The sequence below is a fragment of the Bacillus sp. S71 genome, assembly GCF_016625265.1.
GTDB classification, from domain to species: Bacteria; Bacillota; Bacilli; order Bacillales; family Bacillaceae_G; genus Bacillus_A; species Bacillus_A cereus.
The window spans coordinates 1-57,671 of record NZ_JACVUW010000010.1 but is presented as its reverse complement, the minus strand read 5'-3'; the positions used below and the strand labels follow the sequence as shown (position 1 = coordinate 57,671).

Sequence of the window (57,671 nt, the reverse complement as noted above, 5' to 3'; positions counted from 1 at the left end):
GACGTCTAAAAGGAATCTAGCAATATCTTGTTCTCCTTTTTTATCAGCCTTATCACTTAATGGTAAATATTGAAACAAATGCAAATGAAAAATTTTAATTGTATTGTCACTATCCTGCAGAAAGGTACGTAGTATTTGTTCAAATTGCGACTTATCTTGCTTTGATACATCAACAGATTTACTAATCTCTCCAATAAGTTCTTCTAGATTAACTTCCATTTTCAACTTATTTCCGCTGACTAGACGCGTAAACTCTCCTAATACTCCCTGAAACCCTTTTGCGAATTTTGCCCGCTCTGTTCCTCGGGTAGAGAAAGGTAACAGAGGAGATTTTTTATTTATTGTATGTTTTAATCCTAACTTTTCTGGTTTAATACTCAGCGAGTTTTTCAAATCCTCTAAATTCTCTCTTACAATCATTTTCTAATCCCTTCTAAACGTAAATTCTTCAAAATCTTCGTCGTATGTTAGTCTAAACATTCCATTTTCATTAGATTGAACAAACAATAATTCTTTTTCTCTATTTCCTAATTTCATTATCTTATCCACAAATTCAACGAACTGAATACAATCTTCTTTATCCTTTTTATTCGGGCGATAACCTTTTGAAAGTTTGACCATCATTTCATATAATGGATAATCAATTTCTAAATATACAGGAGCTACTTTATCTTCATTGGAAAAAGCAAGTAATATATTTAATTTAAATCGATTTAAAACCTCCGGTTCTACCCCTTTCAAATGTCCTACAAACGGCTTAATTTTAAGAGACTGTGCAACCTGAGTAGTATCATTTGAGTAATCCATAAATACATAATCTGACTTCGGACTTCCGTTCCATAAAAAAATTGATTTTCTGGCTAAGTTATACATATCTTTTAAATCAGATCGATTTCCTTTATTAAAAGCATATAAATATTCCATATATTTTTTATAATTTTCATCCCCAAATATTTCATTTAAAACCGGAGATAAAAATAATGACATACGTATTAATGTTTTATTGAATACCTGTCTAGATGAATCACTTAGCTCAAAGAAAGAGCCCATCTCTTCTAGCCCTTCTATCCATCCATCAAGTCCATGTAAATTCAAATGCTTTTGGAAAGTATTCTTCATATTTACTGAATTGTTTAGCTCAATTAGCATTTGGTCTACACTATTTGATCGTAGATGAATAGGATCCATTTTAGAAATAACTGCTAGTAAATTTGATTTTTCTTGACCATCAAATAATAAATTCGGTAATAAGGCTTCCGTTTTTTCCATCATACCTGCCCCAAGAAAATCTTCATTGCCATGAGAAGGCACTAAAATATCATAAATAAAATTAAGCATGGAACGTGTCGAAATAATCATCTTATGCTTAACTATTGCTTCAATTAATATACTTAAAACACCATCTCGTATTTGTTGTTGTTGCAATAACTCATAATTCACCATAAAGAATCCATTTATACCACGTTGCTTATCCTTCAAATAAGCTTGATAGAATGGATTTTTTTCTGACTCAACCACAATTCGCTTTAAAATAGATGAAAAATAATCTGATTTTGGCCCTTCACTGGTTAATTCAAAAGGTTGATAATCACTAAAGCTAATCAAGTGGAAATTACCGATTTGTTGATTAGTAGCAATTTCATTTGCCTCAAATATTCCTGATTCCTCAATGAATTTTGTTAAAATTTGATAGTGCTCTTTTGCATAATCTGATTCAATAAAGTTATGCAGAACTCCTAGGTTAATAGCTAAAATTAGCTTGAATCTAGAACCATCAATCTCACTATCACTATATGGCTTTAATACTTCCGCTAATGTATCAAGGGAACTCTTTTGTGGATCAAAACTTTCCGTAGCATCATTATGCACCGAAAACTCTTCCATCAATTCAGGATATTTATTTTTCACATACGATAATAAATGTGATTTCCCATCTCCAACGCTACCACACAAGAAAATTAATTGACTCGTATTTTGCCCAGCTGCTGCTGTTAGAGCAGACATCATATCGTTCTGTATCGTTCTTTCTACATGTAAATAATCCTTAAACGAACTAAATTCATTAGGATTTTCGATAGCCTCTTGAGATGATTCTTTCAGCTTCGAGAGTTCTGCTAGTAAATAACTCTCTCCTTCTCCTAAAATAAAATCATCATACACAAAATTGTTATCTGCTTCTTCTTCATTATCTACAGACTGTTTATCTTCAATTTCTAACCCTACCGCAATCTCAGCGTTATTTATTTCTGTTAATTCCTCAGTTTGATTTGATGTATTTTGTTTACTTGCAATCTCAATTAGCATTTTTAACTTTTCTTCTAAACTAGCAGATATCTTTTCTTCTAATTTCTCCACAATATGTACACTACTCTTCGGCTGTGGATGTTTGTATTTCGGGACAACAAACTCATAACTCCCGTATACCTCCATAAACCACACTGCAATTTGGAATAGATTTTTATGCATTTTAAAAGCACTCTCTACCCCACTTTCAATATGTTCATGTGCCGCTTTATTTCCTAAATAGCGAACAGTATCAAATGAACGGGAAATTTCCTTTGATAAGATATCTTCTCTTTCTAATTTTTGAATACGCTCTACTTGCTTTAAGTATTGTACGTCGTACAGTTCATGTTCTTCCGCAATGCGTTTTGATAATAGCTCTGCAAATATTCTTCCCTTAATTAAAACCGATTGGGGATCTTGATAAAAAACATTTTCAATATCTCTCCCCATCTCCGCTAACTCGGGGAATACCTCTTGTAGAAAATCAAATGTATATTTCTCCAATGATGTAACACCTCTTAATCTAAAAATACGTTTCGAATATATTCCATATTATACAATATCTATAGAAGAATTGTTGGTATTAAGAAAAAAGGAAATTAGTGTATTTTCCATTCATAATAAAATTAAACAGTTCCCACTACTCCATTCTTACTTTTAAAAGATTACATAAAAAATAACCTGAGCCTTTAACTATAGAACCCAGGTTATCCAACACTATATACTTTTAAATTTTTCACAAAAACATGCTACATTTACTTTCTAAAATAAACTTAACTGTACAACACTATCCATCTTCTCTTCTTCTTTGTTAATCTCTAAAATCCTTTGACCCATTCGCTCCACCAAATCAACCACTAAAGCATTTCCCATACAAAAGTACCTGTTTCTTTGTGGCATACCTGTATTCGTCCAATCCATCGGAAATCCATTTAACAACTCACATTCAACTGGTGTTAAGTATCTTAGTTTTTTTGTGTAAGGATCTTCAATTACATGAGAACTTCTATTACAAGTCCCTTCACTTGTTAACATTGTACGTCCAGGCTTATTTAAAGCATCAGGGAAAGCCATCCCTCCCTCAGAGTAGAAATATTTATGACCTGTCGCCTTTGATATTCTTTCTTCTTTTTTAGGCCCTTTAAGGTACTTAAGTTCCTCAAATTCCGTTCTTCCCTTTTTGTTAACCTTATCCATTTTCAAGTAATATGATTCATCTGCAGGACCAAATTTATTATATGCTTTCTGAACAATCTCACCTAAAGTCTTTGGATTTTCAGTTACTGGAACTACTTCTTCAGTATATACTTGTCCATCTATCATCACGCCAGAATTATAGTATTCAGCTTTAAATGTATCAGAAACCTCAATAATATCGACCGGCAACTCAAATTGCCCTCTTTTTTTGTTTTCTTCAGGCGCTTCATGCACATTAAAAATCGGAGCGAAAAATCCATTTCCACATAATATCTCTAACGACTTCATTTCACTTTGAACTGATGCAAAATGAGATTCTTTTAAGTACGCGAAAATAAATACTCTTCGTCTTCTTTGTGAATTCCCATAATCCGCAGCGTTAATAACTCGCCATTCCACTGCGTACCCTGCGTCTCTAAAGCTCGCCAGCATAATAGAAAAATCACGACCTCTTTGTTTTGCTGGTGATTTCAATAATCTATCTACATTCTCTAACAAAACAAATCTTGGCTTGCGAGAGTTAACTATGTTCATTATCTCCCAAAAAAGAACACCTTTTTTCCCTTGTATCCCTTTTTCATTTGATATTGTGCGTGCTACTGAATAATCTTGACATGGAAAGCCACCTACCAATAAATCATGCTCAGGTATTTCTGGCCAAACCTCTGCTATATCTTTATTTTCATGTATTCCTTTATTTTCGAATTGAGTAGCATAACAATTAAATGCATGCTGCGCTTTAGTTAAGGGCTCCCATTGATTCCCCCAAATAATCTCAAAATTCTCGTTCGCTTCAAGTCCTAACCTAAAACCCCCCACTCCCGCAAAAAGTTCTACTACTTTCACCATAAATACACGAACATCCCTTCGGTGTTTTATTTCTTTATGCTTCATTATAATAAAAAGTAAGGAAAAGATCAATCCCTCCATTATGAGAGTAAATACTTCTATTCCATAATATAGATTTCGGATTTCCATATCTTATTTAGTAAGAAATCCTCTGATTTTCCTTTACATAATTTTTATCTCTATAAAATTAAAACAGCTTTTTATTATATCACAACTTTTCATTTAACGGTTTCTCAGCAAACTAATTAATATAGAATACGAAAGGGGATTAATATGGTTACATACGCTACACTAGATGAACTAATGTTAAAAGCAAAAAAAGCTGAAGGACAAAAATTTAGTGAAATTGATTCAACCAATAAACTTACAACAGCAAATTCTAAAGGTGAACTTGGTCAGTTAGTCAAAGAAGGATTTTTTGGGTATGAAAGCACCTCAGATGCGGATATTAACTTTACAAACCTTGGAGTTAAACTAAAAGTAACACCTTTTAAGCAAAATAAAAATGGTTCTTTATCTGCTAAAGAACGCTTAGTTTTAAATATCATTAACTACATGGAGGAAGTTAATACATCTTTTGAAGCGTCTAGCTTCTGGGAAAAGAACAAAAAATTATTACTTATGTTTTACGAATGGAAAGCAGATTTAAATCGTCAAGACTTCCATATCGCAAAGAGTGTTCTATTTTCATATCCTGAAGCTGACTTAGAAATAATAAAGCAAGATTGGGAAACAATCGTATCTAAGATTCGTTCTGGAAAAGCACATGAGTTATCTGAAGGCGATACAAATTATTTGGGAGCTTGTACAAAAGGAGCAAATAAAAATTCAATCCGTCCACAACCATTTTCCGAAATACAAGCAATGCAACGAGCGTTTTCATTAAAGCCATCTTATATGACTACATTAGTTCGTAGATATATCAAAAATGAAGAGTTAATAAGCTTCACAACAGCAAACGACTTAAAAGGAAAATCATTAGAGGAATTTCTTCATTCAAAATTCGAACCTTATATAGGTTTGACAGATAAAGAGATTGCTCATTCACTAGAAATAGATTCTAAACCTACTGCAAAAAATTTCATTCCATCACTGGTAAGCTCTTTACTAGGTATTAAAAACACACGTCTTACTAATATTGAAGAATTCGCTAAAGCAAATATAGAATTTAAAACAGTTCGCCTAGAACCAAACGGAAAACCTGAACAAAGCATGTCATTTGAAACGATTGATTTTCATCAATGGACAAATGAATCATGGGAAGAGAGCGAAATTCGAGAACGCTTCTACCAAACCAAATTCTTATTTGTAATTTTTGAATTTAAACAAACAAAAAAAGAAAACCCAAACCGCGAGCTCTACTTTAAAGGCATTAAACTTTGGAACATGCCTGTCCCTACAATAGAAAAAGAAATACGTGAACTTTGGGAAGAAGTAAACACAGTGGTAAATGAAGGTATTACACTTGAATATAAAACACGTGGTGATAAAACCGTTGAAGTAAATAACCTACCAAAAATGAATTTCAACGGCGTTGCACATATTCGACCAAAAGCTCGTAATGGGGCTGACAAGGTCACTTTACCTGATGGACAGCAGATTACAAAGCAGTGCTATTGGTTGAATAATTCTTATATTGCCAATATCATCATTGAATAAGATTTCACTTGTCATGAGAGAAACTTTCTATCTGAAAGTTTCTCTCATGACAAATCTCCTCTATATTCCCTTTTCGAACATCTCATATTTATACTATGCTCATTAACCCGTTTTATCTAAAACTTTTTTATTTATCTTCTCTAAAATATTTTTAACAATAAAGGAAATAGCTTCTTTTTCTGGACTGTCTGACTGAATCCATTTTGCAATTAGCATGTCCTCTAAAGAGGTAATCGCATCTTCACGCATAAATATTTTTTTAGAAGCTGTATACATTTTTTCTTTAAAGCTTCTAGATTCTTTAATTAATCGCTTAGTATCAGAATCCACTGTAGGAAAACTCAGAACAAATTCTTCATCCCAAATTATTTCCTCAGGAATCGTTAACGGTAAGAAAGACACATAATTTCGATAATAATCAATATATTTTTTTTGGGCATCAAGCTTTTGATCATTTCGCCCACCCTTCTGTTTACCGCCATCTGTATAAAATTCAATATCCATATTTGTGAACTCTTTAATAGCTTTCTGAAGGGTCTCTGTATTAATATTATCGCTAGGTACTTTATTTAGATTTGGAATTTCTCCATTTGGTTTTTGATCTCCATCTAAGATAACAAAACTTCTAGGAGCTTCCTCAAGTGAAAATGATTTTATCTGGAAGTTTTTTATTGTTGACGCTCCGCCAGGGTAATAACACACCTTAAAGTTTGTAGCTATTTCAGCCCCCATTTGCTTTAATACAACTTCTATGATTCTCTTTGCTAAATCATCTTCAACAATAATATTGTATGCATATGGAGAAGTTTGACCTAAAACATTAAAAGCTTGACTCGGAAAGCAAGTATCTAATACTTGAACTTGATTGTTTGACAATTGATTAAATAATTTTATCGACTTTTCTGGTAAATCTTCTACAAAATTAGAAGAATGCGTAGAGATTATAACTTGATGCTTATTTTTCATAATCATGTCTAATAGAAACAGTTTAAGCCGCTTTTGTGCACCTGGATGTAACGAAACCTCTGGTTCATCTAGCAATATTAAACTCTCTTTTTTAGCATGTAAGAGTTTATGAACTAATTTTACTATAGCAATTTCTCCACTACCAGCATGTGCTTCTGAATACTTTAGCGTATTGTTTTCTAATAGTACAGAAGTACTCCAATTTTGAAAATACTTGTGCTCAATTATTTGTCCAGATCGATATTCTTTATCCAAAATATATGAAATAACACTTAACTCTTCTTGCGTTAAATCAATAACTTTTCGATTTTGTAGTTGCCCTCTAATTTTTGTTGTTGATTTTTTATCAATAACATTTTTCAAAATCTTAGACTTACACCTTACATAATCCTGCTTTTTAGTAGAGGCTAATTTATTACTCAATTCTCCAAAGTAAAAAAATTGGTCAAAAGCGCTTAATTCAGAACGAAAGTCGATGTATATAACATTCTTTTCAATAGGACTATGTCTTTTCCCCATATTCATACCATATTTTTTTAAAGGTTTACTAGTTTCCCAATAGTCTGGATTCGCTTTTTTCGTTCCATCTTCCGATGCACTACGCTTCATGCGACTTTTTAACACTTGTTTCACTTCTTTATCTTCATAATATTCATAATAATAACAATGTCGATTTCCATCTGATGATTCTTTAATTGGGTCTAAATCTGTCGAAAACCAAAACTCTTCAGTGGAAAATCCTTTTGGCATTCCATACAATGCATGTAGAGCAGAACTCTTACCACATCCATTCCTTCCAACAAATACAGTAAAAGGAAATTGGAACGATATCGTGGTATTCGGAAGGTAATTCTTATAATAAGGAAAGGTGACTTTTTGTATGAATTTTCCGAATTGCTTTTTATCAAAAAGTTGTTGTAAAGTTTTAATTAAGTGTTCATAATTAGGTGCTTGATATTTTTTTTTCATAACTTATCTATCCTTTTCCATCAAATAATAAATTATATAAATATTTGTTCAATTTCACATTATCAAACGAAAACAAACTGTATTTAATATACATCATTTGTTAAAATTAAACAATCTATATTAGCAATTGTAGGAGGAAGTAGACTTGAATACACATACTGCTTTAGATCTTTTTTGCGGTGCTGGAGGTGTTTCAGAAGCACTAAAACAAGAATTTAACATTGTAGGAGCTGTAGAATTTGACCCAATCATTGCTAAATCTTATATGCTAAATCACGGTGATAAGCACTTGATTCAAAGAGATATAAAGTCAATTTCAGAAAACGAGTGGAAAGAAATTGTGAATTTATCTCCTAAAGAATTAGATTTACTAGTGGCTACTCCTCCCTGTCAAGGATTTTCCAGTCACTCTAGAAAGTGCGCCACAGTGAATGATGACGCGAGAAATAATTTAGTTTTAGAAACTTTAAAAGTTGTGAATATTTTTGAACCGAAGTATATTCTATTCGAAAATGTCCCTACTATAGTTAACTATAAAGTATTCCATAAATTCATACGCACCTTATCAAACATAAAAAAAGATGGTTTCAAAAGAAACCCTGATAAACCTGCATATCATATAAATTTTAAAATAGTTGATGCTTCAAATTACGGTGTACCTCAAAAGAGAAAAAGATTAATTCTTCTTGGTAAGAGGATTGACGACTTGCCAATTCAAGAAGCATTCGTTCGCTTCCCTACTGGAAGTGCTCCATACGTAGTAAAGCCCGTAAATATATGGCCTACTGAAAATTTGGCACCCGTATTAGGAAAATATCTAACAAAATTCAAATTACGCCCGTTGAAAGCTGGAGAAAAAGATATAGTAGATTCTCTACATGTTACCATGAAACTATTCGAAACTAATCTAAAACGAATAAAAGCAACCCCTAAAAATGGAGGTAGTAGAGATGCCTGGCCAGACGATTTAGTACTAGAATGTCATAAAAAGAAAAAAGTTAGCTATAGCGACGTATATGGACGTATGAACTTTAATGATTATGCTCCAACCATAACTACTGGGTGCATAAATTATTCAAAAGGAAGGTTCGGACATCCTATCCAAGATAGGGCAATTAGTTTACGAGAAGCAGCTTTAATTCAAACCTTTCCAATAGGATACAAATTTGTAGGTTCATTGGACAGTAAAATAAATGAAGGCTCCAAAGGTAATATTGCAACTCAAATCGGAAATGCAGTACCTGTCAATTTAGCTCATGCATTTATAAAATCAATAAAACAAGCACTAGTTTCAAAACATTAAAAAAATAAGATTAAACTAACATAACCAAATCACCTACCTTCCTTGCAACAGTAGGTGATTTGATATATTAATATTTTATCTATACATTAATTAACTAGCTTCATCAATATATAGATAAAAAATAAACAAAATCAAACTTCTATCATTATTTTCTCCAACTTTCCAAATTTTTATACTATATCATACAACCCCAACATCCTCCGCCCCTCATCAACAATCTCATCCCTCATTCCTTCTGGCTTAATAACTTTCACAGAACCACCCATACCAAGAATCCATTTCTTAATCGAACTCTTTCCACTCATCATCGCCTTGAAATTGATACTACCATCTGAATTGTGTTTTATCTCTTGCTCTTCTCCCCAAATCGACTCCGGCACAGAATTAGCAAATGGCGGATAAATAATTAACTCTACTTCAAACGTTTCATTTACTATACCTAACCTTGGACATTCCCCTTCCAAATCAAAATTTTCGGGGATGATATATCTATCAAACAATACTTGAATATCCTTCATTCGTACTAACTTAAACTTGAGAATCTTCTGCCTATTATTACAAAAGGCTACACAATAAAAAAATTCGTTATAATGTACCATTCCATATGGCTCAATTGTACGTTCTGATTTTCCACCTTTGCTATTTTCATATTTAATTCTCACTTTATTCCCTCTACTAAAGGCCTCTTGCAATTTTAAATACTTCCTACTTTCCTCCGAAGACTCATAATTCGGTCTAGATCGCTGAACAAAATAAATATAACGAGATTTATCTGCTTCAATTTTGCTAAGTGCTTGTAATTTATCGAGAGCTACTTGCGCATCATCCGAATAAATGGGATTTCCCTTAGCAACCAATTGTTCAACAGAAAATGTTAAAGCTTTTAATTCCTTGGAAGACAAGTTTTTAATCGGAAATAAGGATGTGTTCGAAATATAGTACCCACCATATCTTCCCCGTTCACTTTTAATATTAATATCTGCATCTTCAATATCTTTTTTATAATCACGAACCGTTCTTGCTTCTATTTTTAATGCTTCTGCCAGTTCACTACTTCTCATTTTCCCTCTTGCATGAAGTAGTTCAATCATACGGAGGGCCTTACTTATCTTACTCATCAATCTCTTCCTTCTCTATAAAAAAGTTGGCATAAAATTCATGCCAACTTTCTTTGAATTATTCATATTGATAAACACCCTCGCATTATGTATACAATATTAAAATACAACGACAAGCTGTCCATCTTCTTCCAAAATTATATCATCTTCCCAATCATCTTGTTGTATATATACATCGTCCTGTGCAATATATTTTTTAATAGACCTTACCATATGCATCGGCAAAGGTAATTGCGTATGCTTTTCAAATGTAACTACCATACGTCGCAAGTAATCTACCATGCATGCTAGTTCGTCCCTTTCATTTTCTTCCGCTCCTGAAACAATAATCTCAACAGCACGTTGTTGGAATATCATTTTTGTAGGTGCATCAATTTTTTTAGCGGTATTGGCAACACCTTTCATTGTGGAAGGACGTAAGCCAACGCTATAATATATACCTGTTTCATCTCGATATAAGCCCGATTTTTTATTAATATAGCTGTCTTTTTCATGGATAAAGTACTGTGGTACATCACTTGTTTGATTGATTCGAATTACACGAAGGTTCGGGAATGTAGCAAGCATATCATCGAATTGCGTTATTCCCTCCAACTTCATTTTAGGATTCGCTAATTCCGGAATCCAGCCATACCTTAAATTAGCTTCTGCAATAAAGCAAACTTGCTCGTCTGTTCTATTTAAAACATGTAATAACTCATTTACAATGAATGGTTTTAATTTTTCGTTTTCCTGGTATTTTAAGAAATGTTTATGATTATAAACATTTAAAATACTACCGTCTAACGATCTCCACTCATTATCACCATACAATTTATATTCAAGCTTTCCCTCCTGAATTTTTGTAAGAACAGGTAAAAACTCCGTCCCTCTGCCCCTTTTTATCCTCATTAATGACAGGCTTAAAATAATTCCTTTATAATGAAACTTATTCCAGTTTCGCTTTCGAAATCCTTTATCAGCCAATAGGTCTAGTATTGCTTTAAATATTCTTTCTTCCCCTGCAGCATCATACTCTAATGGATGAATAAACTGAGTAATTCTTCCCGTACGTGCTAGCCCTTCACGTATTGCATGTTTCGGATCAATTTTTTTATTTTCATATGCATCTATTTCTATTAGTGATAAAGTATTCTGTTCACACCTTTCGATATTACGTACTAGATTTTGTATATGCCTAGCGACTGCTTTTTCTTTATACTGACCATAGTCTAAATCCTGTACAATTCCTTCCGGAGATTTCTCTACTATTTTTAAGGAAACTGCAGGCTCTGTATTTAATACAAAACAATTATCTTCCTCTGTTTTTACTGCCAAGTCTTTTTTTACTAAAACCTCTTTCACTTTCTCCGCCATATGGTGAGAACATACCTCTAATTTTAGCTCTCCTATCCCGCTAGGAGCATATAGCGGTAAAACGTGATCGTTAAATGAAGTTTTTACTTCTTTACCAGGTGATGTAATTTCAAAATTCGGAAATCTATCTATAAATACATTTAATAATTCCTCTTTTTCAGGTAACCCTATCCCTCGTTGTACTTTTGTTCCCACAATTGAAAATGTACTTTCATTGTACACACACAATATTTGCTTATCTGCTCCCTCAATATATGACTTAGGATCCTTCATCACCTCGTTTAATTCTGGCAAATCTCCTAAGATTAAATCATCTAGTAACTTAAACGAATTCTGCTCCCATATTACGCCAGTTTTCCCTTGTTCTATTTTCAACTTTGCAAAGGTTCTTTTTTCCTCTTTAATGAACGGATTCGGAATAGAGACGTACACCGTGACATTTTGCCTATTACGAATTAAATTGACTAATTTCGTTCCTTTTTGATAGTAACGTCTAATTCCAAATGATACTTTTAATAAAAGCTTATTTTCAACTCCACGTGTGATGGCCTCAAATCGATATACGTAAGAAAAATAATCTTGTCTATTATTTTTTCTAATAGGCTCTGATATCGCTTCAAAAACTTTTCCTGATTGAATTCTATAGAATGTAACATCACTCGCTATTTCTGGCGACACAGATAAACGAATTGGTTCCTCACATATTTTATCCGCAACTATAGCTGGAACCCATTTGAAATGCGCATGATTATCTCCTTCAAATACGTCTTTAACACTACCACTATGCCATTTTATTTCATTGTCTACTAACATAGATATTTCATGATTCTCATCAAGAACTTTAAGCCACGCCTTACATACGTATTCAAATTGTTCTTGATGTAACGGGCGTTTCGTTACAATCCAAGGTCTATTTCCCATTAATGCTTGAGCATCGTTTTGGATAAACAAAATGTCAGAGAAAATAACGAATAATCTCTCCGTCAATCCTTCTAACTTCCTTTTTAATTCCCATTTCTTAGCAGGCTTTCTGAGTAAATTAACCCATTCCTCAGGCCAATATGTATAAAAGACATTTTCTTTTTCTAATACAGATACTACATCCTTAAACGCTAACAATTGAAGTTGCTTCATTATAAATCAATCCTCTACTTTCCACATATTCTCTATACTCGTAACAAAAGGTCCATATAAAGCCATAAAAGTCTCATCATCTTTGTATTTTTGCACCTTCATTCTCCAAAATTCCAGTAAAGATGGTACATTAGGGTTTTTATTATGGAAGCTCCCATCACAGTAATACACACGGGCATTCTTTCCACCACGTAATAATCTACCCATCATTTGCCAAACTGGAATAAAAATAAACCAAGATAAAACTTCTCTTTCTTTCGGCTTCAGTACCGCCCAAAAATCCGATCGTTTATACATTGACTCGAAGCGCCCCATACTAAGTTTGCGTAACTGCTTTATAGCCTTACCGTAATGAAGACCTCTACTTTCAATCTGATTCATAAAAACTGGAAATGCTGCATGTAAAACTTGAATCATATAATTAAAGTCATTTGGTACCGGATAAGGCCTTACAAGAAAGAATACTGAGCCAAATAAAGCACCTGTACCTCCATCTAAAATATTAAAACCACGTCCGACAGACATTAACGGCACAATTAGTATTTTCTGTTCTTCTTTCCTAAACATTTCAATTTGACTCCTAGGAAAGGCATTTTTTAATTTATCATTTTCCCGTGTTAATACACGATATTGTTTTGATAATCTCGGAATCATTTCTAATGTATTCGCAACATTTTTAGCATCCTCATATGAATTAACTACAAGTAAAATCCGCCTGTTTTCTACTTGTAATGTTTTCAACTCAACTAACAATCTATCTTCTAAAGATGCTGTAAGTTTACTTAAATTTTCAGCCCTCTTCTGTTCACGTTTTCCTGAAATACATAGAAGTTCTCCATCTTTTTCATCAAAAGTTGGTACGTATGACTGTTTAATTTTAGAAGGAGGTAATTCCGATTGAATTAACCATTTAGGTTTCATTGCTATATCATAATGATCTGACCCTGGCGCTAAGCTTGTACCAGAAAGTAAAACAACCGCTGGACCCTTTTTCTTAAAGGCTATTTCATACATATTAGACCAGTCATATAAGAACTTTCTTCCAATCCCTGAATATTCAAGGATTTTAAAATTACCAAACTTATCATCTTCAGTTTGTTCATATCTATATCCAAACAACTTTCCAGTCATAGCATCAAGTAAAAAGGGCTTATACTGTTTTGCTTTTGTCAAAAGAGGTGATACATCATATCCAATTCCTAATCTACTTTGCACAGCAGGATAATAAGAAAGTAGAAACTTAATATTATAGTCTAGGTATGAAAAGTATAGATAAAATTCTAGTAAGTCTACCGCATCACGTGTAATTTGATTATCCATTTTAAAGAGCTTAGCTACTTCTTGTAAAATTTGATTTTTATTCGGTTCTTTCGCGAGTAACTGATCCAACTTACGCTTTATTTGAACAGTTTTCCTTGGATCTACACCAAATTTCCTTAACTGTTTTTCAATTTTTCTTTGTTCCTCTTCATCTTTTGTAACTTTTTTAGATAATTCATACGCTAGCTTATTAGGAAATAACAGTTTATTTTTCAAAGAATTCCGTATTTTTGGTGTGTGACTCAATTTTGCATATAATGACCAAACAGCTTTCTCTAACTCCCTGGAATTGAGTTGCCAACGCTGAATAAGCTTATCATTAGCAAACTCAGTATATCTTCCTGTAATGTTATTACTCATTGCATAAAGTGATTTTTCAAAAAAAGAATTATTATTACCAAAAGCATCGATTTCAACCGTAAATTGCTCATCGAACTGCTTTTGAACTGCATCTGCTTCATCCACAAAAATAATATCTAATAAATCATACATTGCTTCATAAATTGTTCTTTCAAGGGGATCTATAACCACAGGAATACTAGAAGTTATTAAACTTGCAGTTGTTGCTACCCATACATCGGCATCTATTAGCTCTGTCCACTCCTTATATACACCACATGTATTAGCTAAAGGACATAAAACCGTTTTATCACCTTGCTTTATAGACTTACATGGATAATAATTATTACGTTCAAAATCATTAGCTAAAGCTTTTAATGTACATGAATCCGAGATAGAAGCTAACGAATGAAACGTCTGTGTTAAGAACTGCGACACGTCTTTAGAGGGATCTACATAACTTTCTAAAAAACGTTTTTCATGATTTGCCCGACTTCCTTTTCCAATAATAGGAATCGCCTTAATACCAAGATCACGTAATTCCTGTACACGATCTAGAACTTGAAAAACGCTATTTTCAATAAAACCAACTTTGGCCCCTTTTTCTTTCACTTGATGATAGGTTTCTAACATCATCCAAGTTGATTTTCCAGCTGCTAATCCACCTGCAATATGCTGCGTTTCATGATAATCAAACGTATTTTGCTGATATACGTGGAGACTTTGAAACTTAATCCTTTTAGCACGGTCTACATAGGATTTTTTTGATATCAGCTCCATCTCAGTAGCTGTATTTACCCAATTAGTATTTAAATCTGAGGAGCACTTAATTTTTTCACGATACTTCGGCAACATAGGATATTTCACTTTAATTTTTGGAATTGAACCTGTGTATTTGTGTAACATGGTTTCCACCGTCCGGGAATATGAAAAATCTCCCTCCACAGCGAATTCATAATCTTTCTCTTCTTGCTCTAATACATCAAGTATTAATTTTGCATATACCTTCGTTCTATAAGTTACTATCTGAGGGATTACTTGTATGATTTCTCCATTCTCTTCATGAAATAAACGGTATTTCTTTTCTATTTGAAAATAAGATGCAAGATTGTCCCTCCATATTCTTTCATTAGAAAACTCAGCTAGTAACAACCTTAGATTCATAACAATAGACTTATCTGTATACTTTTCTAATACTGGTTCATTATAACCAACTAATAATGCCCATGCTTCCTCAATAGGCACTTGATGATCTGCTGTTTTCCCACCGTATATAAGGAGTTCCGTTTTAATAATTTGGAGCGCTTCTTCTTTTTCTACATTGAATTCTTCAAACTGTTTTTGAAGATCATATATTAATTTGTGCTGCATAAGGTTTCCTCCTTTAAACACTTAAACAGTTCACGCTCCGTCATAATTTGTATATAGACACTAGATTCTTTGCTTAAAGAAGAACATACTAATTCTTTATAGTTAGGATTCATTTTCAATCGATAATTTGGAATAATAACATAAGCATTTTTATGATACTTCTCCAAATAACCTGAATTCTTATTATTAAAAGCATTCGCAAGCATTCTTGGCGATCTGTAATCTTTTACATCTAAATCTATTAACGTATCATTTACATTAATCCTTATATCAAACTCGTCAACGTTCGGATATAATACTGCATCATACCCTTTTAGGCGTTTACATATTTTCTCTTCTATTATTCCAGTTAATAGTACATACCGTTGTATACCCGGCCGAACTCTATACACCGATTCATCCTCCGAAAATTTATACGATTCTAAACGCTCAAACGATTGAAAGTGGCCACATATTTGTTCCTTATTACATCTCCAATTTCCTTTTACAAATGATACCGTCCACCCACAATGAGGGCATTTTTTATAATTATCTATGTTATGCGGAACCTGTTCATAACACCTTTCAAACAGCTGATGTAACACGTTATCTTTAATTGAAAATAATATTTTACGCAGTCGCACATATGTTAAAACTGCATTATCCGGACTCGCTATAATAGAACGAATTTTTCTATATTCCTCATCTAAACTATTGTCCCTACAATAATTTAATATCTCCTTCATTACAGATTGATCAAATTCTGCTGGGAATTTATATTCTTCAAGAAAATCCTCTATATCAATAGACAGACCAAACCCTTTAACTAAAAAGGTGGAATCACCCGGGAGTAACTTTTCTATTCCAGCCATTCCCCATTTTTCAACAGGTTCGTGAAGTACCTTGATTAAATCAAAAATATTATTCGGATGCATATTAGACTGCAATGTATTTTTCATAAACAGTAAATGCCCTTTATGCAATGTCTCAGGAATTTCTCTCCATCCCTTCTCCTCCCATTGCTCCAGCCCCTTTGCAATAAAATAAATCATTTCTTTTATTTCTCTTGTTTGCAATACTATCTCCCTTCCTTTCAATACATTTTCACAAAAAAATTGAAATTGGATAAATTTCCTATGTGACAAATAAATCGTAACATTAATTGTGGCGGTATTTACGGTAATTAAAATATTTTTCTATTTAATTTACAAAAAAGGGAGTGACTGATTGTCACCCTCTTTCTAGCTTATTACTAAAGTCTATAATTCCCGCTAACCATCCCCCACCCTAATAAGCCATTACAATTACTACGATTTCATCAAACTATTTATATGTACAAAAGAACAGTCATACACCATACCGTATAATTTACTAATTCCTACTATCCCCCACTAACTCCCCATACTCCTGACTACTCTGCTCAAGAAACACCCTACTCTCCCCACTATCCTTATAATAAGAATTCCACCCTCTTTCCCTCAAAATCCCCTTCCAACTATCACTCTCCACCATCCTCTTAATCACACCATCCCAATAAGCAACCTCTTCCTCCGTCATATCTTTTGGGCCCATAATTCCTTTCCAGTGCTGGAAGATGACGTTGATTCCTTGTTCTTTCCATGTTGGGATTTCGGGTAGGCGGTCTAAGCGTTTTGGTGCGGATACGGCTAGTATTTTTATTTTGCCGGTTTTGTATTGTTTTTCGGCTTCGGATAGGGTCATGGTTGCGGCGCCTATTTGTTTGTTCGTTAGGGCGTTTATGATTTTTTCTTTGTTTTCGTAGACGAAGAATTGTAGTTCGGCAGGGTTTATGCCGAATGCTTTGCTTACTTGTACGAAGGATAGGTGATCGTCGTTTCCTAGGCCTGGGGCAACGCCGATTTTGAAGTTTTTCTTGTTTTGTTTTAGTTGTTCCATGAGTTGTTTTGCGTTTTCTATGTTTGAGTCTTTTGATACGACAACAACTTCCCAATCTGATGCAAGTGTTGCGAGCGGCGTGAAGTCTTTATATGTTAGTTTACTGTGGCCTAGTAGGTTGTTCGTTATGAGTAAGCTTGAGTTAATCGCCAGTACGTGACCGCCTTTTTGTTTCGTATATTTCCATCCGACGTCACCGCTGCCACCTACTTTGTTTGTGACTGTGATTGGTTTTGTGAAGATTTTTTCTTCTGTTAGCGTTTTTTTCATCGCTCGTGCTGTTAAGTCCCACCCCGCTCCTTGAACATTTGGCGCAACGATTTCTACTTTGTCGATGTTCACTTTATTCGTATGGGATGTTTCCGAGGAACAACCAGCTATTACTCCTGTCATGATCCATATACATAGTAATAAACGTTTTTTCATAGCCCTCGTCCTATTCGGTATTTTCGCTCTGGTCGCCCGATAATGCCGTATGTGTACTCTACTGTGCATTCGCCGGTCGCTACTAAGTATTCTAAGTATCTTCTTGCGGTTGTTCTGGAGGCACCCATTTGTTCTCCCATTTCTTCTATTGTAATGCCCTCTTCGAATCCTTTTATAATGCCTTTCACTTTTTGCAGTGTTAACGGATCCACACCTGTCGGTAAGTTTTTTATGTCTTGTGTTTGCGAAGTCCCGAAGAAATTATCGATGAGTGTTTGATTTACTTCATTGTTACTATGTAATAATTGCTTCTTTCTTTTATAGTCTTCAATTGTGCGAACAAATTTTTCTAACGTGACTGGTTTTATAAGGTAGTTGCTTACGCCGTTTCGAATTGCTTTTTCTAGCATATAGTTTTCATTCGCCGCCGTTACCATAATGACGTCAACGCTTGGAAAGTCAGCATGAATTTGTGGTAATAAGTCAGTTCCAATTCCATCTGGTAAGTAATTATCTAATAGAAGTAAATCGATTTCTTCCTTTTGTAGTAGTTCCATCGTTTCTTTCGCGTTCAATGCTTTTCCAATCACTTTTACGTCCTTTATTTTTAATAAAAACTCTTCCTGAATTTGCGCGACGCGGAAATCATCTTCTGCAATTGCAACCTTCAACATATGCCCATCCCCCTGTTTGTCATGTACTTTCTTTCAATGTTTTTGGAAGGTAAATTGTAAAAATAGCTCCCCCATTTTTCTCGTTTTGAATTTCAATAGTTCCCTCTAGTAGATCTACCATTTCTTTCACGTTTGCTAGTCCGTAACCACGATCAGTTCCTTTCGTTGAAAATCCTTTTTGAAAAATGGTCGTTATTTTTTCTACCGGTATTCCTATCCCGCTATCTATCACTTCAAACACAATATCGTGTCCAATATCCGTAACAAAGAAGGAAACACTCTTTTCCTCTCGTTCATTCACCGCATCAAATGCATTATCGATTATGTTTCCAAGGATCGTAATAAGATGCGACACTTTTATATGGTCTGGTAACGGATGAAGCGCGCTATCTCCTTCAATATGAAAATCAATTTTCTTTTCAGACGCTGTTCCGATTTTTCCTAATAAAATAGCTTGTACTTTCGCATCGTGAATTTGATGAAATAAAATATGGTTTTGGCTTTGATGAATATTAGATTCTTGCTGGATAAATTCAATTGCTTCTTTGTAATGTCCTAACTGAAGTAATCCTGATAAAACGAAAAGTTTATTTGTAAATTCATGCGTTTGAGCACGTAAGTCCTCTGAATACTTTCTTACCTCAGATATTGTGTTCACAAGGTTTTGCAGTTCTGTTTTATCTCTAAAACTACATACAACGCCTACTGTATTATTATTTTCGAGTATCGGTGTCATGTTTAAAATAAATACTTTATCTTGAAATGCGATTTCTTGATCGGTTTCTAGCACTCTTTCCATATTAAAATTCGGTAAAACTTTTGAAATGTGTTGCTGCATATAATCATCATTTACATGCAGCATTTCTTCTGCCGACGTGTTCATCATCGTAATAAAACCGTTTTGATCAATGGCGATAATTCCTTCTTTTATAGATAGTAGTATCGCACTTCTTTCACGGTATAACGCTGCGATTTCATTCGGCTCTAAACCGAGTGTATCTTTACGAATGCTACGCGCTAAAAGAATGCCACCAACAATTCCGGCTAATAATACCGCTACGGAGAAGAGTATAATTTCTTTCGTTCTGCTCAATATGTTAGATTCAATGCCTTTTATTAGAAACTCTACTGTCACAACGCCTACTACTTGATCGTAATCTCCGTTATGAACAATAATAGGTGCCTTCGCCATTAAAGCTGGACCATTTGTACCCTTTCCTTCGATTGTATAATAGCCACCAAAAGTAAGTGCCTCATAGTTATACGGGTTGTTACTCTTTGTTCCAATTAACTCAGAATTAGAATGGGAATACATAACCCCATAGCGATCTTCTATAATGACATAATCCGCACCAGCTTGCTCACGAACTTGTTCCGCAATGGATTGGATCGTACTTTTATGTTCGTTATATTGAAAAGCCTCTTTTATAGCTGGCATAAAAGAAAGAGATTTAGCCGTTTGCAGCGCTAACTGTTCTACTTGGCGCTTCGTATCAACGGACTGAATGTAAACAAATATTCCCGTTAATAGGAGAACGACAAATAAAATTAACGCGATAATTAAGCTTACTATTTTCGTTTGTAATGACACTTTGCGTGATTTTTTCATGCTTCATATCCTTTGATAAAATATTCAAAACTATCAATCTCCTTTTTCTATTATTATGACAAAACTGAAAATGAAGCAACTATTAAAAATATCCATGTACATAAAGTACAAAAAGAATAAAATTGTCATAATATTGAGATTTCAAATAAAGAACAGTACAATTCAAATACAATGAACACGCTTTCATATATACCTTTTATTACTAAGCAAGAGGAGGAATTAGTATGGCTCAAGCAAAATCTAACCGAGTCGCCGGCAATATCTTTAAAGGTTCTGTCGGTAATTTAATTGAATGGTACGACTGGTACGTTTACTCTGCTTTCGCCGTTTATTTTTCAGCAGAGTTCTTTCCTAAAGGAGATCCAACGAGTCAGTTACTGAACACAGCGGCTATTTTCGCAGTTGGATTTTTAATGCGCCCTATCGGCAGTTTATTAATGGGACGCTATGCAGATCGGCACGGACGCCGGGCGGCATTAACCCTCTCCATTACGGTTATGGCCGGTGGTTCTTTAATTATTGCCTGTACACCGAGTTACGAAAGTATCGGTATTATGGCTCCAATTATTTTAGTTCTTGCCCGTTTACTACAAGGATTATCACTTGGTGGAGAGTACGGAACTTCCGCAACGTATTTATCTGAAATGGCTAGTAGTGGACGCCGTGGTTTTTATTCAAGTTTCCAATATGTAACGCTCGTTGCTGGACAGATGGTTGCGTTAGGCGTTCAAATTGTTCTTCAGCAATTACTAAGCGAACCAGATATGAAAGCTTGGGGATGGCGTATTCCATTCATTATTGGAGCGATGGGCGCAGTAGCTGTATTATGGCTTCGCCGCACGATGGATGAGTCGGAGCAGTTCTCAAACATAAAATCACAAAAACGCGAAAGCGCAGGAACCGTTCGTGCACTTATGAAACACCCGAAAGCAGTATTAACAGTAGTCGGCCTAACATTAGGAGGCACTGTTGCATTTTATACGTACACAACATATTTACAAAAGTTCATGGTAAACACAGTCGGCCTTCCGAAAGAAGTTGTAAGCTGGATTAACTTTGTCGCACTACTTATTTTCGTCGTACTTCAACCGATTGCAGGGCTACTATCCGATAAAATTGGACGCCGCCCACTATTAATGGCATTCGGTATTCTCGGAACATTACTAACAGCGCCGATCTTCTTCTTCATGGAAAAAACGACAGAACCAATCGTAGCATTTTTACTCATGATGGTCGGTCTCATTATCGTTACTGGTTACACTTCGATTAACGCAATTGTAAAAGCAGAACTCTTCCCAACTGAAATTCGCGCACTTGGCGTAGGTTTACCATATGCACTAACCGTTGCGATATTCGGCGGAACAGCTGAGTTCATCGCATTATGGCTAAAGAGTATCGGAATGGAATCACTCTTCTACTTCTACGTAGCTGGATGTATCGCGATCAGCTTTATTACGTATTGGCGTATGGATGAGTCATCTAAAACTTCGCAGATTGAGGCGGAGCTTGGTGGTGGGGATAGTTTAGTTAATAATAAGTCTAGTTAAAATTTATGTATTCTATGTTCTTCGTTTCTCTGAACTCGATTTACTTTATCTAAGAAGGCATAATTCATTAATATATAATTTAAAAACCTTTGGATATTGGTTCTATAAACAAAAGATATGGCGATGGTGCAAGAAATACTCAATTATAGCACCCTACAAATTACACTTAAATATATTGGTATTAATAAGGTAGAAAAAGACAATATACTAGATACACTTTGTATTTAATTCAATACATATTTCTAATAATATCCCCAGTAAGTACTCATGAACCTAAAATATATTGAAATTAATAAAAAACTAAAATAGCATCAAGAACTTGCAGATTTACAATATTAAATATCTATCAATATGATTTATTCTATTGATAGATATTTAATTAATTTTACATTTCAGCTAAGGCTTACAAGTATCTCGTATGACTTATCTCAAAATCCTTATTGATGTTAAATTTATTCATTTTTAAGACTAGAAACAAATTAATATAGTAAATTCACATTTTAGGGGTACTATCCCATCACCATCAAGCTAATATTTTAAAGTACTCCCAAAATAAAATTGTTAGCTCTCTACAGTTATTTATGTGAATTCAGCTCATTTTTTTATTTTGGGTGAAAATTATGTTTTAACTTGATAGCAATGTGGTGCTGCCCCTATTAGGCAAATTCGACAAAGAAAAGACACCCAAAGGTGCCTTCCTCCGACTTAAACCATCTTAATTTTATTGTGTTGTTATTATATAAGAAAAGAAGACATCGCCTAAGATGTCTTCTTTTACTTGTACACTTGGTGTTAAGAAGGTATTTATTGCTTAAAAACCATAAAAAAATATAACAATCATCGAGTAAACCTATTATAGCATCAATAAATAGAGTTTTTATATGAATTTTTACATATATATAGATTTATTTATGTTTTATATATATAGTTAAATTGTCTGTTTCTTGTTTTAATTCGTTTGTTTATTTTGAGTGCTCCAGCAATGGAGCCTTTTTTTATGCAATAAAACATTTTCTTAGCATTACTTAGTTGATCTATATTAACTTTACCCTCTTAATTATATCTATATTTTACCAAATAATTATATAGATAACCAGTTTTTTCTAATAATTTAGCGGATTGATAATTTTAATGTTAGTTGTTAATACTTATAGAAAAATTCATCATGCAATGAAAATTGAGAAATCAAGAATTATAAAAAACTTATAGTATTTTTGGGAAAAGTATATTTATAATTTGTATATTAATATGTTATAATTTAATTTCTAAAACTACCAAAAAAGGACTGCCAGTAATGGTGGTCTTTTTTATACTGGTGAGATTGTACTAGGTTGAGCAAAAAAATGGAACTGAAAAAGTTATTTCTAATGAGGATAGCCTTCTTATGATGAAGTTTAATTCAGTGAATCTGCAAGCAAACATAAAAGAAGGAAAAAATTACGATTTTACTTTACATGGATATAGAGTACCTACACTTTCATGGTTTCCAAATTTAGATGGTGCCGAACCACAAAATTAGCACTATTCTTTAATAAAAAATCCGAATCATTTTTTAATGAGTCGGATTTTTTATTAAAGAGCTATTTCGTATTAATTTGTGTCATCATTTAATATGCTATTTTTAAATGATTTCCAAATTTGATAACTAATTATCTAAATTCTATACAGCACTATCAATTAAACAATTATTAAATATATCTTCTATCTAAAACATCGTATTATCATTAGCTGCTTCACTTGGAATCTCTTGAATTACATCCCAGTGTTCGACAATCTTTCCATCCTGGATACGAAATATATCCACTATAGCAACTCCCTTATCTTGAGAATTAGTACGAGAGTGTACATGAAGAGCAACTGTATCCCCTTCAGCTACTACACGTTTAATCTCTGCAGAGGAATTAGGATTTTTAACAAAATCCTCCTTAAAGAAATCCATGAAGGCTTTTCGTCCATCAGCAACAAAAGGATTATGTTGCTTATAATCTTCGCTAACATATTTAGGGATAATATCGATATTATGTTTGTTAAAAACTTCATTATAGAAATCAACTACCATCTTTTTATTCTTTTCATTTTCTTTCACTTCTTTTGATACAGAAGCAACATTCTCGCTCTTTATTGCGTTCCCTTTGTTATTACCGGTGGAAGCTTGATATACCAAAGTCGAAACTACTCCTAAAATAAATACAGAAATAATTGTTATGATTAAACTTTTCTCTAATTTCATATATACCTACCTCTTCTACTTAAATAAGTTTTCTTCTATAAAAAGTTTGAAGAAGGAGAAACCTTCCCCAAAATGTAATGTCAGGGGTAATGTTAGGAATTTCATTTATCCTAACCTCCCCCTATACAAGGCATATTAGAAACGATTAACTCTAACTTAATACCTCATTAACAGTTGCACTGTCCACAATTTGAATAAACTTCTTAACCTTATCGTTCTCATCAAACTTATAAAGATGACAAAAATCTGCTACAAATGACTTACCTGTAGCTTTATATGTTCCACTATATTTTCCATACACAATAACAGTATTGTTATTAAAAGTATAAATTTCATCTTTAGCGCTATAGTCATCCCATTCCGTGCCAAGACGTTCATGTACGTTTTTCACTACTTCATCTGGACCTATATAAGTACCTGCATATGGAAACCCAGCAGCTTCTGTCCAAGATACATTTTCACTTAAATACGTTTTGAACGCATCCAATTTCCCTTCGCCAGTTAACACATACGTTTCATGTAATAGTTTTTGATATTTATTCATATCATTAACCCCAAGGCATTTCTTTTGTTACAACTTTTGCACTTAATTCTAATACACCTTTATTTGCATAGCCTGGATATGCTGCTTCAAGTTTTGCCACAAAATCTTTTGAAGTTCCACTTTCCTCAGAAGCTTGAACCGCAGTTCTTAGATAATCCATTGTCGCAGTAAGTGCTTGATTATTTAGGGATTTTTCGATTGATCCATGGCTAGGTACAATTATGTCAGCATGTAATGCTTGTAACACTTTCAAGTTCTCAATCCACGCCTCCATTGCCGCTTTTGAGCTAGTATCCGCTAAGAATACATGTATTTCGTTAAATACATCAATACCACCAATTAATACTTTCAGCTCTTTATTAAATAAGCTAGTTCTGTAATGATCTAAGCCTACTAGTTCAAATGTTAACCCCTGAAAATCAATCGCTTTTTCTTTAAACACTTGAGGTAATACCACGTTACTTGGCGCATTTTCTCCAAGGGCGTCTTTCCAAACTTTTAATTTCCCTAAGACAGAATGAACGATATGTTCAACAGTAGACTCCGTAGCATACGCTATAGCTTCTGGGTAAACGGCTTTAATGCTCTCCAATCCAAAGTAGTAGTCTGGATCCCCATGAATAATAAAGATTTTATCTAGAGATAAGTTGTTTTTTTTCAGATACTCAACAATTTCTTTCGAATCAGATTGAGTAAATTTTGAGTTTATTAAAAATGCATGTCCTGCTTTCTCAACTAATGTTGCTGTGACCATAAAGCTTTTTTCATCCGAACTAAACACCGTTAATTTCACATCTTGTTGATTTGTATCGATTGTTTTAAACATAGTATGTTATTCTCCTTTTGTTAAAGTTATTAACTAATTATCATATTTTTATCTTGTTCCGATAAAGTGAAACTTTAATCAGTGGGGGTTTTGTTCATCCCCCACTGATTATTAGCCCACACCAATCGGACTTTTACGGACAGTTGATCCCCCACCTAACTTCTTTGCTTCCACTGAATTTTGAGGTGGGGGTCTTACTGCCCGTTAAAGCGGGATAAAATCTCCCACTCCCATTCATCTGAAAGTGTAATAGTACTGGCGAATATTCCGGAGATGAATGTCAGGTGGCCTAAGATAACATGTTTGCTACTATATCCTAAATTTTCTTAATATAAATTTTTAAAACGCGCTTCAATTTTATCCGGCGTCATTACGCCACCACCAATAGGAATAATTTGATTATCCTTTTGTAAAAGTAAGGAAGGATAGCTATTAACACCAAGCTGTCGAACTTTATTGAAATCATTTTGGACATCTATTATTGTTTCTTGAGCGTTTAAACGTTCTAATACTTGTTCAGGGTCCAAACCATGCTCGATTGCAATTTTGCGATATGTTTCAGGATCACTCAGACTTTGGCCCTCATAATAAAACGCTTTTTGCATAGCCGAAGTGAATTCTAATAAACGGTCTGGTGCTAATGAGCGTAAAGCTGAAAAGCCAATTGCAGCATCTTTCGAATTCATTTTAAAAGTCCCTTCCTCCACCAATTTTTGATATGAAGGACCAAATTCAGCACCTGTAAGTTGATTAATTCTTTTATTTCCTTCTTCTATATATGAGAAGTTTTTCATTGGTAAATTATCTAAAAATAACCCTCCACATAAAACCGTTAATGGCACTTCAGTGTGGTTTTTGTAAAATCCTTTAATACTTTCTGAAAAACCATAGCACCATCCACAATATGCATCCCATACGTAAATAAGGTTATCTTGTTTCGTCTCCATTTAAATCTCCTACCTTTTTTTTATTATCCAGCTCAACTAAATTTTTGGTTTATATAAGTACATCTTTTTATACCTTGTTCTTTTTTAGATACCTTACTATATTTCCCCAAAACTAATATTTCCAAAGAAAGATCCACCAAGGTTTTTAACAAAAGATAACGTTGCACCTTATTGCCCCGTAACAGAAAATACTAAAGCTTAGAATATGCATTGATTTGAATGTGTTAGTAAATTTCTACACCGGGTGGCAACGTATGGACCACCATCCTTAATTAAATATATAAATCATATTTTTAGCAGATATTAGTTGTAACTAAATTGATTACATCTTTATGTAACTATTTTAGTTACAACTAATATAGAAGTCAATTCTTTTTTTCGAAAACATTAAATTTCTACATTAATCTACAACCAATCCCACTCTTTAAAACAATATATCAACGATTATTCGATTATATCGATCGTAACTCCGAATATATCAACGTTTCGACACAACATATCGATTTACCGACAAATTTCGAGCGCGTTATCTCCTAAACTAACAACCAATCCCACATCACGTTCACCTACAAAGAAAAAAAGCACCAGGTCCCCCTAGTGCTCTCCCTCTAAAACAAATGACAAGCCACCTCATGCCCCTTCGCAATCTCCACCATTTTCGGTACTTCCTGCGCGCATTTTTCAGTAGCGAATTTGCAGCGCGTTCTGAATTTGCAGCCGGATGGTGAGTTTAGTGGGCTTGGTACTTCTCCCTCTAGGATGATCCGTTCTTTGCCAGTGTTTGTTGGATCTGCTTCTGGCATAGATGAGAGTAGTGCTTGTGTGTATGGATGTGCCGGTTTTGTGTATAGGTCTTCACTATCGGCAATTTCTACTATGTTTCCTAGGTACATGACTCCGATTCTATCTGAGATGTGCCTTACCATCGATAGGTCATGTGCGATGAATAAGTATGTGACTCCTGTTTCTTCTTGAATGTCTTGCAGCATGTTTACGACTTGTGCTTGGACTGAGACATCGAGTGCTGAGATTGGTTCGTCACATAGGATAAAGTCTGGTTTTACAGATAGTGCGCGCGCGATGCTAATGCGCTGGCGCTGGCCTCCACTAAATTCGTGCGGGTAGCGATATAAGTGTTCTTCTTTTAATCCTACCTTTTTCAGAAGGTCTAAAATGATTTCTTTTTGTTCTTCTTTTTCGTAAGATCCGTGAATGTTCATTGGCTCGCTAATAATTTGGAATACATTCATTGCCGGGTTTAATGATGCGTATGGATCTTGGAAAATAATTTGCATTCGTTTTCTATATTCTTTTAGTTCACTTTCTTTTAAACTTGCGATATCTTTTCCGTCGAATAAAACGTTACCTGAAGTGACATCGTGTAAACGAATGATGCTTCTTCCTGTCGTTGATTTTCCGCAACCTGATTCTCCTACTAACCCGAATGTTTCACCCTTTTTAATAGTGAAGCTTAAGTCATCGACTGCTTTTAATTGCTCTGTTTTCCTGCCAAATAGTCCTTTTTTAATAGGAAAATACTTTTTTAAGTTCCGAACTTCAATTAAGTTTTCTTCATGCATGGAAATCACCTACCGCCCTATCATTTAACCAACACATGGAACGTCTTTCGTTTCCGATTTCAAAATATGGCGGACGTTCTTTTTCACAAATGTCCATCGCATGCGGGCAACGCTCTGCGAATGGGCAACCTTGTGGCGGGTTTAATAAGTTTGGTGTTACACCTTGAATAGGAGCGAGTCTTTCTTTTACACCGTTCGATATTTTTGGCAGCGAATTTAATAGCCCTTTCGTATATGGATGATTCGGCGATTGGAAAATATCAAGTACAGGTCCTTCTTCCATAATAAGCCCGCCATACATAACGATGACGCGCGTACAGTTTTGCGCGACAATTCCTAAGTCATGCGTAATAAGAAGTAACGCCATATTCGTTTCGTTCTTTAAGTTTTTCATTAAATCTAGTATTTGTGCTTGTATCGTTACATCAAGTGCAGTCGTCGGCTCGTCCGCAATAAGAAGGTCAGGGTTGCAAGACATCGCCATTGCGATCATAACTCGCTGCTTCATACCACCGCTTAGTTCATGCGGATATTGTTTTACCCTTTCTTCTGGCGACGAAAGGCCGACTTGTTTTAACAAGTTAATCGCGATTTGCTCTGCTTCTTTCTTTTTCACTTTTTGATGCCTTATAATTACTTCCGTCATTTGTTTCCCAATTTTTACGACTGGATTTAGCGCTGACATTGGGTCTTGAGAGATAAGTGAAATTTGATTTCCTCTAATAGAACGCAATTCTTTTTCAGATTTAGAAAGTATGTTTTCATTATGAAAAAGGATTTCCCCTTCTTTCACTTTTCCTGGTGACGTAACGAGAGACATAACAGACTTCGCCATTACACTCTTCCCGCTTCCAGATTCCCCAACGATACCGACTACTTCTCCTTTATTTAAGCGAAATGTAACGCCGCGAACCGCTTCAACTTCGCCACTTTCTATGAAAAAAGAAGTCTTCAAATTTTTCACTTCTAGTAGTTTTTCAGACACGCTTCTCACTCCTTTCACTTAACACTTTAGTTTTCATGTCCGGCTCCTTTTGGTGCGAAAGCTTTCTTCAATGCTTCACCAATTACGTTAAAACTAAGTACCGTTAAAAGGATAAGGAATCCTGGGAATAGTGTTAAATACCAAGCTTCACCAATATATCCTTGCGCATTGTTTAGCATGCTGCCCCAAGAAGAATCTGGTTCTCTAATACCTAAACCTAAGAAACTAAGTGATGATTCCATTAAAATCGATGTCGCAATCGTTAATGTCGCGGCGATAATAATGGTTGATAAAATGTTAGGAATGATATGTCTTACAATAATCATAAGTGATTTTTGTCCTGATACTTTTGCGTATAAAACGTACTCACGCTCTTTTACAGATAACGTTTCTGCCCTTACAATACGGGCGGTGTCCATCCATGTTAGTAATCCGATAATAAGAACTAACGTCGTAATTCCTGGTTTTAAATACGCATTTAATAGTAGCATTAAAAAGAATGATGGAATTGACATAAGTACTTCAACAACTCGCATTAAAAAGTTGTCTAACTTTCCTCCAAAATATCCGCTAATTGTTCCGACTGCGGTCCCGATTGTAATAGAAACAACCATCGCAAGGAAACCGACCGCAAGTGAAACTCGTCCGCCATATAACGCTCTCGTTAAGTAATCCCTTCCGTAATCATCCGTTCCGAAAGGATGACTCATACTTGGTTCTTGTAAGCGATCTGGAATTGACATTTTGCTAGGATCGTACGGCGATACGAATGCGAAAATTGATGCGACCGTTAAAACCGCAAGTATAATAACTCCCATTGCAACAAACTTATTTTTTGTAAAGCTATGTTTTATCGTTTGAAATCTCCTATTATTCATTCCAAATCACCCCCTCATTCGAATGCGCGGATCTACTACGCCATATAAAATATCAGCAATTAAGTTACCGAGAATTAACATGAATGATGATAGTAATGTAATTGCCATGATAATCGGATAATCAAATCTAAAAATAGCATTTACCCCAAGTGAACCAAGACCCGGCCATGAGAATACTGTTTCCGTAATAAACGCTCCGCCTACTAAACTTGGAATCGATAATCCGAAAATTGTAATGATCGGTATTAATACATTTCGAAGTACGTGATTAAATAACACCGTTTTCTTTGAAGCGCCGTACGCATATTGAATTTGTACATATTCTTCTTCTAATTGCTGAATCGTACTTGAACGAATATATCTCATATAAACAGATACGTTTTGGAACGCTAGCACCATACAAGGTAAAATGCCGTGTTGCACAATATCCCAGACAGAATCTTTACCAACGGTGCGCATACCCATACTCGGAAGTAGGTTCAATTTTAAAGAGAATAAGTAGACTAATAGTAGTGCAAACCAGAAAACCGGCATAGAAATACCAACGTATGAAATAAAGTTTACAATGCGGTCAAAGAATGAATTCTTTTTCACACCTGTAAATAGTCCAAGTGGTATTGCAATTACGAATGAGACGAGTAAAGATGATCCCATTAATCCAATTGTTGCAGGTAATCTTTCTGTGATAAGTTCCAAAACAGGACGATGATTTTGAAGTGAGTAACCAAAGTTTCCTGTTAAAATGTTTTTTAACCATAAAAAATACTGCACGTAAATTGGTTGATCTAGTCCTAAACTTTTGCGAATACGCTCCACATCAATTGGACTCATGTTTGGCGTTACAAAGTTTCGAACCGGATCCCCCGGTGCTAGTTTTATTAATAGAAAAGAAATAATAGAAATAACAAATAAAAGCGGAATTGCATTTAAAAGCCTCTTCGCAATTACTTTATACACAAACTTCCCCCCTCAAGCTAAAGAAGCTGATTTCCACCAGCTTCTTTATTGTTTCTTATTTCACTTCATAAATCTTAGATAGATCTTCAAACATTGTGACAGGAATTGCTTTCGCTTCTTTTAATCCATCAAACTTTTTATCTACTGCAATAACTGCTTTCGGATACGCGATTGGTAGATAAGGTACGTCTTCTCTAGCTGTCTCTTGAATTTTATGGTATAGCTCTGCGCGTTTTGTTTTATCTGTCTCAACTGCAGCTTCTTCCCATAACTTATCGAAATCAGCGTTTTTATATCGTGCATAATTGTATTCAGCATTGCTTAAGAATAAGCTCTTATATGAATCTGGCTCAGGTCCCATTATGTAACCACCAAATGTAATGTCATATTCTTTATTCTCTTTATCTAAGCCTTTTTCACTTGCCGCACTAGCATCTAATGCATTTAGTTCAACTTCTAAGCCAACTTCTTTTAATTTTTGTTGTGTATATAACGCTAAGCTTTCCATAATTTTATTATTCGTTACATACATCACACGTACTTTTTCTTTATCTTTCACGCCAGCTTTTGCTAATAAATCTTTCGCTTCTTTTTTATCATACTTATAGTCTTTAATATCTTTCGCATAATACATAGCGTCTGGCGTTAAGATTGAATTTGCTGGTTCTGCAAACTCACCTGAAACGAATGCTGAGTTAATCATTTCTTTTTTATCTAACGCATGCGCAATTGCTTGGCGCACTTCTTTTTTCTTCATCAAATCTGTATTCATGTTATAAGATAAGTAGAATAATCTACCTTCAGGGAATGTCACCATTGAGAAGTTCCCAGTGCTATCTAATTTCTTAAAGTCTTGTGGCTCAATCATCTTCATGTTGATTTGACCATTTTGCAGTGAAACATTTGCTGTATTACGGTCTTTTACAACTCGGTATACGATAGAGTCTAATTTAGCTTTCCCACCTACATAATCATCAAATCGATCTAATGCAACGTACTCATCTGATTTATACTCTTTAAACTTAAACGGCCCTGATCCTACAGGCTGTAAGTTTTTCTTACTCTTCGCTAAATCTGCTTCCCCTTCAAATACATGTTTCGGAATTGGGAAGAAATCATTCATCACACCTTCGAAAGATGCGCTTACTTGTGGTAAAACGAATTGAGTTGTTAACTCATCTACCTTTTTCACCTCAAGCGGCTTTCCTTTAAAAATAAAGTTTTCACGACTTGAGCTATTTTGCTTCTCATCCAAAATAGATTGGAATGTAAATGCTATATCGTCTGATGTAATTTTCTTACCATCATGCCATTTCAAATTATCTTTTAACTTCAGTGTCCAAGTTAATTGATCTTCTGAAGGCGTAAAGCTCTCAGCAAGAACAAACTTTTTCTTACCGTTTTCCATATGATATAGCGGCGCATATAAAGCTTGCTGCACAGTTAATGACACACGATCATTCGCATAAAGCGGATTCATCGTATCTGGATTATCGCTAACACCAATCGTTAACGTTCCTCCGTCTTTCGGAGTCCCTGATTTACTAGTGCCCGCTTGCTTCGAATCTTTTTCCCCTGAACAAGCAGCTAATGCAATAAATAATAGTAGGACAAATGGTAATACAAACAACTTCTTCTTCATATTTCGACCCCTCTCGACTATTTACACCTATAAGAAAACTCGGAATTAATACCGAGTTTTCTTATAGGTTTTAAATTACCACTACCCGTATGTATTGTCAAACTTTTTCGCAAAGGTAGAAAGTTTGTAATCTATTAATGCATTCTTGCAATAAACTATATTTATGCGGAGGAGAAAATAAAAAGACCACGAATAAGTAGCCTCATAAAATGAGTTAAAAAACTATCAACTTACAGAAAATCCCTCTAAAATGATTGTTTTATATGATCGAAAATGTAGAATGAAATTAAAGACAAAAAACACATTTAGGAGGTTATCATGACATTTGATGAATTGAAAAAAAATAAACCAACAACCTCATGGGTTGAGTATGATGAAGATGGGGAATTTTTTACTGAAGAAAATATAAGTGCAACAAATACAGTTCTTGACACTTACATTAACAATTTACAGCGATTAGGAGAGAATCCAACCGAAGTCGAAGTAATGCAAGTTGTTAAAGAGGTAGTTATTAAATTAAATGAATTAAATATCGAACATGACCATTTTATCGAAACAATGGAAAGAGAAGATCTCTATGAATTTATCGATACAGCAGCACGAATAGCTGGCTTAGAATCCGAGGAAGATATAACAGAAGAATGGCGTGAATGGTAAAAAGTTGCATCTCTAATAATTAGAGGTGCAACTTTTTCATATACCAATTGAATGAATGATTTGATGTCCGCACAGAATTCATACATTTCAACATAATATTAAAAGGATTCAATTATAAATACTAGCACACCCACATCAACAAAAAAGACCACCAAAAGGCAGTCTCAAAACTCAATCTTATTCCCTACTCCGCGCTCCACCGCTCTCTCATACAAATACTTCGCAACGATAATATCCACTACTGCTAAACCAACTGATTTGAAAATAGTAATTTCTTCATCATTTTCGCGTCCAGCTTTTTCTTTGCTTATAATTTGACCAAGTTCAGCGTGAATGGCGTTTGCTTTGAATAGACCTTCTTTTATCGGAACTTGAAGGTCTCCTGTTTCGTCTAGTGCTGCTTCTTTTGATTCGACTACTACTTTGTTTGCTTTAGCTATGGCATGTGAGGGTAGTTCTTGCATGCTCGGTCTGAATGAGCCGACGGCGTTTACGTGGACGCCTTTTTGTAGTGTTTCTGAGAAGACTGGTGTGGTTGCGTTCGTAGTTGTGACGATGATGTCTGCTTCACGTATTGCTTCATTTGGATCCCTGTAAACGTAAGCAGGTTTACCAAATTTCTCTTGTATATGTTGCGCAAATGCATACGCTTTTTCTTCTGTGCGATTGTATAAAATGACTTTTTCGATATCTCTAACCGCAAATATCGCTTCGGCCATTCCCTTCGCTTGTTCACCCGTTCCGATAATGCATAAAGTTTTTGCGTTATGACGAGCTAAATATTTTGTCGCTACTCCTGATAAGGCGCCTGTTCGGATCATCGTTAAGTATGATCCTTCTAAAAGTGCGAGCGGTTCTCCCGTTTGAAAGTCTGATAGCATCACAATCCCGTTGATCGTTTTCTTTCCTACCTGTTTATTTTGCGGGACTACCGTTACTATTTTTACTCCAAGTGCTTCAAGTCCTTCCGCTACTGAAGGCATAATTAATGCCGTATTTCGCTCGTTCGCAAATGGTAATGAGCCTCTTATTGGTGTAATCGTTCTTTCTGCGGAAAATTCTTTTAAAGCAAGCGCCGCGTATTCAATAACTTCATTCATATTTACTAAGTTTCTTTGTTCGTTCGCGCTTATAACTAGCATATCTTTCCACCCCCTTCTTCTATCCTATCAAAAACCCTCGGTTCAAATCATCTCTCGGATCTACAACGAACTGATGAAACCCTGTAATAAATGCATGCCCCGTTACTTTCGGAACGACAGCTTCATATGTACCTACCGCTGTTACCGACAATACTTCTCCCTCGAATTTCCCATCAGTAATGCATTCGTGGACGAAGATTTCTCCCTTTTGTAAGGCATCTTTTTCAAAAAGAGTTGCGATTCTCGCTGAAGTTCCTGTACCGCAAGGAGAACGGTCTACTTGCCCATCAGCAAAAATCGTTACATTTCGTAGCGTAGCACCTTTGTCTTTCGGTTCATCTGAAAAGATAACGCCGTATATTCCTTTCAATCCTTCTTCAAGTGGATGTTTCACTTCCATTTTGCTCTCTATATAATGTTTAATTTTACCGCCCCACGTTTGAATAGCGGGCAAGTCTTTAAAATCAACTTTCAAACCAAATTCTTTACAGTCTACAACAGCGTAAAATGCTCCTCCAAACGCGATATCTACTTGAAATTCATAGTTATCTATTTTAATAGGAACGTCTTTTTTGTATACAAATGAAGGAACATTTTCAAATGATACAGATTCTACTTCACTCCCGTTATATTTTGCATACGCAATAACTTCTCCGGCTGGGCTATCAATAATGAACTTTTGTTTTTCACCCTTTACTTCAAACATGCCTGTTTCAATTCCAACTGTAATGACAGCAATAATGCCATGACCACACATCGTACTCCATCCTTCATTGTGCATAAATAAAACACCAAAATCAGCGTGGGCACTTGCTGGCGGTGTAATGATACAACCGTACATTCCGTGATGCCCTCTCGGTTCATACATCAGAATTTCACGAAGGTAATCCAAATGTTCCATACAGTATGCGCGTCTTTCCAGCTGCGTTTCCCCTTTTATTTCTGGCACGCCGCCCGTAATAATTCGAAGCGGCTCCCCAGCTACGTGCGCATCAATCGTTGTATATATTTTACTAACCTTCATTTCTATCTCTCCCCTATACGTTGATACTATTTCCAACGCAAGTATCATGCCAAATCGTATAGCATTACTTTTTTCAAATCCCCTCAGTAATGTGTATTCTTTTTTCAACAAATTCATATACAACTGTCTACTTTTTTATACACGGCTTGGATGTTACGTTATAAAACACCTCGATAACTTTGCAATTCCTCTCGTACACACATGTAGGATTCCTTTTACCATTATTATTTTCAATGTAAAGTTACTTCGTCCCCCAACATATACTGTTCAAAAGCAAAAAGGAAGTGATCCCATGTATTACGGAACAAAGGGCTGGTACGTAGCTGAACTAAAAAAATTAGGTGTGCGCTATCATGAAGGAAGAAAACTAGAAAGTTACCGCGGACACATATTACGCAATTTATTAATCGCACAACAAGAAAAATTAAAAGAACAGTAACATTCTAATGTAACGCTATCGACGATTCTCGGAATATATCGGCGATTTGCCATGGAATATCGACTTACCGACAAATTCCGCTAATTCATCTATCTACACCACCAACCAATCACACATCAAACTACAATAGAAAAAGGTCACCCAAACGGGTGACCTTTCTCTTTCTATTCACAAACAAGAATTTGTCTAGTAAATGATCCTTTTCTTGTAATACAGCGATCTGTAATTTCAAATCCTGCTTCATGGATCATGTCATCCATTGTTTCCATCGTGACAACGACTACTTTTTTCGCGATGCGGCGCGCACTTGAAAGAATGGAGAGCTGGTCTTCTGGTGTGGCATGCGTAAATAAGTCGTACGGCATATCGATAATGGCAACGTCATAGTTCTCAGTAATTTCCTCGATTGGTCCTTTTGTGACTGTTCCTTCAAATCCGAAATGTGCGATATTTTTTCTTGTTCCAAGAACTACAAGTGGATTTATATCTCTACCAACGATGTTAATCCCCATAGAAAGTGCTTCTACTACTACTGTTCCAATACCGCAGCACGGGTCAATTGCTCGTACTCCATCTGGATTTGGTACAGCGATATTTGCAACTGATCTCGCAACACGTGTGCTAAGAGATGTCGAATAACTATGCGGTTTTTTTATGTGATGATACCAAACTGGTTCGCTTTCTACATAGTGCCCGAAGTACCAGCGTCCTCCAAGAGGAACAATCCCGAATACACGCTCTGGATTACGAACATCCGCTTCTCCTTCAATATGCATGCCAAGGTCTCGTTCAATAAGACGTCTTTCTCCATATTCAATTTTATTTTCTCCAACGAGGTCATTGATTTTAACAAAGATAACTTTAAACGACGCCCCCGCTAAATCAATTTGTTCCACTTGTTTTAAAATGCTTTCTAAGTCGTCCCCTTCATACATAACCTCAACGCGCTCTTTCATAAACGCACTTCTACTCGGGTCAATTTTGACATCACTTTTTAAAATATTAACGTGGGACTCCATTCCAAAGAACGAGCGCATTTCCAAGTAACATAAAGCACGCTCCTCCTCACGAAATGCATACGTATATATACAGGCAGGTGTTTTACTATGATTATTCAATCTATTATCATCCTCTATCGTTTAAAATTGTTATGATTACAATTACTCAAATACTTTTTTGTATATAAAATTAAATGATATCATATGCCGGAAATAAAGAGAAACGTTAATAAATAAAAGAGACTGCCAATGGCAATCTCTTATTATTTATTAACGGAAAGAAGACACGTTGTTACCCATTTCTTCATAGTAATCTAAAATACCTTGATAAATAGCTTCCGCTGCATTTTGTCTTTGCGCTGGTGTAGCTATTTTATCTGCATCACTTTTATTATCTACAAATGCTAATTCTGCTAATACAGCTGGCATTGTATTTTCTCTAATTACGTATAAATCGCCTTTTTTCACACCACGATCTTTTGTTCCCAGTGCATCTACAAGACGCTCTTGAATTTTTTCTGCTAGTAAACGACTTTCTGATACGTTAGGATTTGTTCCTCTTGCTGTCGCTGATTCATAGTAGAATGTTTCTGTACCTTGTCCATTTTTCTCTTCCGTGCCATTACCATGAATACTTACAAAAATATCCCCATTATTTTTTTGAGCAAATTCTACACGTTTCTTTAAAGAATCAGAAGCACTTGTTCCTGGACGTGTATCATCTGTACGAGTGAATAACACAGTAAATGGTGTCTTTTTCTCAAATATTTTCTGTAATCGTAATGATACATCTAATACAGTTTCACTTTCTTTCTCATAATAACCTGGATTACCTGAATCTGCTCCACCATGACCTGGATCAATAATAATCGCTTTTCCTTCTAAGAAATTCCCTTGCTTCACTGGATTTAATTGATTTTTATTAACCCATTGGAAACCAGCGCCCATGCGGATACGAATCCAGCTGCCGTTCTCTTCAATAACAGTTACTTGCTGTGCGTTATGTGTTCCCATTACTTTTGATGAAGAAGAAGCTTCTGCATAAGTAGTGAATCCTTCATTAATAACTTCTGTTTTCTCTACTAAAGGTGTCCATTTATCACCGTTACTTGTTGCAATTTTGATCCATCCATCTCGTTCTTCTTTAATTTCAACCGTTTGTGGGTTATGCTGATTCGCACTAATCCCAGAACTTAATGATGGTGCGTGATATGTAATGAATTTTCTATCTATGTACATTTTCTTTGTTTCTACTGGACGATCACTATTCTTGCTAAATTTATCTGTTTGCGCAGTAAGCTGAGCTGCTTGTTCACGCGTAATAGAATCATTCGGTTTCCAGCCATTCTCTGTACCTAAAGAAAGTTTTAATTCTACTAAAATATTAACTTCTTCTTTACCCCAATGATTCTCTAAATCAGCGAATTTTGTAGGAACTGGTCCTGTTACTTTGCTTTTCAGATTATATGCTCTTACAAGCATAGCTGCCATTTCAGCACGAGTTACTTTTCCTTCAGGATCAAATACTCCTGGTTCTCGCCCTTTAATAATATTCTCTTTTTCCATGGCTGCAATAAATGAAGCTGCCCAATTATTTTTTGCATCATTATAAGACGGCTTTGCATTCGGATCTACTTTAGCACCAATTGCTGTTGCGATAATCTTTGCTGCCTGGGCACGTGTTAAATTTCCGTATGGCATAAAGTTACCATCTGGCATACCGTTAATTACATTTCTCTCTACTAAATAATAAATTGCGTCTTTCGACCACGCACTATCTGAAACATCAGGAAATTTCTTCGTTTCTGCTAAACTACTAATTGGATGTGCTAGTAAATTTGCTGCTAATAAACCTGCGGCTATTGCTTTGTACTTCATGAAAAATAAATCTCCTCTCAAAACTTCATATTCATACATTTTTTTAATCAAGCTAACTAAAAAATATTAACTATTAATTAATTCCTTTCATAGTGTATAACATTATATATCTATAGTAAATACGTTTCCGGCCTTATAACAAAAATCGCATATATATAACTTATAATGAATGTATATAAAATAAAACTTTAATCAGCCCACAAATAGCGGGATAAAAAAACGATTAGGACATGTCTCCTAATCGCTTCGCCAAATAAAAAGCTGATTAAAAATAATATTTTTAATCAGCTCTCTATTATCTATGAAATTATTCTTCAATTAAATTAGACATTACATATGCATACACTAATGCTTCTGTATGCGCAATAGAACTTTCATGTGTACGTTCAAATGCGTGAGAAGAATCAATACCCGCTCCAATTAAAGCGTGTTTCACATCAAATCCCGCGCGAATCGCAGCTGATGCATCAGATCCGTAGTACGGATAAATATCTACTTTATATTCAATATGATTCGTTTTCGCAAGCTCTACTAAATGTTTACGCAGTGCGTAATGATACGGGCCGCTAGAGTCTTTTGCACAAATAGATACTGTATATTCATCAGATGTTTGTCCATCACCTAACGCTCCCATATCAACTGCTAAGTATTCAACAGTTTCTTCTGGAATATTAGAGTTACCACCGTATCCAATCTCTTCATTATTAGAAATTAAGAAATGCGTCGTATATGGTAATGTTACGTTTTCATCTTGTAATCTTTTAATTAATTTTAATAAAATCGCAACACTTACTTTGTCATCTAAATGACGTGATTTTATGTATCCACTCTCTGTAATTTGAACGCGCGGATCAAATGAAACGAAGTCTCCTACTTCAATTCCCAATTCGCGTACTTCATCAGCTGAAAATACGCGCTCATCAATACGAACTTCAATATTTTTCTCATCGCGTTTTGCTTCACCTGCATCTTTATATACATGTACAGATGTTTGATGCATTAAAATCGTTCCTGTATATGTCTTGCCACTTGCTGTTTCAATTTCGCAATATTCCCCTTCTACAGAGTTCCAGCGAAATCCACCAATCATAGAAAGACTCAGGCGACCATCAGGCTTAATTTCTTTCACCATCGCACCTAACGTATCAACGTGTGCCGTTAATAAGCGGTGCTGCGCATCATTCTTCCCTTTTACCGTTAAAATAAGAGCTCCCTTATTATTACGTTTCGTTTCTACGTTCCACTCACTGACATAGTTTTCAATGAAATTAATAATTTTTGCTGTATTTCCAGATGGACTCGGAATAGAGACAAGCTCCTTAATCAGTTCCATCGTTTCTTTCGTATGATGTGCCATTGTCGTTTCCTCCTCATTTTCTCTACTATTCAGTATACAAAATTCGCCAGAAAACCTCTACTTATATAGCTTAATTTTCTAAATTGTAGTAAAATTCTTTTTAGTATACAAAAGGAGTCCTGAAATATGAATATATCAAAAAAATATATACACATTGCACTCATTTGGTTTTTAGCATCATTATTTTGTTTACAAATCTCTTATGCCATTCATACTACTACTTCTATTACAATCGGCTGGATATTAACAGCTATCTTCTTCATTATTAGCTTCATTGCAACAAGAAAGCATAGCGTTACTCAGTAACGCTATGCTTTTCCTATAAAACTATTCTTCTGAAACATCTAATAAATAAATACCTCTTTCAAATCCACCGCGCTCTATCTCTTTTTGCTTACGAAGGCGTTCCACATCTTCAATCGATGCACCTTCCGCACGTGCTAATGAAATGATTACTTCTAGTGCATCCGCAAGAGAATCTAGCGCATGTTCGCGTTCTTTCATAGAAGCAAATTCACGAATTTCTTCCGTTCCAATTTTCGCTAAAGCCTGTATGTATGCTTGACCTGTTAATTTTTGTGCTGTATACGTTTTTCCAGACATTAAAATCTTCTCTGGAACACGATCTCTTACTAACTTGTTATATGCTGACATCATTCATCCTCCTATATTTAATAACACCCGAGCTCTGCTTTATAGAAAAACCATTCCTTCTTCACACATGCACTAATCATATCAATTCCTGATCCATGTGCTCTTACATGCGGAAAGAAGTAGTGCTCTAAGTCTTCTTCATTACCGTATAAGGTTTGGTGCTCATCTGGAATTGCTTCTTTTTTCACGTCTTTTTCTTTCGTCACCCCGCCAGAAAACACAACACTTGGATGTCCCTCAAAAAATAACGCAGTCCGAACTGCCAAAGATGGTGTACTATGCAAAGCAGAATATGTAAGCAAAATAATAGTGATAACACCGATCATTTTCTTCATGTATTACTCCTAAAAAAAAGTGCTAACACAATTATACTAAAATGTGTTAGCACTTTCTCCCCTTTATCCCGAATTAACTAGCTAATAATCAGTGAGGAATGGACAAAATCCTCACTTCACTTTATTCCCCTTTAAATGCTGGTAAACGTTTCTCTAAAAACGCAGCAATACCTTCTTTATGATCCGCTGTTTGTCTCATTGCATATTGACCACGCTTTTCTAATTGCAATGTTTGCTCTAAATTAGAACGATTTACTTCACATAAAATTTGCTTCGTTTGAATCATTGCTTTAATCGGCTTTTGTGACCATTCATTAATCTTCTGCTTCACAGCCGTTTGGAAATCTTCGCCGATTACTTCATCAATTAAGCCGATATCAAGCGCTTCTGTCGCTGATAATTTCTTACCTTCCCAAATAATTTGCTTCGTCATATTTTCACCGACACGCTTTTGAAGGAAGAAATGACCGCCTCCATCTGGAATTAAAGCGATTCCAATAAAGTTCATTGCAATAACAGATGATATATCCGCCATTACATAATCAGCTGTTAACGCAATACTTAATCCAAGACCTGCAGTTGGTCCATGAATTGCACTAATAACAAGCTTCGGCATCGTATATAATGTCACGACAACTTCAGAAATAGTATTCATAATGCCATCAAACTTACTTTCATCATTACTTGAAAGCATCGATTTAATATCCCCACCCGCAGAAAAACCACGGCCGTTCCCGCATAACACAACGATATGCGCAGAACTTTCCGCTACTTCTTTCAACTTTTGTAATAACTCTTTTAATGTCGGCTCATCTAACGCATTTAACACCTCTGGGCGATTGACCATAACCGTTGCAACGTGGCCTTCATATTTCACAACGACAGATTCTGTTTTACTTGTTATTTCCATTATATATACCCCTCTTTTCTCCATAAAGATTATACTTATATAATTATAGAAAACCATTGAAAACTCCTTCTTTTTTCTCAATTTTCTGTCTAATAATCTCGCAATTTGTACATATACCGTATAAAACATACAATTCCGTTGAAAAATATAGAAATTAAAGTCGGTTTATCCATGCTTTTCATCTATTTACCATTACAATGAAATGGTGTATTCTTAAGTTTGATAAAAAACAAATATTGAAATTCATTCGCCTTACTATGTAAAAAAGGCTTTATACCCATCTTTTGGGTGTTGTAATAAAGGAATGAAGAACTGGAGGAACATATGGTTAATAAGTTGAAACAAACGGATAACTACTTCCCACATTTCCTATTGCTATTCATTGTGTTTCAACCAATTTTAGATTTATTAACATCTTTTTCAATCTATATACTACACATGAGCGCAACAGTTGGAGTTGTAGTCCGTTTCGCCTTTATGCTTCTTGCATTAGGATACCTACTTCTTCATCACAAACAACAAGATGCGAAAAAGTACATCCTCTATTTATGTTTACTCGGAATCGCACTCGCAATCGGTCTTGTAAATAATATGATGGTTAAATCTCCAGTTTCATTTGGAGAAGAAGTTAAATTCATTTTAAAGAGCATATATCCAATTGTGCTACTGTTTGGATATATTATCGCCTTTAAAGAGCTAAAAAATAAAGAGTATGTATTTCATAAAATCATTACATATTTCTTATATGCAACTTTAATTTTAAGCATCACAATGATTGTCGCAATGCAAACTGGAACGGATTTCCCAAGCTATCCTCATTCAAAAATCGGTTCAAGAGGTTGGTTCTTCGCTGGAAATGATTTAAGTTCTCTTTTCGCCATTATGTTCCCAATCATTGTCTTATATTCGATTCATAAAACAACTTCTTTCTCGAAAATATATTACTGGATTCCAACAATACTTGCGATGTATGCAAGTATTATGGTCGGAACGAAAGTCGGATATGGCGCAATTGTTATTACATTAGGCGTAGCACTTTTCTTCTCATTCATTGAATATATGATAAATCGTAAAAAAGAAGGAAAAGGATTCACACATATTGTAAATACCGTTGTTGCCGCAGTTATACTAGGAGGTTTAATTGCTCTTACACCGCATACTCCTATCGCAAAAAATATGGGCATTCACATGCAAATATACGAATACAAAAAATCAGTACAAGAAGAAAAAGATCGAAAAGAAGGAAAAGTAATTAAAGAAGATCCAGAAGATGCAAAAAAACATGCAAAAGGTGAACTTACAGATTCTGAAATGAAAAGTTTGATTTACAGTGATCGCGACAAATTCTTAAAAACATACAAACAGTACTATAAAGACGCACCGCTTTCACAAAAACTATTCGGAATGGGTTACGCTGGTAACTACACAGATAAAATTAAATTAATTGAAATGGACTTCCATGACCTATTTTTCGCCTTTGGAATTGTCGGTTTCCTTATTTACTTAATACCACTTCTATACTTTGGTATTAAATTATTCATCCGCATGATCACAAACTTTAAGAAAATCATGACCGTAAAGTATATGCTATTAGCGAGCACACTCATTCTATCACTTGGCATTGGCTTTATGTCTGGCCACGTATTAACAGCGCCAGCCGTTAGTATTTTCTTCGTTGTTATACTCGCTTATATCATTGTTGATTTTGAAATTGAATAAAGTGAAACTTTAATCAGTGGGGGTTTTGTTCATCCCCCACTGATTATTAGTTGAACCAATCGGGCTTTTACGGGCAGTTCATCCCCCACCTAACTTCCTTGCTTCCACTGAATTTTGAGGTGGGGGATTACTGCCCGTTAATGCGGGATAGAAAGAAGGTGCTACGAAATATTAGTAGCACCTTCTTTTTTATTTAATTAATGTTTTACATATTCTAAACTTTCTTTTGCGATATACGCTTCTGTTACAGTAGGGTTATCTGAAATAACTTTAACCCACGCTTTTCCATTTATTATTTCTTCACCAGTAACTGTAACAACTGCATTTGTATTTAAACGATACAGTCGCTCATTTGATATACTAGGATTCTTTTTCACTTCCACGTTATTCATCACACGTGCAAGTTTGTACTTGTTGTATTCTTTTTTACCTAAATAAGAATCAAAACGGTTCATATGCCCCGCTACTTTTTTACCCCAGTTCGCATCAGATGCATATTTCGCATTTAAACCAGCAGCTTTATCACCTGTATATGTTGCTGTATAACGCCAATGTCCTGGATTTAAATATCCTTCATTCATGTATAATTTTGCTGCATGTTCAATACAATCTTCTTTTGAATTGAATGCTTCTCCGTTACCATATGGACTATCGTCTGTTGCTTTTAAACCAAATAAATTATTTTTGTCTTTTGCAAGAGCGCTTGTTCCATAATAACTTTCATGAATTGCTAATGAATATAAGAATAATGCATTTACATTATACTTGCTTTCTACTTCTTTAAATTTCTTTCCTAAACCAATTAATGGAGAGTCTGGCTTAATCGATTTTACATAACTATCTAGTTGTTCAGCTGTATAATCTGTTTTCGAACGTAATGATAAATAATTGAAATATTGATAGAAAGTTTCGTCTCCAAATGTTTTTCCATCTACACTATACATTTGCTGTCCTTGCTTCATGAAAGAAGGTGCCACACCATATCTAAATTCTGTATATCCAGGTGAACTTGTATTATATGTATAATATTTATGGTATAAATATCCATCTGATTTCACATAATAAGACGACTGTTTCATTTCATTTGTAGGAATTAAAGTGATTTCATTCTTCTTCACATAACCTGTCAAACCAGAAAGTTGAACTTTCACACGATCTTCGCCAACTTCTAACACTTTCAATTCTGTTCCATACTGAATATACGTATATACTGTTGCTAAATTCTCATCATAAATATTAATGATGTTTTGCCCAGTTATTCTTTTCGCACTTGCAAAACCATCTTTAATCCATAAAAATTCGTTCTCGTATTTTACCGCATTCATACCTTTATTTTGAGCAGCCGTAACCGCTTCTTTATACGTATTATAGCGCTCTACTTCTTGCTCTGTTCCATTTTCTCTTACATTTGTCACAACATATTTCTTAGTTTCTACAGGATTGCTATTTCCGTTTTTTTCAATCGTCTGAAGCATGCGATCCAACATAGCTGAAGCCATCCCTCTTGTAGCTGATAAATGTGGTCTAAATGTATTATCTTCTGGATACCCTTTAATAATTTGAGTAGCCACCATAACTTGCACATGCTCTTTATAGTTAATACTATCTTTATCAGTAAAGGTAAGCGGACTTACAGCTACTTTAATATTTTTATAGTCTAACGCTCGCTTTACCATTATCGACATTTCTTCACGTGTAATCACATCATTTGGTGAGAATGTCTCGTTCGTACGACCATTAATAATTTTCGCTCCATATGCTCTACTTACACCATCATATAAACCGTAAGTCTTCGGCACATCCTCGAAATTCGAATCAGCTTTCGGTAAATTTAAAGCCCTTGCTATGAATGTAGCAAACTCTGCTCTTGTTACTAATTTATCAGGCGCATATACATTGTCTCCATACCCCATTAAAACTCCTTTAGTAATAAGTGAGCGCATATGCGTCTCAAACATATGTCCTGTAATATCATCATTTGCCGCATAACTTGAAATAGGAGTTAAAAGTAATGATCCCGTTAATGCCACTGCTGTTATACCTTTTGAAAAAGTCTTCAAGGTTATCCTCCTCGTAATCTACGAATTTATTATCACAAATTTGATTATATAATACTCACAATCATTTTAGCATAATAAATAGGAATTAAAATAAAACGTTTTTTAATTAGAATTTTCATTACATTCAAAACAAAATAAAAGACACTTTACTTTTTTAATAAAGTGCCTTTTTCCATATGATCAATGAGTTTCTTTGTTGCCTGTTTGCCTTGCAACCGAAGCTCATCTATTGTCAATTGTAACTCTTGCTGCACAGTTCCTTGTTGCATTAATTGCTTTTTCGCAATTTCATATAAATATTCAGCACTCCATTCGCCATCCACACTTCCTATAACTGGCTGATTCACTTGACTTAAAAACGAATCAATTTTCGGATCGTATGAAATCCCGACCATTGGAGTTTTGGCTACAGCAGAAAAAACTAGTGCATGAAGACGCATACCAATTAGTAATGAACATTGTGATAAAATGAATATTTTCTCGTCGATATCCATTTTATATGGAAGCATATACGTCTCTTCTCCCATTAAGTCTACTACTTCACGCGAAGCTTTTTGATCAAATGGCTCATGCATTGGAACAAATAGAATTTGGTATCCTTCTTGCTTTAATTTTTTTAATGCCGCAGCTAATTTTTTTATATAATCTTCTTTTGCATTCCAATAACGCACACTAACCGCGATTACTTTTCCATGTATCGAATGCTTTTGCAACCAATCCGATTGTTTTGTCCGTTTCCATGTTAAAACAGGGTCTGGAACAATTTCAATATCGTTTTTTATGCCAAGTCCTTTTAAATATAAAAACGAATCCTCATCTCGAACTGATACATAGGAAGCTTTTGACAAGTTCCATTTTACTAATAGACGATTATATCCTTTTGTAATTGGACCTATTCCTTGTGAATAAATATAATACGGCTTTTTTAATAATCGAGCGAGTCCCATAATACCCGTATAATATAGAATACTCTTCGTACTTGTCTGATCTTGAAGAAGGCTCCCGCCACCACTAATAACTCCATCACTGTTTTTGATCGCATGATAAACAGCTTTTATATCCCAGCGATCTACCGATTCTACACCATACATTTCCTTTGTATATTTAGAATCATTTGATAGTACTACTAGTTCTATATCCGGGTTCTCTTTACTTAACGATTCAATAATTGATTGTAGAATCGCCTCGTCTCCAACATTATAAAAACCATAATATCCTGATAAGACTAAACGCACCCTAAATCTCCTCCAAAACTAGGTAACCGTTTATTTCATCTAACATAAACTGGTACCCATTCCTTACCTAAACACTTAATACCCTACATAGTTTCCTCTTTATCAGCTCATATGAATTTTAATAAAAAATTAAATTTTTATATTTATTTTTTCAAAAATGGTATTTTTTTTATTGATATCCATTTTAATTTCAAAGCACATACACCATACAAAATGGTTGTAATACTTAATGCTATACCACTGAATAATAACGTCATAATTCTTGAAGATGTAACATCTATCACATTAAATAGTTCATACAATCCTAGTCCTAAAATAGATGCTATTGCTAGCACACCAAAAAAGCTTTTTAAATGAATAGAATAGGCAATATAGCTTCGAATATACAAATGATTTACAATACAAATCAATACGTAAGTAATGAATGTACTATACGCCGCTCCATCTATGCCAAACTTCTGCACGAACATTATGTTTAACACGACTTTCACACAACTCGCACCAATAACAATCCATGCAGCTTGTGCAGAACGATTAATGCCCTGTAAAACACCTATTGATAATACCATAACCGCAGTAAAATACGAACTGCCAATCATAACTGTTAACATACTACTGCCTTTTACGTCTGTGAACAATCCGACATTTAACGGTACTGTTAATGCCATCAACCATATTGTTAACGGTGCTGTCAAAACATGCGCTAGTCGATTTGTATTTTGAATTGTTATTTTCGCCAAATTTATATCTCTTTTGGCCAATGCGGAAGTTAAGAGTGGTATTAACGGAAATACAATTGCACTTGCAAAAATAACAATTATTTGCGTGAATGCAAAACCGCGACTGTATATTCCAAATTGTTCTTGAATTTCTGTTGATGATCCTTGTAATACATGCGGTATTGTAAGCGAGTCTACTAAATTTAAAAGTGGCATTGATAAAGCTCCAATAGCGATTGGGATCGATACCCGCAATATCTTTTTGCCGTTTTCTCTTAAATCTCGGAGTGAATAGGAATTGCTTTTATTGTAGTATGGACTTCTATTATATTTTATACGCAAATATATAAGCGAACTAATGACTCCAAGAAAAGAACCAACCATCGCACCACTAGTAATAACAGTATTACTCTTATCCCATGATACTAGTATGTAAGCAATTATTAACATAAAAAACACACGTACAAATTGCTCAATGACCTGTGATACCCCTGTTGGTTTCATATCACCGAAACCTTGAAAATACCCTCTATAAACTGCCATGTATGGCGCAATGAGTAATGCTAATGAAGTAATAAGCAACGGCATTCTAGTTTCTTGTCCACCAAGCATATTTGCAATTTCAATAGAAAATAATACAATGACTAAACAGCCGAAAACGCCAAATGCTATCCCAATAATTGACGCTGATTTAAATAATTTCGCAATTTCCTTTTGCTTATTTTTTTCGTTCAACTCTGCAATTAGTTTCGAAATTGCAAGTGGAACTCCGGCTACCGATAATGTAAGAGCAATCATATATACAGGAAAAACAAGACGGAAAATACCGAGCACTTCATCTCCTGCAATATTTTGTAATGGAATTTGAAAAAAACTACCAAGCAATTTTGACAAAAAAGTTGTAATGGTTAAAATTGCTGCTCCTTTTACAAATGTTTTATTCATATTTTTTCTCTTTTCTTTTATACATATACTCTCAAACATATTGTTTTAAACGATAGGGATTCACTTTATCCCATTGGTTATCATAACAAATTTATTATAGGTTGAATACTTGGTTTTTTTTACAAAATAGAAAAGAGAACCAATTCACGCCTATCTCTTCACACTCTAATTTCTAATTCCTTCCATTATATGTACACATTATAACTGTTTTCGTTACTCAAAAAGTGCTCTTCTCTATCACTGCAGTACATATTACTAAAAACATTATAAGAATATCCCACAACTCTACATTATAATGTATGTAAGATTGTGAGATATTCTAATTACCATCTAAGCACTTAAGATTTTCAATTGTTCTTTCTGTTCATCGCTTGCCATTACTATGATTGTTTTTTCAATACTCGGATGTACTTGCTCAAGCTTTACACTTGCTCCTACTTTATTTGATTGCTCAACAAAATTTAATAATGCCATAGCTCCTGATACATCCATATAACGCACATCTTTCATACGTAAAACAACCGGTGACTTCACATCTTGTAAAGTAGAGAAAATACGATCTACTGATAGGAAAGAGAGCGGCCCTTGAATTGTGTATGTTTCTTCTCTTTCTTTTACGATAGAAGTTTTACGTTCTTTACATTTCACCATATATATGATGAACGAAAGAATAATACCGAATGCAACAGCAATCATTAAATCGAACTTCACCGTTACAATCATCGTTACGAGCATAACAACGACATCACCTTTAGGAGCGACATGCATCTTTTTCATGCTTTCCCAGTCGAACATTCCAATACCAGTTAAAATTAAAATACCTGATAGTACAGCAAGTGGAATATATTGTACGACCGAACCAAGACCCATAATAAAAATGAATAAGATAACACTATGCATACATGCCGAAAGTGCCGTTTTACCGCCACTTCTTATATTCACGATAGACCTTACAGTCGCACCTGCACCTGCTAATCCGCCAAACAATCCGCTCATCATATTACCGATACCTTGTCCAACGAGCTCTTTATTACTTTTATGACGTGTACCTGTCACATTATCCATTACGACCGATGTTAACAACGAGTCAATCGATCCTAATAAAGCAATACTAAGCGCTGGCAAAATAAGTGCTGCTATTCCTGTTCCACTTAAAGATGGAATATGAAGCGTAGGTATCGCTTCTGGAATGGTTCCAATCTTTTCAATTACTTTATTTAGTGAAAGATTTCCGATAATCGGTAAATTTACTGTAAGTCCTTCGAGTAGGGAAGAAAATAAAGGAAGCAAAGCTGTCACACCGACTAGTGCTACTAAACTAGACGGAATCGCCTTAATCCATTTACCAGAAACAATCATTACAATAATCGTTAACACAACAAGTAGAAAACTATTTTGTACGTGCTTTATTTCGCCTAAAATAATGATTAATGCAATACCATTCATAAATCCTGAAACGACAGGATACGGAATATATCGAACGTAAGAACCGAGCTTACATACACCGAATAAAATTTGAAATAACCCTGCCATCATAAAGGCAATAAAACTTGCCTCTAACCCGTGCGTCGCAATAACTCCTGTTGCGATAACGGTAATTGGTCCAGTTGGCCCCGTTACTTGCCCAGGTGTCCCGCCAAATAACGCTGCGAATAAACCTGCAAAAATCGCACCATACAATCCAACAAGCGCTCCCTCAGACGTTCCTGTCGCGGCAATACCAAATGCAATCGCAAGTGGTAACGCAACAATCGCAACAGTAAATCCTGCTAAACATTCCTTTGCTATTTTTTGAAACATAAAAAAACCACCTTTGTATAAAGTCCATGTTCCATTGTACACCTAAAAAGATCCATTCGTTAGCTCACTTTTTACATTCTCGTGACGTAAACGTATTCAATGAAAAGTTTCCCCCTTATCTTTGGAAACAATTGCAACTATGCTATAATGAACAAATTAAATCTTTTACTATATACTTGGAGGCACTATGCTAACTTTTGAAGAAAAATTATCGATTATTGAATCTTTCCCAGAACTAGAAAGAAAGAACGTATCATTAAAACGTGTAAACTTCCACTTTGAAGAAAGTCGTTTAGATAAAAAGAACGTTGTATTTCATTTACACCCAAATGGAAATGGATTTGTGTATGCAAGCGGTATTAAAGGTTACAAAACGGATGATAAAGGTATGGTTAACATCCGTGAGTTTTCAGCAGAAGAATTACGTTCAGTAATTGAGAAATCAATTGACCTTCTATCACAAGAAGAAGTAGTAGCACCTGTAGAACCTGCGAAAGAAGAAGAATGGCAGAACGAAGATGGTCATATTCTTACTCTTATTTCAGAGGATGACATGTGGAACGTGTACGCTGGTGTAAACTTAGACGGTACATTCAACTCTTATCCAGAAGCTGCGGAATACCTTGATGAAGAAGGGTTTTCACGTAAATAAAAATAGAAACCTATTTCATTCAACGACTTTTATAGTAATCGAAAAAGACACTTAAGGTGTCTTTTTTTGTTATATAAACTCCTTTCTCACACTATCTCTATTAATTTTCATAAAATGATTCAGAGGAGGTTTATATGAATACAACTGCTAAATTAATAAATTGGAAAGAACATGGCGATATGATTATTCTAGAATGTGAATTAAATGGAAAACGCTTCGAGATATCAACATATAAACAACGAATATATAATGCACACCTTTTATCAGCTGACGTTTATATTCGTTTAGATTCATCTGATAATATAATTGGAATAAATATCTATAAAAAGTAAGAAAAGCCCCCTATTCCGTAAGCGGGCTTTATCTTTATTACAAAATGTTAGAGTATACTCTCTTTTTTTCATACAGTTTATGTAATTATACATATTCATTAAAAAATACACTAATTGAATATTACATGTAGTAAAATATAACTTGTGGGCACGTTCTATAAAGCAGATTCTTTTAAAAGGCGTAACATATCAATTATTATAGGGGATGTGGCGTCACTTCGATATTGATCTCAAATCTCTTGTCTTTTGTGAACTAACAATCTAGTGTATATAGACGATTCTGCTTTATAGTGTGTGTTTACACTCATAACAAAGGGGTAATGGTAATACGGATAGATTCCGATTCGTATGAAATGAAATGGTTCAAGTCGGAGAGAGGCACCTTAAGGTGTCTTTTCTTTTTGGACATTACATCCATTTTGTTTTTCCACCTTATTTCAAATGCGCTAATTAACCTTCACCAAGAAGAAATGAGAATTAAAAAAGATATTGTTTCTTCTGTTTAATACAGAAAAATGAAGGATACCCCATAGATATGGGGCATCCTTCATTTTCTATTTTTTCGCACCTTTCAGTGACTCCCTCAGCACAAACTTCTGCAACTTCCCGCTCGCATTACGCGGAAGTTCATCTACAAATAAATAATGACGCGGACGCTTATAATCTGCTAATTCGTCACTTTCTTTGCAATACGTTTCTAAATCAGCTTCTGTTATTATTTCATCTTTCTTCACAATAACTGCCACAACACGCTCTCCCCATAATTCATCTGGCTCACCAAGTACCGCCACATCTAATATACCGGGATGACTATGAAGGAAATCTTCAATTTCACGAGGGTAAATATTTACGCCACCGCTAATTACCATATCATCAACACGATCTGCAACGAATAAATAACCATCCTTATCAAAGTATCCTAAATCACCAGAATGATACCATCCTTTATACATCGATTTTTTATTTGCCTCTTCGCGATTATGATAGCCAGCCATCATAGTTGGGCCGCGTAAAATAATTTCTCCTACTTCATAAGGAGGTAATACATCATCTGGTTCTGCCGGTGCATCCTCGTTCGGTTTCACAATACGAACTTCATGACTAAAGCATGGCGTGCCTGCTGAACCAGCTTTTGTAATTTGATCCTCCTCTACGAGAAACGCCACAACTGGTCCCATTTCTGTCATTCCGTATATTTGAACAAGGTCAATATAAAGACGTTCTTTACATTCCTTCACTAACGCCGGTGCCATTGCCGCTCCGCCATATATACCGATTTTCATTGAAGTTAAATCATACTGAGTTAAATCTTTTTGCAACAACATATTCCACATCGTCGGTGCTGCAAAGAACGTCGTAATCTTTTCTTCTTGAATCGTATGTAATACTGTTTCTGTATCAAAATGATGCAAAATAACATTCTTTCCGCCAACTTGAATGCGTGGTATGATTCCAGCATTTAATTCACCACAGTGATATAAAGGTGCAACAACAAGCCCAACGCTATCTCTATTATATTTTAGGAAATACGTACAAATCATACTATGCTCAGCCATTTCACGATGACGATGTAATACGCCTTTCGGATGACCTGTCGTACCGCTCGTATAAAGCATTGAACAATAATCCATTTCATCAATTTCGATATTTACTTTCTCAGAAGATGCTGCATTCACTTTTTCATGGTAGGAACTTGCATAGGAAGGTTTGTCGTTTTCTATAGACCAAAAAGATGTATTTGGAAAATCTCGTTCAATGATAGCAACAGTTGACTCAACTGCTTTTTCAAAGACAACGACTTTCGAGGATGCGTCCTGAAGAATATAAGATACTTCTTTCGCCTTTAAGCGGAAGTTAATCGGGTTAAAAATCGCACCAATTTTCGCACAAGCTAAGTAAACGTTTACAAATTCATGGCAGTTATATAAGTAAACAGATACTGTATCTCCCTTTCTTACTCCGTCTTCTAATAAAGCGTGTGCCGTTTTATTTATTTGTTCATCCCACTGTTTATATGTCCAGCGAATATTTTTTTCAGGTTCCACTAACGCCTCTTTATTCGTATACTTACCAACAGATAAATCAAAAATTCTCCCTATCGTCATGTACATGCCAATAATTTCCCCCTTTTCTCTTTCATAAATCTATCATTTCGTCCATAAGTAGACATTGTCCTTCAATGTTTTGACTAATTTTTCTGATTATTATCGACATAGTTTTACATACGGTACCGCTAGACGGTAAATGAAATTATATCGGCGATTTTTCGAATATATCGACTTACCGACAAAAACTGACAAGATATAATCGGCCCCCCATTACTGCATAAGAAGAAAGAGGTTGTTCCGACTCGGAACAACCTCTTTCTTCTTATGCGAATAGCTCTTCTAAAATTTTCAGTTTATCTTCTGTATATTTTACGAAGCCATCGTTATATGATTTTGGATCTTTCGGATTCGCGAAGTGCGTAATTGCCCCCGTCTTCGGATGAACAAATTTACTTGATGCACCGCAACCAAGTCCGATAATTGATTGTACTTCTTCCATAATGACAATGTTGTAAATACTTTCTTGCGTCGGCATTGCATAACCAACGTTCTCTAAGTTACCTAAAATATTCTTTTGACGATATAGGTAATATGGTACATAATTATGCTTTTGCGTCCACTCTTCTGCTTCGTGCATCATCGCTGTAATTTCTTCGCGACCTGCTACTTTATATTTACGTTTGTTTTGCGTCATTTCAGAAGCACGTTTAAATGATAACGTATGAACTGTTAATGATTCTGGCATTAACTTTTCTGTTTCATCTAACGTATGCTTGAAGATATCTAACCCTTCACCAGGAAGACCAATAATTAAGTCCATATTAATATTGTTCATTCCCATTTCACGAGCTAAATGGTATTTCTCAATTGTTTCTTCTACAGTATGATGACGTCCAATTGCTTTTAGTGTCTCTTGATGATATGACTGCGGATTAATACTAATACGGTCAATGTTCCATTTATTTAACACTTCTAGCTTTGCTGGCGTGATCGTATCTGGACGACCTGCCTCAACTGTAACTTCACGTACATTTTTCACGTCTGGGAACGCTTCGTACATTTCTTCATACAGCATATCCATCTCTTCTGCTGTAATACTTGTAGGTGTACCGCCGCCATAATAAATCGTCGTAACTTTCACACCTTTTTCTTTTAAAAACTTACCAATTTCACGAACTTCATAATGCAAACCACCTAAGAACGAATCAACAGACCCTTGGCGTCCATTAATCGCATAAGCCGGGAATGTACAGTATGCACATTTCGTTGGGCAAAACGGAATACCGATATAAATACTTACTTCTTCTTTCAAACGGTATAAATCCGGAACAACTGCTAATTGGCAATCAACAATACGCTGAAGAAGTTCAATTTTCTCTTCATGAATTAAATAACTTTCACGAAGTTCTTGATGCGCTTCTTCTTTTGACATACCATTTTGAAGCATTTTATGAAGAAGTTTCGTCGGACGTACTCCCGTTAAAATACCCCAGCTTTGTTCAAGTCCAGTTAACTGCTGAAGAACAGAAAGATATACATAAGAAACAACGTGCTTCACTTGCTTCATACGCTCTTTTTCATCTGTGAAAGCAGATAAATCTTTCGAGAATGTTTCTTCATACACATTTCCTGTGCTAACATCCGTTAATCGAGCGGATGCTTTCACATTATCCTCAATGTGTATATCAACGATCAGATTCGCTTCCTCTTGTTCAAATCCAATCGTACTATCTTCAAAAAATAAGCCGCCAATATTTTGTAGCGGACGTAAAAAACGATCATCTTGTAACGTTTTAATTGAAATTAACACATTATCACCTTTTCATTTGCAAACTCTCTTTAGTTTACTTGAAGGGCGTTTACAGGTCAATACAGAAGGTTTTACCTGTTTCTCTTACATTTTTTCAAATAATTCTTTTTATGAATATCGCTCATGTATATAGACATCATGATTTTCTCTTGTTAAAATTTATTAGTACAAAAAATCGTTACATAGCGAAAATACAATATATAAAGGAGGAATGTTAACACTAGATTTTATAATCTAATGTGTTAAAAAAAATATGAAAAAGAAATTTTATAGTGTTTTAACTCTCTCTCTTGCATTACAAACTGTTCTTGCACCTACTTATTCATTTGCAGAGAGTGCTGAAAAATCCGCCGAAGTATATACGGAGGATCAAGTTTTTAAAAGTATTAAAGAGCATGTTAATGAGCATAGTACTCATGAAGAAGATATCGAGGTTACTGGCCAATTCCTACTATACACTTCAAAAAAACATTCATTATATACCGCGAATGATTTAAAAAACAAATCGAATATCGAGATTACAGAACAAGTCGTAACGGCGACAAAGAAAAAAGGAAATGCTTACTACATAACGACGCCAACTGGCGCTGGATGGATAGATAACAATGATAATAACTTAGAAGTTCAAGAGATTCATAAACTATCTAACCAAAAATTAATCGTAAAAGAAGAAGCTTCCATACATGCCCTTCCGTTCCAATCGTTTAAAGAAGAAGGGAAACTAGAGCCACAAGTCATTACTCCTACTGAACAAGCTGGAAATTGGTTTAAAGTCCAAATAAACGAAACAGCAAAATGGATTTATGCACCTTCTGCTACATTTGAAGGTACAAAAGCTTCATTACTAAAAAACAGTCGTACTGCTAAAAATAGTTTATTGAGAGCTCCGGAAGCTCTACAAACAAACAATATTTATGGCGTTACATTTAAAGAAATGATTGTCCCAAAAGGAAATGACGATATTCGCCCTGGCTACCCGATGGTACCTAAATATATTACGATTCACGAAACGGCTAATACAGCGAAAGGTGCTAATGCTCTAAATCATGCAAAATTCTTAGATAACCAAGCACGCGGAACAGCTGATCGCGCCGCATCTTGGCATTTCACAGTAGATGATAAAGAAATTTATCAACATCTTCCGGTAAATGAAGTTGGATGGCATGCTGGAAATAAAACTGGAAACTATGAATCTATCGGAATTGAAATTGCCGTTAATCAAGATGGAAACTATGAAAAAGCGGTAGAAAATGCCCGTAAATTGGCAGCTTATTTAATGAACGACTTAAATATTTCTCTAGATAAGGTCCAAAAACATCAATTTTGGTCAGGAAAAAACTGCCCTGCGTTTATGATTCAACGCGGACAATGGAATGCTTTCTTAAAAGGAACTGAAACATACTATAAGGAAAACCAAAAAAATCCCGTAACTGATGACATTACAGGTGGATGGTATGAACAAGACATTCGTCAATTAGCAGCTAGAGGCATTATGCAAGGAGAAGGGAACGGCAAGTACTTCCCAGAACGTCTTGTAACGCGTGCTGAATTTGCTACATTAATTACTCGTGCTTTACAATTACCAAGTGGAAATGCTAAGTTCACAGACTTAGAACAAGTACACCCATCTTTAAGAGACGGTATTAATCGTGCAGCAAGCGCAGGCATAATCCGCGGACGTGGTGATAATACATTTGATCCAAATACTACAATTACACGCGAAGAAGCTGTTATTATGATTGATCGTTCTCTAAAACACGCTGGTATTTTTGCAAAACAAGTTGAACTACCATTCGTAGACCAAAACTTAATTTACGCTAAAGAAGAAGTACAAAGAGTATATGGATATGGAATTGTAAAAGGTAATGAATTTAATCAATTCGTACCAAAAGGACCATCACAACGTGCACACGCAGCTGCATTTATAAACAGAATGCTTAGCGTAATTGAAGCTTAAAATATTTATCTGTATTAATTTAAAAGGCATCAGAGATTGTATATCTCTGATGCCTTTTATACATCTGTTAACTATTTTTAGCCATGGATCTTAAACGTATTCCTAGTAAGAGGAGCATAAAACCGATGAATGGAACGTAATTCGTATTGTGTCCTGTAGCTGGAAGTTGTTGATTATTAGAAGAACCTTGTCCTTTTTCTGGTAAATTAGGTTTTTCTACTCCCTCACCTGGCTTTTCTGTTCCTTCACCTGGCTTTTCTGTTCCTTCACCCGGCTTTTCTGTTCCTTCACCTGGCTTTTCTGTTCCTTCACCTGGTTTTCCTGTTCCTTCACCTGGTTTTCCTGTTCCTTCATCAGGCTTCCCTGTTCCTTCATCAGGCTTCCCTGTTCCT

The 57,671-nt window shown here is 35.0% G+C and carries 46 protein-coding genes and 1 pseudogene (1 of these 47 running past the window's edge); 12 read left to right on the top strand and 35 right to left on the bottom strand.

All coding sequences use genetic code 11. From position 1 onward, the window contains the following. The 3 genes from dptG to dcm all read right to left on the bottom strand — a co-directional run. Positions 1–420, bottom strand: partial view of a DNA phosphorothioation-dependent restriction protein DptG gene (dptG, locus tag IBT51_RS20080; protein ID WP_000637020.1) — the beginning only. Its footprint begins 969 nt before the window's first position; the window shows 420 of its 1,389 coding nt (coding positions 1–420); it begins with the start codon at positions 418–420; its stop codon lies beyond the left edge, outside the window. 3 nt (positions 421–423) lie between these two features. Beyond that, positions 424–2,790 (bottom strand): DNA phosphorothioation-dependent restriction protein DptF, encoded by a 2,367-nt coding sequence (dptF, locus tag IBT51_RS20075; protein ID WP_200458646.1) that lies wholly within the window; start codon positions 2,788–2,790, stop codon positions 424–426. 258 nt (positions 2,791–3,048) lie between these two features. Further along, the gene (dcm, locus tag IBT51_RS20070; protein WP_098840455.1) at positions 3,049–4,332 is read right to left on the bottom strand and encodes a DNA (cytosine-5-)-methyltransferase; all 1,284 of its coding nucleotides are present in this window, start codon (positions 4,330–4,332) and stop codon (positions 3,049–3,051) included. A 273-nt stretch (positions 4,333–4,605) separates the two neighbouring features. Between dcm and IBT51_RS20065 the strand changes: the two genes are divergently transcribed. After that, positions 4,606–5,991 (top strand): Sau3AI family type II restriction endonuclease, encoded by a 1,386-nt coding sequence (locus IBT51_RS20065; RefSeq protein WP_200458647.1) that lies wholly within the window; start codon positions 4,606–4,608, stop codon positions 5,989–5,991. Between the two features lie 102 nt (positions 5,992–6,093). Here the strand turns inward: IBT51_RS20065 and IBT51_RS20060 are convergent, their stop codons facing one another. After that, a complete protein-coding gene (locus IBT51_RS20060; RefSeq protein WP_200458648.1) occupies positions 6,094–7,926 on the bottom strand; it encodes an ATP-dependent nuclease in 1,833 nt (610 codons plus the stop codon). A 145-nt stretch (positions 7,927–8,071) separates the two neighbouring features. On the opposite strand from IBT51_RS20060, the gene IBT51_RS20055 reads away from it, so the two are divergent. Further along, positions 8,072–9,229: a DNA cytosine methyltransferase gene (locus IBT51_RS20055; protein ID WP_078385091.1), complete on the top strand. Its 1,158-nt coding sequence runs from the start codon at positions 8,072–8,074 to the stop codon at positions 9,227–9,229. A 170-nt stretch (positions 9,230–9,399) separates the two neighbouring features. Here the strand turns inward: IBT51_RS20055 and IBT51_RS20050 are convergent, their stop codons facing one another. The 7 genes from IBT51_RS20050 to IBT51_RS20020 form a co-directional block, all read right to left on the bottom strand. Next, entirely contained in the window at positions 9,400–10,347 is a 948-nt protein-coding gene (locus tag IBT51_RS20050; RefSeq protein ID WP_200458649.1) for a helix-turn-helix transcriptional regulator, read from the bottom strand. Positions 10,348–10,446: 99 nt separating this feature from the next. Beyond that, positions 10,447–12,837: a pPIWI_RE module domain-containing protein gene (locus IBT51_RS20045; protein ID WP_200458650.1), complete on the bottom strand. Its 2,391-nt coding sequence runs from the start codon at positions 12,835–12,837 to the stop codon at positions 10,447–10,449. Positions 12,838–12,843: 6 nt separating this feature from the next. Continuing rightward, complete coding sequence (locus IBT51_RS20040) at positions 12,844–15,867, bottom strand: pPIWI_RE_Z domain-containing protein (RefSeq protein ID WP_200458651.1); 3,024 nt, start codon at positions 15,865–15,867, stop codon at positions 12,844–12,846. Beyond that, positions 15,852–16,922, bottom strand: a complete 1,071-nt coding sequence (locus tag IBT51_RS20035) for a restriction endonuclease-related protein (protein ID WP_200458652.1) — start codon at positions 16,920–16,922, stop codon at positions 15,852–15,854. The genes IBT51_RS20040 and IBT51_RS20035 overlap by 16 nt, the downstream gene beginning before the upstream one ends. A 295-nt stretch (positions 16,923–17,217) precedes the next feature. Further along, the gene (locus tag IBT51_RS20030; protein WP_200458653.1) at positions 17,218–18,189 is read right to left on the bottom strand and encodes a tripartite tricarboxylate transporter substrate binding protein; all 972 of its coding nucleotides are present in this window, start codon (positions 18,187–18,189) and stop codon (positions 17,218–17,220) included. Further along, positions 18,186–18,863: a response regulator gene (locus IBT51_RS20025; RefSeq protein WP_120460740.1), complete on the bottom strand. Its 678-nt coding sequence runs from the start codon at positions 18,861–18,863 to the stop codon at positions 18,186–18,188. The genes IBT51_RS20030 and IBT51_RS20025 overlap by 4 nt, the downstream gene beginning before the upstream one ends. A 19-nt stretch (positions 18,864–18,882) precedes the next feature. After that, positions 18,883–20,472, bottom strand: a complete 1,590-nt coding sequence (locus IBT51_RS20020; RefSeq protein WP_200458654.1) for an ATP-binding protein — start codon at positions 20,470–20,472, stop codon at positions 18,883–18,885. Positions 20,473–20,696: 224 nt separating this feature from the next. Here IBT51_RS20020 and IBT51_RS20015 point away from each other — a divergent pair, with 224 nt between their 5' ends. The 3 genes and pseudogenes from IBT51_RS20015 to IBT51_RS27245 all read left to right on the top strand — a co-directional run bounded on the left by IBT51_RS20015 (position 20,697) and on the right by IBT51_RS27245 (position 23,538). Beyond that, the gene (locus IBT51_RS20015; protein ID WP_053565133.1) at positions 20,697–22,019 is read left to right on the top strand and encodes an MFS transporter; all 1,323 of its coding nucleotides are present in this window, start codon (positions 20,697–20,699) and stop codon (positions 22,017–22,019) included. A gap of 85 nt (positions 22,020–22,104) precedes the next feature. Further along, positions 22,105–22,247, top strand: a pseudogene (locus IBT51_RS20010) (tyrosine-type recombinase/integrase); the annotation flags it as partial. A gap of 1,159 nt (positions 22,248–23,406) precedes the next feature. Beyond that, a complete protein-coding gene (locus tag IBT51_RS27245; RefSeq protein ID WP_267911580.1) occupies positions 23,407–23,538 on the top strand; it encodes a hypothetical protein in 132 nt (43 codons plus the stop codon). 186 nt (positions 23,539–23,724) lie between these two features. Here the strand turns inward: IBT51_RS27245 and IBT51_RS20005 are convergent, their stop codons facing one another. The 9 genes from IBT51_RS20005 to IBT51_RS19965 all read right to left on the bottom strand — a co-directional run bounded on the left by IBT51_RS20005 (position 23,725) and on the right by IBT51_RS19965 (position 32,608). Further along, positions 23,725–24,249: a nuclear transport factor 2 family protein gene (locus IBT51_RS20005; RefSeq protein WP_200458655.1), complete on the bottom strand. Its 525-nt coding sequence runs from the start codon at positions 24,247–24,249 to the stop codon at positions 23,725–23,727. A 151-nt stretch (positions 24,250–24,400) separates the two neighbouring features. Next, positions 24,401–24,793: a nuclear transport factor 2 family protein gene (locus IBT51_RS20000; protein ID WP_001046367.1), complete on the bottom strand. Its 393-nt coding sequence runs from the start codon at positions 24,791–24,793 to the stop codon at positions 24,401–24,403. A gap of 4 nt (positions 24,794–24,797) precedes the next feature. Then, entirely contained in the window at positions 24,798–25,619 is an 822-nt protein-coding gene (locus IBT51_RS19995) for an MBL fold metallo-hydrolase (protein WP_088025015.1), read from the bottom strand. A gap of 326 nt (positions 25,620–25,945) precedes the next feature. Then, the gene (locus IBT51_RS19990; protein ID WP_000448622.1) at positions 25,946–26,566 is read right to left on the bottom strand and encodes a DsbA family protein; all 621 of its coding nucleotides are present in this window, start codon (positions 26,564–26,566) and stop codon (positions 25,946–25,948) included. A 608-nt stretch (positions 26,567–27,174) separates the two neighbouring features. Then, on the bottom strand, positions 27,175–28,146 hold the full coding sequence (locus IBT51_RS19985; RefSeq protein WP_200458656.1) for an ABC transporter ATP-binding protein: 972 nt from the start codon (positions 28,144–28,146) through the stop codon (positions 27,175–27,177). Beyond that, positions 28,139–29,131, bottom strand: coding sequence for an ABC transporter ATP-binding protein (locus tag IBT51_RS19980; protein WP_098300307.1), 993 nt, complete (start codon positions 29,129–29,131; stop codon positions 28,139–28,141). The genes IBT51_RS19985 and IBT51_RS19980 overlap by 8 nt, the downstream gene beginning before the upstream one ends. Before the next feature lie 26 nt (positions 29,132–29,157). Then, a complete protein-coding gene (locus tag IBT51_RS19975) occupies positions 29,158–30,009 on the bottom strand; it encodes an ABC transporter permease (protein WP_001065285.1) in 852 nt (283 codons plus the stop codon). A 6-nt stretch (positions 30,010–30,015) separates the two neighbouring features. Next, on the bottom strand, positions 30,016–30,966 hold the full coding sequence (locus IBT51_RS19970) for an ABC transporter permease (protein WP_000278778.1): 951 nt from the start codon (positions 30,964–30,966) through the stop codon (positions 30,016–30,018). Between the two features lie 55 nt (positions 30,967–31,021). After that, entirely contained in the window at positions 31,022–32,608 is a 1,587-nt protein-coding gene (locus IBT51_RS19965; protein ID WP_200458657.1) for an ABC transporter substrate-binding protein, read from the bottom strand. 318 nt (positions 32,609–32,926) lie between these two features. On the opposite strand from IBT51_RS19965, the gene IBT51_RS19960 reads away from it, so the two are divergent. Continuing rightward, positions 32,927–33,265, top strand: a complete 339-nt coding sequence (locus tag IBT51_RS19960) for a hypothetical protein (protein WP_000141782.1) — start codon at positions 32,927–32,929, stop codon at positions 33,263–33,265. A gap of 164 nt (positions 33,266–33,429) precedes the next feature. On the opposite strand, the gene IBT51_RS19955 is transcribed toward IBT51_RS19960, so the two are convergent. Together IBT51_RS19955 and IBT51_RS19950 are read right to left on the bottom strand one after the other, a co-directional pair. Continuing rightward, the gene (locus IBT51_RS19955; protein ID WP_200458658.1) at positions 33,430–34,407 is read right to left on the bottom strand and encodes an ornithine cyclodeaminase family protein; all 978 of its coding nucleotides are present in this window, start codon (positions 34,405–34,407) and stop codon (positions 33,430–33,432) included. Between the two features lie 19 nt (positions 34,408–34,426). Next, positions 34,427–35,431: a proline racemase family protein gene (locus IBT51_RS19950; protein WP_078400891.1), complete on the bottom strand. Its 1,005-nt coding sequence runs from the start codon at positions 35,429–35,431 to the stop codon at positions 34,427–34,429. Between the two features lie 208 nt (positions 35,432–35,639). Between IBT51_RS19950 and IBT51_RS19945 the strand changes: the two genes are divergently transcribed. Then, on the top strand, positions 35,640–35,870 hold the full coding sequence (locus IBT51_RS19945; RefSeq protein WP_100910561.1) for a YflJ family protein: 231 nt from the start codon (positions 35,640–35,642) through the stop codon (positions 35,868–35,870). 164 nt (positions 35,871–36,034) lie between these two features. On the opposite strand, the gene IBT51_RS19940 is transcribed toward IBT51_RS19945, so the two are convergent. The 3 genes from IBT51_RS19940 to IBT51_RS19930 form a co-directional block, all read right to left on the bottom strand. Beyond that, entirely contained in the window at positions 36,035–36,988 is a 954-nt protein-coding gene (locus IBT51_RS19940; protein WP_200458659.1) for a TRM11 family SAM-dependent methyltransferase, read from the bottom strand. A 150-nt stretch (positions 36,989–37,138) separates the two neighbouring features. Then, positions 37,139–38,746: an N-acetylmuramoyl-L-alanine amidase gene (locus IBT51_RS19935; protein WP_000875328.1), complete on the bottom strand. Its 1,608-nt coding sequence runs from the start codon at positions 38,744–38,746 to the stop codon at positions 37,139–37,141. A 307-nt stretch (positions 38,747–39,053) separates the two neighbouring features. Then, positions 39,054–40,103, bottom strand: a complete 1,050-nt coding sequence (locus IBT51_RS19930; RefSeq protein WP_053565141.1) for a M42 family metallopeptidase — start codon at positions 40,101–40,103, stop codon at positions 39,054–39,056. Positions 40,104–40,229: 126 nt separating this feature from the next. Between IBT51_RS19930 and IBT51_RS19925 the strand changes: the two genes are divergently transcribed. Next, positions 40,230–40,409, top strand: a complete 180-nt coding sequence (locus IBT51_RS19925; protein WP_001027085.1) for a hypothetical protein — start codon at positions 40,230–40,232, stop codon at positions 40,407–40,409. Between the two features lie 21 nt (positions 40,410–40,430). On the opposite strand, the gene IBT51_RS19920 is transcribed toward IBT51_RS19925, so the two are convergent. The 3 genes from IBT51_RS19920 to IBT51_RS19910 form a co-directional block, all read right to left on the bottom strand. Next, on the bottom strand, positions 40,431–40,757 hold the full coding sequence (locus IBT51_RS19920; RefSeq protein WP_001277350.1) for a nucleoside triphosphate pyrophosphohydrolase: 327 nt from the start codon (positions 40,755–40,757) through the stop codon (positions 40,431–40,433). Positions 40,758–40,774: 17 nt separating this feature from the next. Continuing rightward, entirely contained in the window at positions 40,775–41,092 is a 318-nt protein-coding gene (locus IBT51_RS19915) for a hypothetical protein (protein ID WP_053565142.1), read from the bottom strand. Positions 41,093–41,213: 121 nt separating this feature from the next. Further along, positions 41,214–42,026: an enoyl-CoA hydratase gene (locus IBT51_RS19910; RefSeq protein ID WP_001999174.1), complete on the bottom strand. Its 813-nt coding sequence runs from the start codon at positions 42,024–42,026 to the stop codon at positions 41,214–41,216. 300 nt (positions 42,027–42,326) lie between these two features. Between IBT51_RS19910 and IBT51_RS19905 the strand changes: the two genes are divergently transcribed. Next, positions 42,327–43,721 carry an O-antigen ligase family protein gene (locus IBT51_RS19905; RefSeq protein ID WP_023521270.1) on the top strand — a complete coding sequence of 465 codons (1,395 nt, stop codon included), beginning with the start codon at positions 42,327–42,329 and terminating at the stop codon, positions 43,719–43,721. Between the two features lie 197 nt (positions 43,722–43,918). On the opposite strand, the gene IBT51_RS19900 is transcribed toward IBT51_RS19905, so the two are convergent. The 4 genes from IBT51_RS19900 to IBT51_RS19885 form a co-directional block, all read right to left on the bottom strand. Continuing rightward, on the bottom strand, positions 43,919–45,781 hold the full coding sequence (locus IBT51_RS19900; RefSeq protein ID WP_064532643.1) for an S-layer homology domain-containing protein: 1,863 nt from the start codon (positions 45,779–45,781) through the stop codon (positions 43,919–43,921). A gap of 146 nt (positions 45,782–45,927) precedes the next feature. Next, the gene (gene csaB, locus IBT51_RS19895; protein WP_001241596.1) at positions 45,928–47,016 is read right to left on the bottom strand and encodes a polysaccharide pyruvyl transferase CsaB; all 1,089 of its coding nucleotides are present in this window, start codon (positions 47,014–47,016) and stop codon (positions 45,928–45,930) included. Between the two features lie 143 nt (positions 47,017–47,159). After that, positions 47,160–48,680, bottom strand: a complete 1,521-nt coding sequence (locus tag IBT51_RS19890) for a putative polysaccharide biosynthesis protein (protein ID WP_053565145.1) — start codon at positions 48,678–48,680, stop codon at positions 47,160–47,162. 330 nt (positions 48,681–49,010) lie between these two features. Beyond that, positions 49,011–50,480 (bottom strand): SulP family inorganic anion transporter, encoded by a 1,470-nt coding sequence (locus IBT51_RS19885; RefSeq protein ID WP_088025004.1) that lies wholly within the window; start codon positions 50,478–50,480, stop codon positions 49,011–49,013. Positions 50,481–50,667: 187 nt separating this feature from the next. Between IBT51_RS19885 and IBT51_RS19880 the strand changes: the two genes are divergently transcribed. Both IBT51_RS19880 and IBT51_RS19875 read left to right on the top strand, forming a co-directional pair. Beyond that, complete coding sequence (locus IBT51_RS19880; RefSeq protein WP_000954998.1) at positions 50,668–51,132, top strand: hypothetical protein; 465 nt, start codon at positions 50,668–50,670, stop codon at positions 51,130–51,132. A 134-nt stretch (positions 51,133–51,266) separates the two neighbouring features. Next, a complete protein-coding gene (locus IBT51_RS19875; RefSeq protein WP_001098258.1) occupies positions 51,267–51,464 on the top strand; it encodes a hypothetical protein in 198 nt (65 codons plus the stop codon). Between the two features lie 554 nt (positions 51,465–52,018). Here the strand turns inward: IBT51_RS19875 and IBT51_RS19870 are convergent. Both IBT51_RS19870 and IBT51_RS19865 read right to left on the bottom strand, forming a co-directional pair. Further along, entirely contained in the window at positions 52,019–53,575 is a 1,557-nt protein-coding gene (locus IBT51_RS19870) for a fatty acid--CoA ligase (RefSeq protein WP_200458660.1), read from the bottom strand. Positions 53,576–53,834: 259 nt separating this feature from the next. Further along, positions 53,835–55,322 (bottom strand): coproporphyrinogen III oxidase, encoded by a 1,488-nt coding sequence (locus IBT51_RS19865; protein ID WP_000908776.1) that lies wholly within the window; start codon positions 55,320–55,322, stop codon positions 53,835–53,837. Between the two features lie 253 nt (positions 55,323–55,575). Between IBT51_RS19865 and IBT51_RS19860 the strand changes: the two genes are divergently transcribed. After that, on the top strand, positions 55,576–57,279 hold the full coding sequence (locus IBT51_RS19860; protein ID WP_200458661.1) for an S-layer homology domain-containing protein: 1,704 nt from the start codon (positions 55,576–55,578) through the stop codon (positions 57,277–57,279). Between the two features lie 67 nt (positions 57,280–57,346). Here IBT51_RS19860 and IBT51_RS19855 read toward each other — a convergent pair. Beyond that, positions 57,347–57,671 (bottom strand): LPXTG cell wall anchor domain-containing protein (locus tag IBT51_RS19855; protein ID WP_200483289.1); only part of this gene is annotated, 325 nt, incomplete at its 5' end.

Bases quoted from the DNA above. Each gene is read 5' to 3' on its own strand.
- dcm (WP_098840455.1), bottom strand. From the start codon at position 4,332: ATGGTGAAAGTAGTAGAACTTTTTGCGGGAGTGGGGGGTTTTAGGTTA.
- IBT51_RS20065 (WP_200458647.1), top strand. From the start codon at position 4,606: ATGGTTACATACGCTACACTAGATGAACTAATGTTAAAAGCAAAAAAA.
- IBT51_RS20060 (WP_200458648.1), bottom strand. From the start codon at position 7,926: ATGAAAAAAAAATATCAAGCACCTAATTATGAACACTTAATTAAAACT.
- IBT51_RS20050 (WP_200458649.1), bottom strand. From the start codon at position 10,347: ATGAGTAAGATAAGTAAGGCCCTCCGTATGATTGAACTACTTCATGCA.
- IBT51_RS20045 (WP_200458650.1), bottom strand. From the start codon at position 12,837: ATGAAGCAACTTCAATTGTTAGCGTTTAAGGATGTAGTATCTGTATTA.
- IBT51_RS20040 (WP_200458651.1), bottom strand. From the start codon at position 15,867: ATGCAGCACAAATTAATATATGATCTTCAAAAACAGTTTGAAGAATTC.
- IBT51_RS20030 (WP_200458653.1), bottom strand. From the start codon at position 18,189: ATGAAAAAACGTTTATTACTATGTATATGGATCATGACAGGAGTAATA.
- IBT51_RS20025 (WP_120460740.1), bottom strand. From the start codon at position 18,863: ATGTTGAAGGTTGCAATTGCAGAAGATGATTTCCGCGTCGCGCAAATT.
- IBT51_RS20020 (WP_200458654.1), bottom strand. From the start codon at position 20,472: ATGAAAAAATCACGCAAAGTGTCATTACAAACGAAAATAGTAAGCTTA.
- IBT51_RS20015 (WP_053565133.1), top strand. From the start codon at position 20,697: ATGGCTCAAGCAAAATCTAACCGAGTCGCCGGCAATATCTTTAAAGGT.
- IBT51_RS27245 (WP_267911580.1), top strand. From the start codon at position 23,407: ATGAAGTTTAATTCAGTGAATCTGCAAGCAAACATAAAAGAAGGAAAA.
- IBT51_RS20005 (WP_200458655.1), bottom strand. From the start codon at position 24,249: ATGAAATTAGAGAAAAGTTTAATCATAACAATTATTTCTGTATTTATT.
- IBT51_RS20000 (WP_001046367.1), bottom strand. From the start codon at position 24,793: ATGAATAAATATCAAAAACTATTACATGAAACGTATGTGTTAACTGGC.
- IBT51_RS19995 (WP_088025015.1), bottom strand. From the start codon at position 25,619: ATGTTTAAAACAATCGATACAAATCAACAAGATGTGAAATTAACGGTG.
- IBT51_RS19990 (WP_000448622.1), bottom strand. From the start codon at position 26,566: ATGGAGACGAAACAAGATAACCTTATTTACGTATGGGATGCATATTGT.
- IBT51_RS19985 (WP_200458656.1), bottom strand. From the start codon at position 28,146: ATGCATGAAGAAAACTTAATTGAAGTTCGGAACTTAAAAAAGTATTTT.
- IBT51_RS19975 (WP_001065285.1), bottom strand. From the start codon at position 30,009: ATGAATAATAGGAGATTTCAAACGATAAAACATAGCTTTACAAAAAAT.
- IBT51_RS19965 (WP_200458657.1), bottom strand. From the start codon at position 32,608: ATGAAGAAGAAGTTGTTTGTATTACCATTTGTCCTACTATTATTTATT.
- IBT51_RS19960 (WP_000141782.1), top strand. From the start codon at position 32,927: ATGACATTTGATGAATTGAAAAAAAATAAACCAACAACCTCATGGGTT.
- IBT51_RS19955 (WP_200458658.1), bottom strand. From the start codon at position 34,407: ATGCTAGTTATAAGCGCGAACGAACAAAGAAACTTAGTAAATATGAAT.
- IBT51_RS19950 (WP_078400891.1), bottom strand. From the start codon at position 35,431: ATGAAGGTTAGTAAAATATATACAACGATTGATGCGCACGTAGCTGGG.
- IBT51_RS19935 (WP_000875328.1), bottom strand. From the start codon at position 38,746: ATGAAGTACAAAGCAATAGCCGCAGGTTTATTAGCAGCAAATTTACTA.
- IBT51_RS19930 (WP_053565141.1), bottom strand. From the start codon at position 40,103: ATGGCACATCATACGAAAGAAACGATGGAACTGATTAAGGAGCTTGTC.
- IBT51_RS19925 (WP_001027085.1), top strand. From the start codon at position 40,230: ATGAATATATCAAAAAAATATATACACATTGCACTCATTTGGTTTTTA.
- IBT51_RS19920 (WP_001277350.1), bottom strand. From the start codon at position 40,757: ATGTCAGCATATAACAAGTTAGTAAGAGATCGTGTTCCAGAGAAGATT.
- IBT51_RS19915 (WP_053565142.1), bottom strand. From the start codon at position 41,092: ATGAAGAAAATGATCGGTGTTATCACTATTATTTTGCTTACATATTCT.
- IBT51_RS19910 (WP_001999174.1), bottom strand. From the start codon at position 42,026: ATGGAGAAAAGAGGGGTATATATAATGGAAATAACAAGTAAAACAGAA.
- IBT51_RS19905 (WP_023521270.1), top strand. From the start codon at position 42,327: ATGGTTAATAAGTTGAAACAAACGGATAACTACTTCCCACATTTCCTA.
- IBT51_RS19890 (WP_053565145.1), bottom strand. From the start codon at position 48,680: ATGAATAAAACATTTGTAAAAGGAGCAGCAATTTTAACCATTACAACT.
- IBT51_RS19885 (WP_088025004.1), bottom strand. From the start codon at position 50,480: ATGTTTCAAAAAATAGCAAAGGAATGTTTAGCAGGATTTACTGTTGCG.
- IBT51_RS19880 (WP_000954998.1), top strand. From the start codon at position 50,668: ATGCTAACTTTTGAAGAAAAATTATCGATTATTGAATCTTTCCCAGAA.
- IBT51_RS19875 (WP_001098258.1), top strand. From the start codon at position 51,267: ATGAATACAACTGCTAAATTAATAAATTGGAAAGAACATGGCGATATG.
- IBT51_RS19870 (WP_200458660.1), bottom strand. From the start codon at position 53,575: ATGTACATGACGATAGGGAGAATTTTTGATTTATCTGTTGGTAAGTAT.
- IBT51_RS19860 (WP_200458661.1), top strand. From the start codon at position 55,576: ATGAAAAAGAAATTTTATAGTGTTTTAACTCTCTCTCTTGCATTACAA.